Below are 56,453 nucleotides of genomic sequence, written 5' to 3'. Positions count from 1 at the left end.
TTAAGAGGTGTACCATGATGAAAAAATCGTTTATCCACTGGGGAATCATCGCAGTCCTCGGTTTCATCCATATCCAGGGGTTACTGCCGGCATCCCCCTGGATGACAATTGAACTTCCCGCTGCGCTCCTGACCCTGGCAGTCGTTTACTGGGTTGCGAGAAAGCATCCAGCTCCATCGCTTGGCTATCAACTGAACGGTGCTTTCTACCTTATTCAAATCCTTCTGATCGTCCCCCGTTTCGCCTTGGATTCCGGTTATTGGAACCTTCCCCTTCTTATCTGCTTCATCGGCCTCGAATGGATCCGGATGTACACTTCCCGTGTTCTGTCCGGACTGTTGAATGAGCAAGACGGTTTCGCTAAAGAACGCAGCCATATGAATGAAACGTTCCGGATCGTCCGGAGCGAACGTCATGACTTCCTGAAGCATATCTCTGCCATTCACTATATGCTCGACCACCAGGAAGCAGAGAAAGCAAAAGAATACCTTGATGATCTTGTGGATGGCTACGAAAAGACCAATCTCTCCATTAAAGGAGAACGGGGCAGCATCGCTGGCATCCTACATCAGATGTACAGGGATGCATCTAATGCCGGTCTGAGCATCGTGTATGATACGGACCTTCCCCTTTCAACCATGCCCATGACTGATAAAGAACTGGTCGCCTTACTCGGAAACCTTCTCTCTAACAGCATCGATGCTGCAGTGGAGTGGCAGGAAGAAACCGGAGAGCAAGGTGCCGTCACCCTTCAATTTCACAAACGGAGCGGTTTTTACATCCTGAAGGTAGAAAACCACTGCCGAACAATCCCCGGTCCGATTCTTGATAAAATCTATCAACAAGAGGGAATCACGACAAAATCGGGGGATCATCATGGACTCGGCACGAAGGTGATCAAGGATATCGTAAAAGACTACAATGGTTTCCTTGATTTCATCCATAGAGGTCAACGTTTTGAAACGAAACTTAAATTCCCCGCCATTCACTGACAAGGAAGGAGACCCCGTCTTCTTCCTTTTTTCCTTATTCAAGAAATTCTTTCTAAGAATGGATTCCGTACAGCGAATGCTGAATGCTCCCCAACTTCCTGCCCAAATTTGACCAAATCGTCATATATTATGGGTCCAATGCTTGATTGAGATTCCCCACCCCAAAGGTATACACTATTACGTAATGGGCGTCTTTCCCAGAGAAAATTCGAATCCAGAAACGGGGTGCATCCAATGACTGCCACACTCACCAAGCGACAGAGCATCATCCATGGTGCCCTAAAAATCTTCTCAGAAAGAGGCTTCGATGCCACCACCATTCCGATGATCGCCACAGAAGCAGGAGTCGGAGCAGGGACGATTTACCGCTACTTTGAAAATAAGGAAGTCCTCGGCAACCATCTCTTCCAAGATAATGTCACCCGATTCACGGAATCCCTGCGTTCAGATTACCCGTACTCGTCATCCATCCGGGAGCAATTTCACCATATCTTCAGCTCCATGATTTCGTTTACGACGTGTAACCCCCATGCTCTTTATTTCATCAAGATGCATAGCCATGCGCACTTCCTGAACAGGGACAGTTTGGATTGCTTCAGCGAGCTTACCGATCTGCTCGGACAGTTCTTCGAATGGGGCAAAACACAGGAGGAACTGAAACCCCTGCCTTCTCCCGTGCTCTTCTCTATTATTTACGGAGCGTTTCTAGAGCTTCAAAGAATCGTAGAAACGGGCGATATCACACCGGATGCTTCTCTGCTTCTTGATGTGGAGGAAAGCCTTTGGAATGCGATTCAACTTATTAAACCGCAAGCGGAATGAATATTCATTCCGCATCAAATTCAATGAAAGAGGTGCCATGACCACATGACCCAATCAACCAGTTACCCTTTCGCACGAACCTATGGACCGCTCGGCAGCCTTCCGCTCATCGACCGGGAAAAGCCGGTCCAATCCTTTATCAAACTTTCTCAGGAGCTCGGACCGATCTATCAGTTCCAGTTCCCAGGACATAAAAGCACATTCGTATCCGGGGCTGAATTCGTCAAAGCCATCTGCAATGAAAAACAATTTGATAAAAAAGTGGGGCCTGCCCTCCAAAAAGTCCGAGCTTTTGGCGGCGACGGCCTCTTCACCAGTGAAACAACCGAGACGAACTGGAGGAAAGCCCATAATATCCTCCTCCCGAGCTTCAGCCAACAGGCAATGAAAGGGTACCACGCAAAAATGGTCGACATTGCCACCCAGCTTATCCAAAAATGGGCACGATTGAATCCGGGGGAAGCCGTAGATATCCCTGAAGACATGACCCGTCTGACCCTAGACACCATCGGACTATGCGGCTTCAACTTCCGATTCAATAGCTTCTACCGAGAAGATTCCCATCCATTCGTCGACTCCATGGTCCGTGCACTCGATGAAGCGATGAATCAAAACCAGCGCCTCGGCATCCAGGATAAACTCATGATCAAGAATAAACGTCAGTTCAAGGAAGATATTCAGTACATGTTCTCCATCGTCGACAGTTTGATTGCCGAGCGGAAACAAAACGGCGATCAAGGGGAAGATGATCTTCTATCCCATATGCTGAAAGGAGTCGATCCGGAAACGGGAGAAGCTCTTAGTGATGAGAACATCCGCTTCCAGATCATCACGTTCCTGATTGCCGGCCACGAAACAACGAGCGGCCTGCTTTCTTTCACTCTGTACTATCTTATGAAGCACCCGGAAGTCCTCAAGAAAGCTCAGGACGAAGTTGATCGCGTCACAAGCGGAGGCATCCCCGATTACAAGCAGGTCAAGCAGCTCAAGTACGTGAAAATGATCCTGAATGAATCACTGCGACTATGGCCGACAGCACCAGCATTCACCCTTTACGCCAAAGAAGATACTTCCCTCCCTGGAAGTTACGCCGTGTCTGCAGGTGATGAGTTCACCATCCTATCACCACAGCTTCACCGCGATGCTTCTGTCTGGGGAGACGACGTCGAATCCTTTGTACCGGAACGATTCGAAAATCCAGCCGATGTCCCTCATCATGCATTCAAACCGTTCGGGAATGGACAACGTGCATGCATCGGACAACAATTCGCCATGCATGAAGCCGTATTGGTACTGGCCATGGTCATTCAACACTTCGATTTCATCGAGGACGAAGACTACGTACTGTCTATAAAGGAAGCATTGACCCTGAAACCTGACGGCCTGACCATGCAAGTAAAACCAAGAGAGGGATCCGTTCCCCTTTCAGTGGCAACAAGCACACCTGAAGAAGAGCAGAAGGAAGATGACACCGGAGTAATCGACTCACACGGAACCCCCCTTCTTGTGCTGTACGGTTCCAACATGGGAACAGCAGAAGGGATTGCCAGGGAGCTCGCCGAGAAAGGTAGACGACTCGGCTTCGAGGTAGAAACGGCCCCACTGAATGAATATAGCAACGGCCTGCCGGACCAAGGTGCCGTGCTCATCGCCTCTGCATCCTATAACGGGAATGCCCCTGATAATGCGGATGCATTCGTATCTTGGCTCGAAACCTCCCCTACCACAGAACAGGTCCACTATTCCGTGTTCGGATGCGGGGACAAAAACTGGGCCAACACGTATCAGCGCATTCCCTTCTTCATCGATGAAAAACTTGCGGAAGGCGGAGGCATCAGGCTGACAAGCCCAGGCTTCGGCGATGCAAGTGATGATTTTGAAGGCCAGTATGATGCGTGGAAAGAGGACCTCTGGCCTGCCCTCGCAGACGCTTTCGACCTTGAACTCCCAGGAGATCAGAATACAGATACCGGAGTCGCACTCGAGTATGTGAGTCACGTCAGCCATACTCCTGTCGCCCGTGAACATCACGCATTCACGGCAGTGGTTAGTGACAATCGGGAATTGCTTCATGAAGAGAGCGGACGTAGCACACGTCACATCGAAGTATCCCTGCCAGCAGGAGTCAGATATCGTGAAGGAGATCATATCGGCGTGCTGCCTGAAAATCCACCTGCACTGATTGAACGCGTACTTGAACGCTTCGCCCTGAACGGCGATGATTATGTTCAACTAAACAGAGGAAGTAGCACAACTACCCATCTTCCTTCAGGCATGCCGGTGAAAATATCCGAGCTCCTTGCCAATCACGTCGAGATGCAGGAGCCTGCAACACGCGCACAAATCCGTGCCCTTGCCGCCACGACGGTCTGCCCTCCACACGTCGTTGAACTGGAGGCCCTGCTCAAAGATACCACCTATAAGAATGAAGTATTGAGGAAGCGCTTGACCATGCTCGATCTTGTAGAATCATACATGGCATGCGAAATACCATTCGGACAATTCTTATCACTACTGCCGGCGCTTAAACCGAGATACTATTCGATTTCAAGCTCGCCTTCCCACCATGAAGGAAAAGCAAGTCTCACCGTGAGCGTCGTCCGCGGAGCATCCTGGAGCGGAAAAGGCGAATATGCCGGAATCGCCTCCAACTACCTTGCCGGCCGAAGCACCGGGGATAAGATCGCCTGCTTCATCCACACACCGCAATCCAACTTCCAGCTTCCTGAACGAAGCGAAGCACCGATTGTCATGGTGGGGCCAGGAACGGGCATCGCCCCATTCCGAGGATTCATCCAGGAAAGACGTCATCGTAAGGAACAAGGCCAAACATTGGGTCAGGCCCATCTTTACTTCGGATGCAGAAATCCGCAGCACGACTTCCTTTACGAAGACGAACTGCGAGCGGCTGAAACAGAAGGACTCGTCACCCTGCACACCGCCTTCTCCCGCTGCCCGGGCGAAGACAAACGCTACGTGCAACACGCAATTGCTGAAAATGCCGATGTTATCCTCCCTCTTCTAAAAGAAGACGGACATCTCTACATCTGCGGAGACGGCAGCAAGATGGCACCGGATGTAGAAACCACCCTGCAACAGAATTACCAAACGCTTTACAACACCACCCAGCAGGAAGCCCTCGACTGGCTTCAAACCCTCGAAAAAGAAGGGCGCTACGGCAAAGATGTCTGGGCCGGTGCGTGAAGCATCATCTAGGACTGAAAGAGAAGTTGGTCATTTGACCGCTTCTCTTTTTTTGTACATTTATTGTGCCTGGCACCAGCATTGCATTCGGTGCCAGACACAAAAAAACAGCCGCAACGATTTCTCGTTGCGGCTGTTTGCATTAATGGAACAATCCAGATTCCTTCGATTTTTTCATGAAGGCTTTGGTTCGTTTGCTCAGTGGCTGTTTCAGGAACGTGCCCATGAAGATCGCAATGGCCCAGAATAGGACTAGGAACAAGATATCCTTTGTGACACGCTCCCAGACAATTCCGCCTACCGCTTCCCTCATAAGGTCGATCGCATAGGAGAACGGCAGGAATGGGTGGATCATCTGGAAGAACCCAGGTAGCAATGGAGTCGGATACGTACCACCTGATCCTGCGATCTGCAGGACAAGTAGGACGATGGCCAGTGCTTTACCGACGTTTCCGAACACCGATACAAACGTATAGACGATTGTGATGAACACCGCACTGATCAATAGGCCGAATAAGACGAACCACCCTGGTGACAAGATGTCTACACCGAGAAGGAAGATATCCCCCAAGGTGACGATGATTGTCTGGATGAACCCGATTGACATGAAGGTCATCAGCTTACCAAAGTAGATATGCCTTTCCTTAAGGTCAGGAATGCCCTCCATCACGTCAGTTGCGAGAAGGGAGATGAGGAGCAGACCTCCTACCCAAATAGCAAGGACCGTATAGAATGGCGTCATGGCCGTACCATAGTTCTGAATAGGATACAGGCTGTTTTTGTTCATTTTCACAGGTTCTTCAAAGAAACTTTTCTCCAGTTTCGGATCATTTTTAAGGAGCTTGATGATTTCATTGATGTCTGTTTCACCTTGGATTTCTCTGATCCGATCTGCGAGCTCGTCTACTTTAGTGTTCACATACGGGTATTCACCCAATACATTTTTCAAGGTTTTCTCACCCTTTGAAAGATTCCCTTCAGTGCTGGAGAGTATTTTTTCGACTTCAGGAATAGTAGATTGGATATCCACTAAAATGGAACGGGCATCGCTCAGCGTCTTTTTGGCGCTCGCCACTTCTGAGCGGACAGCCGGTTCGATGTTATTGTTATATTCTTTCACGAACGCATCGATGTTGGCACTTGTCTCAGCGGAACGCTCTTGGATGCCGTTGATGACATCATCCACTTCCTTCTGTTTTCCAGAAAGGAAATCGTTGATCTTATCCCCATCCGTTTGAACTTGTTGAAGTTGTTTCTTCACTTGAGCCAACTGTTCAAGAGCCTGATCAATCTGCTCCTGGTTTTGCTGGGACTCTTCATTTTGAGCCTCCTCCCCTTCTTGTGGTGAAGGGTTCTGTTCTTTTACTTGCTGGAGGCTTGACTCGATGGCCTCAATGTTCTGAATGGTCGAATCCACTTGTTTTTGGACATCATTCGAAATGGTGTCCCCTTGACTCAGGTCGATATCGGATGTATGCACGCTTTGAAGGAAATCATTGATTTTCTTGGAGGTGCTTTGAGCCTGCTCAAGGTCTTTTTGTACCTGAGGAGCAATTTCATCCAATCGTTTTTCGGCCTTATCAAGGAAGGCTGTAGTGTTATCGATTGTTTCCAACCCTTCATTGGTCACCCGACTTGCTTCCGGGATCATGCTTTGGGCATCATCGATCATCCCCTGGGCTTTTTCAGCATCAGAGAGTGAATCGTTCAAGGTCTTCCCGATGTCAGGTAGTCTTTCTTCTGCTTCAAACACATAGTTCTCGAAATTCTTGATATCGGGAAGGTCGCCTTCGATTTCCAGTCCAAGCTCATTGAACATATCAAAGATCGTTTCATTCACAGTCGAAATGAATGAACTCGTGATTTTATCAACAATGGCCCCTGCCCCTTTTTCCGTGATCTTCGGGGCGATGGCGTTGATTTTTTCATTCACATAATACTCAAGTTTCGCTTTCTCAGGCTTATCTTCAATGACGGTCGACAGCTTTTGAGAGAAGTCTTTCGGAATCACGATGACAGCAAAATAGTCACCGTATTCCACTTTGTCCATGGCCTTCTCACGATTGACAAAGTGCCAGTCCATATCATCGTTTTTCTTCAATTCCTTGACGAGGTCTCCTCCGACGTCAATCGATTCGTCCCTGATCGTCGCTCCCTCATCTTCATTGACGACCGCTACCGGCAGCTGGTCGGTCTTTCCGTATGGATCCCATGACGCTTCAATATTTAACCATGCATAGAGGGACGGGAGTATCATCAATCCACCGATGACGATGAGTGCTACATAGTTCGTAAATAGATTTCTTCCATCCCGCGTAAATATATTCCAGCTCTTTTTCATGTTTTCTTACTACCTTTCTGTCGTATCTTGTATTACCGTTTACTATACCCATTTTTGTCGTGAACAGGCATCATTTGGTCAATTTAGCTATTATATCGCAATAACGTTCAGGAAAGAAGTATGTTCATCTAACTGTCACATACAAAATCCCCTCCATCTCTGTATATTTCCGGGGAAATTTGTTGTCGAAATTCCCCAGTCACGCGGAGGAAGCATGATGTTTTAAAACGAAAAAAGACCCCCGAAACCGGGGGTCTTTCTCATGATAAAAGCAGAAATTATGCTTTTACAACGTTAGCAGCTTGAAGTCCACGTTGGCCTTCTTCAACTTCGAAAGTCACTTTTTGACCTTCGTCAAGTGTTTTGAAGCCGTCGCCTTGGATAGCTGAGAAATGTACGAATACATCTTCTCCACCGTCAACTTCGATGAAACCGAAACCTTTTTCTGCGTTAAACCATTTTACTGTACCTTCTTGCATGTTATTTCCTCCTGCGTGGATTGTGCTCCACAATTATTACTATTATTGCTCAATTCAGGTGGAAGGATTGCTCCCTCCCTATATACCGAACAAAAATAATTAACTTAATAATAACAGATAGTGGGAGATATAGCAATGGGGTTTCGGAATTTTTTCTTATTCAGTTAAAATTGTTGTTTTACTTCCCCTCATTCTTCAAGTAATGACCCACCGCATTGCGAAGAAATTCTGCCATACCATTCTGGTGCTTATCGTAGTAAGACCTGAAACGTTCATCGTCCACATACATCTGAACAAGACCTTCATGGGCTTCCCTATTGTAATGACCCCACTTGCGGGTGATCCATTCTTTGTGGAGCCGCGCTGCTTCCTGTGCCTCCTCACCAGTTGAATCGCCATTTTCATTCGCTATTTTTAGCAAGGCTATCATTTGTTCTTCCATGTGCTTGGTTTCTTCAAATATTTCCTTGTCCATGCTCAGGAGCTGGTGATTCGATGCATCTATCGACTCGTCTCCATATTTCTCTCGGATCTCTTTCCCATATTCCTTCTCGTTTGCGTCCACGAGCTTTTTCTTAAACCCTTCAAACTTCTCCCGGTCACTCATTGCGGCTCCTCCTCCCATACCCTCCAACGTCTGGTCGACATTACGGATCAACCTCAGTAAACGTTTCTTCTTTTCGACGAGTCGGCTACGATGCTCTTTCAACGCTCCAACTGAATCAAAATCTGGATCATCCAAAATGAGCTTGATTCCTTCAAGCTCCATACCCATTTCCCGATAAAACAATACCTGCTGAAGGCGGTCGACCTCCACACGTCCATAGATTCGGTACCCGGATGAATTGATCCTGGACGGTGAGAGCAATCCGATTTCATCGTAGTACCTCAGTGTCCGCGTACTGACTCCCGCGAGGTCACTCAGCTTCTTTATTGTGTATTCCATGTGGCACCTCCTAGGTCTACTGTACACGTTGACGTTGCGTGAAGGTAAAGGGGGAAATGAAAAAACCACTCAATACTATTAATGAGTGGTTTTATGCACTAAAACTCTTGCCTATCCGTTTTTTATATTTTTTTCTGTGGATTCTAAACTATAAAGATACCCTCTAGAATCATAATTAAATTCCTTGAATCGGATTTTACAAAAAACAATAACGAGTTGTTCAGGCAAAACAAAAATAGTTACATAAGCAATTAATAAAGGTAAATAGATTAAGATTGCATCCTCTAAGGAACCAACTTGAATATTTCTTATTACGTATTGTAATAGTAAGACGAAGGCTGTAGAAACGACTACAACAATCGGTACATATGATTTTGTTTCAAACTTGCTTCTTGTTACATCCTTGCTGCTTCCCTTTTTATAGGCTCCTTTTTTTAATAGGATGGAAAATCTTATACTAGTAACCAAGAGGACTAAAACACCTAAAATTATTGCATAATAGGTCAGTTTTAAAAGAATTTCACGGCTTGCATTTTCCTGTTGGCCCATAATGAAAAATGCACTGATAAATGGATACACTGTAAAAATGAATTGTGCTAATAGGACGCTATATGCATACTGTAACCAACCAGTTTTTCTGTATATGCTTGGAAATGAAAATATAATCCCTAGTATAGAGACAACTGCAGTCATAATAAACTGAATGGTACGAATTTTTTCCACGTTAGGGTAGTTTGTAGAATCCGATGCTACTGTAAAGGTTACAAGGTACAATAACCAAACAATAGGAACACTTAGTAAGAAAGCCTCAGCAAGCTTCTTCGGGCTTTGCCTGCCTGATTCAAGAGGTTTTCTTAATACTGCGTAATGATCAACCGTTAATTTACTCACCTATAAAACAGCTCCAGTCTTAACATTATCACCTAAACCAACCTTTCACTTTATCCATCATTGACTTTCCAGTTTTTTTACTTTTACGATTAAGCAAAGAATTCACAAATACACCAAAGGCTGCTCCTACTGCAGTACCAACTCCAGGTATGGGAATGATAGCAGTTCCTAATGCTGTAAATCCTCCCTGAATTGCACCACTCACTACTGTGTCTACTACAGTATCACCCATAGCTCTTGTAACAGCTTCACTACCCTCTTTCCCATCGGCTTCGGCATCCTGTAAATTACTATAGTATGTTACACCAGCTGAAATCGGTCCTAAACTTTTTAGTCCACCCTTTAATACTCCACTATCCTTAATTGCTTTTAAATTCCCAGCATCTTTTACATTATCTACTGCTCCTTTCCACATTGCTTTACCAATCATTTTGACTTTACCAGTAATTCCTTCTTTTCCGTTCATGTGAGCAATTTCAGGATTTTTATCTAAAACCTCCTTACCAGTGGTTGACCATCCATTCCTTCCTTTGTTTTTTGATCCATATGCAGCGTGCTTTAGAGTGGCCTTATTGGTTTTAGCTTTCTTAACATGTTTGTCTTTATATTTTTTTCCGTTTTTAGGCAAACCCTTATTTAACTCTTTATTAGCAATAGAGTCTGGTTTAACCCCTAAAGATTCCAAAGCATCCCTGGTTGCCAATACTTTAAACTCTACTTTCCCGGTACTTTTATTAACTATTTTCTCGAAGGAAACACCCTCATCTTTGAACGCATTATATAATCTATATCCTTGTGAAACACCACCGGCTACTGTCTTTCCATCAGATAAAAGTTGAACTACACCTTTAGTATACTCTGTGTTTGCATCAACAAATTCTTCTACTTGGTCACCATCGTCTTCAAGCAAAAAGGTGATATCCTCAGTACTCGTACCATTCAGCTTCATCCCCAAGGGTGTTAATCCTGAGTACTCTTTCCACTCGTTTGCAGGAAAGTCCACATCCACTTTCCCATCCTCCATTAATCCTTCAATATCTTTAATCCAATTTTCCATCATTGCCAAGTCTTCCTCGGCTGACGATAAAGATTTTGATTGCGAAGAGTCAAAATGGGAAAGCTTATCTACGGTTTCTGTGATTTCTGATTTGGCACTTTGGATACCTTGGATAAATGTAGAATCTTGAATTGCTATTACTGAAACAATGTCACTGATGGATTTGATTGTACTATTGGCATCTGAGACAAGACTCTCGGTATGTTGTTTGATTCTATCAAGGCTCTGTTCGAGCTCGTGGTCCAGGAAAGGCTGATGGATGTAGCCATCATCACTGGACTCAAGTGTGCTCATTTCACTCTTCACTTGCTCCAGAACAGATTTGTAATCGGTGCTGAATTTAGTAATAAACTCTAGCAGTGGAATATGGCATTCTTCATAAAAGGAACGGATAGCACTTCCGCCCTTTCCTTTTAGTGCATCTTCCAATCCTGCGAATGTTGATATGGATTTCTTTAATGATTGAATCTCTCCATCAAGGGTGTCTAACATCGTTGTATTACGGGAGATTCCCTCTTGAAGTGTTTGTACCTTCAAAGTCTTCATGTAATCTTCTCCCTTACAGTGTATTCTTTAATGTAGACTCTTAGATGCACTAAAAACAAAAACCCCCGATAACCATCATCAGGGGTCATTCCATTACTCAGCCCCAGCACTCATCTCCACATAGGTTTTACCTGAAGGTGACTGCTTGTAGACAACGAACATCGGTGTCGATTGGGTTTGGCCACTTCGCTCAATGTACTCTACGATTTCCCAGAACTTGTATTGGGAGAATTCATCAAAGTTCTCCATCACGCGGGACATGACCATATCCTTTAAGTAGAAGTAGCTTCTGAAGTGAACGTTCTCACTCTCAGGTAAATCTATACGATCTTCTTCGATCGGTAGGAAGATTTCGGCTGTCATGATTTCGTCTTCTAGAGGGTTGCTCATGATGCAGAAAAACAGATCGCCCGTTGGGTTGTATCCATTGTTTTCGAGGATGCCAGCAAAGTCTTCAAAGGCCATTTCCAATTCTTCGGGTACGAATCGGTAAAGCTTAGAGGCTACATTCTTATAAGTCAGGGTGTGATCAGTGAATAGCATGAGGCACACTCCTCGGCACATAGAGATCGATGATGATATCACCGTATACCTCTAGGAGGACACAGTAGAATTGATCTGTGAGGGTGATTCCGTTCACTTCGCCATACGTCTTCACTTGTTCAAAGGCCGTTGAGAAATCCTGAATTTCCTGTGCCTGCCTTAAGACGAGGGCATCTTTCAGGTCCAGCCTGCGTTCATATTGAATGTCTGAATCCTCGGCAAGCTCGACTTCGTCATTCACCGGCATATAATACGTAAAGGTCCCGCTATCTCCTTTTGCTTCATATGTAAAGATGACGGGGCCGTTCCTGTATACTACCTGTTCCAGTTCTGCTTCCTCCATGACAGCAAAGCCTTCCTGCCAGTCCTCCATTTTGCCTTCCATCTTATACACTAATACATGATCAAATTGTAATGATTTCTTTTCGATAGCCATGACCTACTCCCTTTCATCATTTGTTTTTATTTTCATTGAAACCAGCTGTTCTTCTTTTCGTGTGGAGAAACTTTCTTTTTCAGTATAGTGGTTGGTACATTGGGTATAAATTGGGCTTCACCCTTTGCCGTATCACGCTTTAGGGTCTTCCCGTCAGCTTCAAAGTTAAAGCTGGTGAACCTCTTCTTACAATAAAGAAGAACCAATTGTTCCGGCAGGATGAAGAGCATCATATAAAATAGCGCAAGTGGCAAGAGCGCAATGATGTAGAATTCGAGGGAATCAGCATTGAAATTTCGTATGATATATTGAAGAATCAGTACGATGCTCACACCGATGACGATGGCGAGCAGTACGTTTGATTTCAATTCCAGGTTCATCCGGCTTTTCCACTTTGCAGATCCGTACTTGTATTCTCCGTTTTTCAATAGCCGGAAGAAGCGGAGGACGGTAACGGCGATCAGGAGGACCCCGACCCCGAGAGTCAGCAGAAGCAGCGTCGTGATATTCCCCTCAGTCACGCCTTGTTGTGTTCCGATAAACATCATGGATATCAGATACGTACAAACACCGAAAAGGAATTGGCTGGCAAAGATGCTAATGGCGTATTGGACCTTCTGATACTTCTTGAAGAATGACGGAACGCTTGCCATCACGCACAGGATCGAAAGCAGGATGGTGATGTAGAAGTGCGCACCCTTCACCAGTCCGATTGCCGGGAAAGCAGAGGAATCTTCCATCAGGGTGTAGGTTAAAAAGTAAAGGAGCCAACTGATGAACACCGAAACGATCAGGCTGGGTGTGAGGGCAGCAGGGCTTTGCCGCCCACTCTCGAATGGCCCTTTCAACACATAAAAATGACTTTCAGGTACATCTCTTAACATAAGCGGTACGCTCCTTTTGTTCTAAACGACATGTCGGCTATCTGAACCAGCCTTTCACTACGTCCATAGCGGATTTCCCTTTGCCGTCCTTATCTTTCCCGAACTTATGGTTCAAGAGGGTATTCACGGCGATTCCTGCGCCCATCCCGACAAGGGTACCGACACCTGGAATCGGGATAAGGGCCGTACCGGCTGCAGTGAAGGCCGTCTGTACACCGCTTGAAACCCCGACGTCAATGGCCGTATCCACTGTTGCGCGCTTCGTTGCTTCTGCACCGGTTAATCCTTCTGCTTTTGCATTTGTGTGGTTTTCATAGAATGACAGTCCCGCAGAGATCGGCGCAAGGCCTTTCAAGCTGCTTTTTAATACACCTTTGACAGGACCGCTCTCTTGAAGGGGTTTCGCAATGCCTTTGATGTCGACGATATCCTTGTATGAGTCTTTGACACCTTTTGCCGTAGCTTTACCGATGGTCTTGAATTTGTCTTTGGCAGACAGCTCATTATTGTTCCAATTCTTAAGATGCGGATTTTTCTCCAGGACTTTCTCGCCTACCGGTGACCAGCCTGTCTGGCCTTTCTTTTGTGTCGCGTATTTAAGGGTGACCGTATTGTTTTTAGCGATCTCCTGATGCTTTGGAGAAAGCTTTTTGCCACCTTTCGGCACCCCGTGCATCAATTCCTTAAACGCGCGGGAGTCCGGCTCTACGCCAAGTTTCCGAAGGGCCTGAGGCGTAGCAGTGATGCGGTAGCCGTATTGACCTTTCTTAGGATCCCATACTTTATACGTCTTGAGACCATTTTTCCTTGCCGCATAGAAGGTCCTCAAACTTGTGAACGACAGGGTTCCCCGGGACTTAAGCTGATCGAATTGATCCAGGTTCTTCTTCGCTGTAAGCAGGAAGGAACTCGCGCCTCCGTTTACATCACCGGTTTTATCCTTATCATCTTTGATTTCGAGTTCTTCTATATTAGGTGTCGTCCCATTCAATTTATTCGTTAATGGGTTGAGCTCGGCATACTCCTTCCAAACGGTGGTCGGAAAATTCACGTTCACTTTCCCATCTTGCATCAATCCCTCAATATCAGAGATCCAGTTCTCCATCATGACGAGGTCTTCTTCAGCAGTGGAGAGTGCCTTCGACTGGCTGGAGTCGAACTCAGTCAGCTTGTCGACTGTTTCAGTCAATTCCGTTTTTGCGCTTTGGACGCTTTGAATGAAGGAAGAATCCTGGATGCTGGAGATGGAGACGATATCAGAAATGGAGCTGATCGTACTGTTGGCGTCTGCAACGAGGCTTTCCGTATGCTGCTTGATGCGGTCTAAGCTCTGTTCGAGTTCCTGATCGAGAAAGGGTTGGTGAATATAGCCGTCTGAGCTTGGTTCGAGGGTGCTTAGTTCACTTTTGATCTTTTCGAGGGTGGACTTGTATTCACTGCTAAATTTCACAATAAAATCAAGAAGGGGCACATGGCATTCGTCATAAAAAGAGCGGATGGCACTCCCACCCTTTCCTTTCAGTGCTTCCTCCATTCCAGAAAAGGCGGTAATCGATTGTTTAAGAGATTGGATTTCTCCATCAAGGGTATCAAGCATGGACTTGCTTCGGGAAATCCCTTCCTGAAGTGACTGGACTTTTAATGTTTTCATCTCTCATCTCTCACATTCATATATTATTTGCGTTGCATACCGCCGGCGATGGTGGCATCGGCTTCACGCATGGATTCCACGGCTTGCCTCGTACTTTCAAGATTTTTTTCCAACACACTTTTATAGGAAGCGAGGATGGTATCCAGCTTTGAGGCCAGTTCATTCAGCTTATCGGCTGTATCGAGGACGTTCCCTTCAATGGACCCCTCGCTTTTCGCCTTAAGGCCTTGAAGTGATCCCTTTACATTCGATATCTGCGACTCTACGCTTGAATATTCTACTTTGATCTCCATGTTGACACTCCTTCCTTGGCATTTTATGTACATATTCCTGTTCCTACTATTTTCCTTCCTCATTATTACAAAAACCATTTTTGTCTTATATAGGAAATTAGGATTGTTTTTTGTATTCTCTATGCAACTTTTTTGCTAGTTTTTATTTTGGAACTAATATCCTCATACCCCATATTCAGAATATTATTCCAATTAACTGCGTGATTCTCAGAAAAAAGCGGAATCCCCCTTGATTTCCACTAAAAAAGAAGTACGATAGAAGAAGCAATGCCACTCATTTACATGAAGGAAAGAGGTCTGAGGATGAATCTTGGATTTGGAGAAATTGCATTGATTGTATTTGTGGCTTTATTGTTTTTTGGTCCAAGCAAGTTGCCTGAGCTCGGGAAAGCAGTAGGGGTCACGTTGAAGGAGTTCAAAAAGGCTGCCCAGGGGATCATGGAGGATGAGAAAACAGAAGAAAAGAAATGAGGATGACAAAGCCGGTCCTAGAAAAATCGGCCTTTTTTTCGTTGTCGAAACAGGATGAAATACCCGTCTTCGAAGATACTATTAAAAAAGAAACCGCTCTTATGTTAAGTTAATGTAAATTTTCGATCAAAATTCTACATATTTTCGACAATTTGCGATATCATTATGAAGGTTTATTAATTCCATATTCGAAATGTTGGAGGTTTGAAAATATATGGTTTTCAAAAAGAAGGATAAGTTCGGTACAATTTTGAGCAACATCGCAGAAAATCTGAAAGAGAGTGCTCATTATTTCGCTGATTATAAATTGAACAATGTCAGCGATCTGAAAGAATTCTCTACAACCATGAAGGATTATGAAACAAAAGGCGATAACTATGTTCATGAAGTCATCCTCGACCTGAACAAGGTGTTCATCACTCCGATTGAACGTGAAGACATCCTTGCCCTGTCCATGAGCATGGATGATGTACTGGACGGTCTGGAGCATACTGCAGCCATGTTTGAAATGTACTCAATCACAAAGGCAGATGAGTTCATGCTTCAATTCGTGGAAGCCATCCGTCAATGTTCGAATGAAATCGAAGAAGCCGTCGAGCTCCTTTCAACAAAAAAATGGATCAAGGTGCGTGAATCTGCCATTAAGATCAAAGACCTTGAATCTAAATGTGACGGAATCCTGCGTCAGTCAATCAAACATCTGTTCAATACAGAGAAAGATCCGATCCGCATCATTCAATACAAAGAAATTTACGAAGAGCTTGAACTTGTAGCGGACTATTGTCAGAACGTAGCAAACACATTCGAAACCATTATCATGAAAAATGCGTAAGGAGCTTAGTTCAATATGGATACAGTATTAATTCTGACCGTCTTGATCGTCTTCTTTGCCCTTGCATTCGATTTCATCAATGGTTTCCATGATACAGCGAATGCGATTGCTACTTCCGTATCGACCAAGGCATTGAAGCCAAGACACGCCATCATCCTGGCGGCTAGCATGAACTTCATCGGGGCCATGACCTTCACGGGAGTGGCCAAAACGATCACAAAAGACATTGTTGACCCCTTCGCTCTTGAGAACGGGACGATCGTCATCCTGGCTGCATTGATTGCCGCCATCATCTGGAATCTTGTGACATGGTATTTTGGGATTCCAAGTAGCTCCTCACATGCCTTAATTGGTTCCATTGCAGGGGCTGCGATTGCTGCAGCGGGTTTATCGTCATTGAATTATACAGGCTTCATCAAGATCGTCGAAGCGCTTATTCTATCCCCAATCCTTGCTTTTGTGGTCGGTTTCATCATTTACAGCATCTTCAAGGTTGTATTTAAAAACCGTAATCTTGCCAAAACGAACCGGAACTTCCGAAGCATCCAGATTGCTACGGCTGCCCTTCAATCGTTTACACACGGTACCAATGATGCTCAGAAAGCGATGGGGATCATCACCATGGCACTGATCGTCAATAATTATCAAACCTCCGACGATATCCAGACATGGGTACAGCTTGCCTGTGCGACAGCCATGGGACTCGGAACCTCCATCGGTGGATGGAAGATCATCAAAACGGTCGGCGCCGGTATCATGAAGATCCGCCCGGTCAATGGAGTGGCTGCTGACCTTACAGGTGCGGCCGTCATCTTCGGTGCGACAGCGATTCACCTTCCTGTCAGTACGACACACGTCATCTCCTCCTCAATCCTTGGTGTTGGTTCTGCCCACCGATTGAGAGGAGTCAAATGGGGTACGGCACAACGTATGCTCATCACCTGGGTCATTACCCTTCCGATCTCTGCTACGCTGGCAGCCCTGATTTATTATGTAATCAATCTTTTCTTATAAGAAAACAATGCAGACCGTACCGATCCACCGGTACGGTCTTTCTTTTTCCCGAAATATCTTTTACCCCACATTTACCCTTCCCAAACCTTTATTCACTCAAAAACGTCCACCCTTTATCAGGAATGGACGTTCAGATTCGATAGTAAGGAATACGCCTCCACTGAAAACATGACGTTTCCATACGAATGAAAGATAATGGAGCCATCCGATACGTCAGGAAAATAGCGTGCGGTGAACACATGCTCCCCGTCATTTAAGAAAACTTCCAATGAAGAGTGGTCCAGGAAGAGAGTAAGCTTTTGGACACTGCTCACGTCCACCCTCCTTTTCTCCGTAGCTCCGCCATCCAGGCGGCTCCGGGTCAACGTAATCCTGCCCTTCTGGCAATCGTAGTGGATTTCAGCTTCATTCCTGAGGCGGATAGAGAAAGAGCCTGCCTTCAGAACATCGATGATGAGTTCCTTGCTTTCCACTCTCATCCCTTCAAAGTCCCACTTTTCACCGGTAAGGAGTTCTTTTGAGCGGACGCTGAACGCACCCGCCCTTAGCTTTTTCAGCTCCTTGACCGGTCGTTGGAGTAAAACGCCATCCTTCAGTTCCAGTTCCCTCGGAATGGTCAAAGCGTGGATCCAGTGGTAATTCAGTGTGGGATGATAGGGTTCCTGAGAGTCAGTCATCCCCATCCAGGCCACAAGGATCCGCCTCCCCGCTGGGTCAGTCATCGTCTGTGGAGCATAGAAGTCAAAGCCCTTATCAAGCTCTGAAAAATCCCCATGTGAGAATCGGGATGAATCAACATCGAGCGAACCCGTCATATAGCCTGATTGAAAGAGATTCTGATACCGATCTTCCTCGGGTTCGATCCCTTGGGGGGAGATCAATAAGACGTCACCTTCATCAAACTCCAATAAATCAGGGCATTCCCACATATAGCCTCCCAGTCCGTCACGTCCAGCACCTGCGATAATCCCTTTATAATTCCAACGATAAAGATCATCTGACGTATACAAGACGACGGCCCCCACACCTTCAGACGTTTGTGCTCCGATCACCATATGCCAGGTGGCTCCCCTTTTCCATACCTTCGGATCCCTGAAATGGGCAGTGAATCCTTCAGGCAAGGTGATGACTGGACCCTTTTTCTCAAAATGCACCCCGTCTTCCGAGACAGCAAGGCACTGGTACGTTTCCCTTTCACCGGCATCGTTCTTCACGTTTCCTGTATAGAATAGGAACAGATGATCATCCGAAACGACTGCTGACCCAGAGTAGCAGCCATTCCTCTCGTACCATTCACTCGGCACGAGGGCAATCGGTTCATGTCGCCATGTGGCAAGATCATCTGAGGAATAATGTCCCCAGAATTTTGCTCCATGATTTTCTTCAAGGGGATTCCACTGATAGAAGAAGTGATAGCGCCCCTTGAAGAATGACAATCCATTCGGGTCATTCAGAAGTCCGATGGGCGGCAGGAGATGATAGTTCAATCGGTATGGATCAGCTTCTGCCTTCTGTTGAAAGGACTGTATTCTTTCTTCTACAGCTGTGAGCAGCCTTTTTTCATATTCATTCATATGCAAAGCTCCTTGCTGTCATTATTTCTCCACGTCGTTTTTCAGTTTATCCGAGTAGCCGAACATCCACGTAAGCACAAATGCAACTCCGATCGCAATGACATTCACCAAGATATATAAGAGGATCTGGCCGTTCAAGTATAGAAGCGTACCCGGGATGACCGTGATGGCCATGCCAGTTCCCTTCAAACCGACAATGGATGCGATGAATCCTCCTACTCCTCCCCCAACAAGGCCCATGATGAACGGTTTCCCGTATCTCAGGTTCACCCCGAAGATGGCGGGTTCAGTGATTCCAAGGAAGGCAGAAAATGATGACGGGAGGGCAAGTGCTTTAAGCTTCTTGGATTTTGTCTTAAGTCCAACAGCAAGTGCTGCTCCACCCTGTGCAGCAATCGAGCAGGTTATGATGGCATTGTACGGATTATTCCCGAGATTCGCCAGCAATTGAATCTCAAGCATATTGAAGATGTGATGCACCCCTGTGACAACAATTAATTGATTCAGGGCACCAATCACTAATCCACTGATACCGAACGGCCATTCCAGAACTGCAACCGTCCCATCAAGAATAATGTTCTCAAGACTGTGGAAGATCGGCCCGATAATGAAAAGGGCGAGGGTGATCATGACCAGTAACGTCAGGAATGGTGTGATGATCAGATCCAATGCCTCCGGGACCCGTTTCCGGATTTGCTTTTCAAGCTTGGCACCGAGGATCCCCGCGATGAACGCCGGAAGGACCGAGCCCTGATAGCCTACGACCGGGATGAACCCGAAGAATTCGATGGGATGTACATCCCCGCCCGCTACTCCCCATGCGTTCGGCAGCGATGGGCTCACGAGCATGAGGCCGAGTACCAGCCCGACGATTGGCGAACCTCCAAATACGCGGAACGTGGACCACGCCACAAGAGCCGGGAGGAAGATGAAGGCCGTATCAGTCAAGATTTCAGTGAACAAGATGAAGTTTTGAGAGATATCATCCGGCGTCATACCGAATAGGGCAAGAATCTGTTCCTGAAGAACCAGACCTCGTAGTCCCATGAACAGTCCAGTCGCCACAAGGGCCGGGATGATCGGAACGAAGACGTCCCCGAATGTCCTGATCGCCCGCTGGAAGGCACTTCCGCTTTTCGCGACTTCAGAGGACTGCTCAGACTTGGTGGATCCCTTCAATCCAAGGTTCATGACTTCTTCATAGATCTTGTTCACCGTACCCGTACCGAAGATTACCTGGTACTGCCCTGAATTGAAAAAGGCCCCTTTCACTTTATCCGTTGCTTCCACCGCTTCCTGGTCTATTGCTTCCTTGTCTTTCACCATGATGCGAAGCCGTGTGGCACAGTGGGCTACAGAGAGGATGTTTTCATCCCCACCGACCGCTCTGACAATTTCTTCTGCAATCTTTCGATTCTCCGACATAGTCATTCTCCCCTCCATGTTCATTTGTGGAATCGATTACACAACAATGAAAATAAAAACACTTAATCTATGAGACCAAATGTGGAATCGATTACATAAAATCATAAAAATGATGTAATCGATTCCACATTAGCAAAATGAAACCGATTACTTAATTCGGATTATACACTATCACCTTGGAGAAGTCGAACATTTATCAGTCTTTTTTCAGGAGAACTTCCACCTCTTTTGATGGCTTCCAGGATCAATCCTGCTGCCACCCTGCCGGACTCCTTATTCTGATAGTCCATCGTGGTGAGGGAAGGCGTAATGTATTTAGAGAGCTCCGAAGCACCGATTCCCGCAAAGGCGATGTCCTCAGGAATCCTTAATCCTATTGACTTTACGTAATTCATGGCGCCGATGGCCAGACGATCCGTCACGGCAAATACTGCTGTCGGGCGTACAGCAGCCCCCATCATCCGCTCCATGGCCACTGCTCCAGATTCCACATCGAAGATCCCATTCTCGATCCAACTTTCCTCTATCGGAAGATTCTTTTCCTGCATCGCTTGAAGGTATCCCTTTTTCCTCAATACACCGACAGCCGGGTCTTCTTCTGAAACCCCGATGAATCCGATGCGTTCATGACCGTGATCGATGAGGTGTTTCACCATGTCCTTTGCTGCCTGGTATTCGTCAAAGATCACATTCGGCGTATCGTCTACCTCTTGCCCCACTACGACCACCGGTATATCCAGACGTTGGATTTCAGCCTTCAGCCCGGCTCCATTTGTGGTAGCTGAGAGGATGATTCCATCCACATCACGGCTCTTTAAGAGCCTGAGATGTTCAATTTCCTTATCCGCATTTAAGCCCGAGTTGGCAAGCAGGATCTGATATCCCTCTTTAGCCAGGATTTCATCCAGCCCACGGACAAGCCGGCTTGATGTTTCTGTGCTGATTTTCGGCAGGATAACACCGATGACTTTCGTTTGTTTCGTTCTGAGGGACTTTGCATTTTCACTTGGAACATAACCCGTCTCTTCAATCACCTTCAGAATCCTCTTCCTTGCCTCTTCTCCTACATAGCCTGAATTATTTAAAAAACGTGAGACCGTGGCACTCGAGACCTCAGCCATCTTCGCTACTTCTTTGATCGTTGGCACTGTACATTCCTCCTTACAAAAGCCCGGATTCTTCCATTTTACCCGAAACCCGCGTTGATGAACATCTTACAGAAAAAGAAAAAACCTCCCAACGGGAGGCTCAAACAGCAGAAGATTTGAATCTGTTCACGATAGAGGCGATGGGACCGGCCTTCCTGACCGGAAGGGGGTGTACGCTTGACTCCTCACCCGGTTCTTCGAGCTTGGGAGAATACACGTGTTCTCCTGTCATGACGGTGCGGATCGCTCCGATCAATTCATCTCCCGTGCTGTCTTTGATCAGGTAGCCATGTGCACCGGACTCCATCACCATCCGCTCGTTCCCCGGATCGGCAAACGTGGATAGTATGATCATCTTGATGCCTTTGAAAGCTACATCTCTTATGAAGTCCTGTGCATATAGCCAGCTGATGTCGGCAATAAAAATGTCAGGTGGGTCTTTCTCCAGGATACTCCCTGCCGATTCGAGGGAGTCTGCCTGCCCGATCACCACTGCATCTTCTTCCAGTTCCAAAAGGGTGCAGATGGTTCTCAAGTATGATTCATCCACTTCTGCGACAACTATAGAAATCATGCGTGTCTCTCCTCTTCAACCTGCGATTATAATTCCGGTTTGGCTTGCGGAGTGATACGGGCAGGCTTTTGGACCTTCGCTGCCTTGAAGGTGACAAAGTTCTTCTGTTCTTCGTCCCACAGTTTGAACTTGATGGAGCTGAGACTTGTCATCAGTGAAATCGTCGGTACATTTTGTAATGGCTTGGTGTTATTATGGGCCTCTTCGAGTTTGTAGTTCGGAACCCTTGGGCTCAAATGATGGACATGGTGATACCCGATATTCCCAGTCAAGAATTGAATAGCCTTTGGAAGCTTGTAGAACGAGCTTCCTTCCACTGCCGCAAGCACATATTCCCACTCTTTATCTTCCTCGAAATAGGAATCTTCAAACGTGTGCTGCACATAGAACAACCAGATTCCGAAAGCGCCCGAGATCATGAAGATAGATCCTTGCACAAGCAGGAATGGAAGCCATCCTAGCGTCATGCAGAATAATGTGACCAGGACTACCAATACAAGGTTGACGAAGTAGGTATTATTTCTTTCTTTTTTCCTGGCGTTCTTACGATTGAAGCGATTTTTCAACAAGAATACATAGATTGGACCAAGGATGAACATCACGAACGGATTACGGTAGAAACGGTACGCAAGACGTGTTTTCAGAGTAGCTGCACGGTATTCTTCCACCGTCATCGTCCAGATATCACCGGTACCCCTCTTATCAAGGTTCCCGCTTGTTGCATGGTGGACAGCATGGTCATGGCCCCACTGATCGAAAGGGAAAAGGGTCATGATGCCCATGGCTGTACCGACTGCTCGATTGACTTTGCGGCTTTTGAAGAATGAGTAATGCGTGCAGTCATGGAAGATGATGAAGATCCTTGTCAAAAATCCAGCTGCCAGGATGATGGGAACGAGGGCCAGCCAGTAGGATACAGATAAACTCTCATAGGCAAGGAACCATAAAAGGAAGAACGGCCCCAACGTATTGATCAGCTGCCACACACTTTCCTTTGTCGTGGATTTCTCATAAGGAGCTACTTCTTTTTTCAGCGTTTTTATATTGGTCATGTGAGCACAATCCCCTTTTCTCTTTGTCTTACACATAGTATAGGGGAGAGAGTGTCATGGTGTTAGTAGTAGGTGTCATATGAAGGATATGACACTTGTCATATTTTCAAACGGGGCGGGAATGAGAATGCTTTCACAGCAGGGGTTTGATGAGGAAAATTAAAATCAGGAAAATCTGAAAAAAGTCATATTTCCTGCGTGAAAAACATAAATACCCACTCCATATGTGTCAATGGAGTGAGTATTATTCATGAGCATACTAGTACTTCCCGGACGAATCGACCTTTCTTCACTTCGCAACGGTCTTCTATGGAGAGACCGGCATCACGGATGGCATCATCGACATCCTCAAGGGTCACGATCACGGCCTTGTCAGCTATCCGTTTAGCACTCTGAAGGAGCTCTAACTTTTCTTCATCTGTAATGACCGAGCAGAGATTATAGGGCAGATCGATGATGGCCGCATCATAATGATCGGTTATGTCATTGATATCCATGAGGCTGACCTCCCCTTCCAGTCCGAAGTGGGCGATGTTTTCCTTCACTCCGTCCAAAATCAATGGATTTCGATCACTTCCTTTGATATCTATCCCCATGGACAGTGCTTCCACCAAAACGGTGCCGATTCCGCAGCACGGATCGATTAGGGTGACACCTTCGGGATCCGGTGCGGCGATATTGGCTACGGCACGGGCCACACGTGTATTCAATGAAGTCGAGTAACTGTGGGGCTTGGACTGGTGCTTCAGCCATATGGCTTCATTACGGGCATACTCCCCTATAACCCAACCGCCGTCAGTTTCCATGATGCCGTATAAGATCGTCGGATGGACCAGCTCCGCTTCCCCCTTGAGCTGGAGGCCGACTTCCTTTTCGATCCTGCGCACTTCCTTGAATCCTGTTTTCTCCCGGTCGGGATTTTGCACATATATGACCTTGAAACCATCTACGGCGGCCAATTGATGGACGTTTCCAAGGAACTCCTCAAAGCTGGCTCCTTCCGTCATGACGGTGAGACGTTCTTTTATAAATGGACTCCTGCTCGGATTGATCAAGCGTGTGCTTTCCTGGATCAATGAGCTCGGACTTTCGCCGAACAACGCCCTTCTTTCCAATGCGCACAGCGAAACTTCGTTCGGTTCCCAGGAGTAGGTATATAGATGTTTTCTGATGATAATCAACTCCATATGAAAATAGCGTACTCCTCCTATTGTATCACAGCTATTTCGTACAGTCGGCAAGCTTGCCGGTACCCATTTTAAAAATAGATGTAAAATAGACTTTACAAAATGTAAAGTTCACCATACAATATGGGTATAAACTCAAGAAAAGGAAAGTGATGGGATGCTGACAAACCGTGTAAAAGAATTGCGGGCAAGGCATGGAATGACACAGGGCCTGCTTGCTGAGTCCGTCGATGTGACGAGACAGACCATCGTCGCCCTGGAAAAAGGGAGCTATATCCCTTCCCTGCTTCTCGCGATGAAAATAGCCAAGGCATTCGGACTGCCCGTTGAAGAGATATTCTATCTGGAGGAGGAAGAAAGATGAAATTGATGAAACTGTTTTGGATGTATGTCGTAGTATTTGGTTTATTTGGCTGGGCAATGGTGGAGTTTTTTGATATGACAACCCAAATTGCTGCGTTCAACAAAAACCCGGACGGAGACGTCATGTTTGAAGGAAATGCTTTCCCTTTTCTATTGATCTTGATCGTGTGTAGCATCCTTTCCATCCTGTCCTACCGCTCTAAAAAAAGAAGGAAGCTTTCCCTCATGGTTCCGGATGAATTCCAGGAAAGCGATGAAAGGGAAAAGCAGATCACTGCGGAAGCCTGTAAGACCGCCTATATGAGCATGATGATCGCCGCTCCGGTCATCGCCGCTCTGCTTGTCTTTTATCCACTCGTTGCTGAAAAGCTCCCCTATTATCCGGTGATTCTCTTCATGCTGCTGCCCTTCGTTCAGGTGACAGCGTATCTGATTCATTGGAAGAAGGCATTTTAATTAGTAGTAGGTTGGGACAAAACAAACGAACACGATTAGTGTAGGTTCATACTACCGCTCATGATTTCCGTGCAAGACTTCGCTTTCCGCGGGTAGCCCGTGAGCCAAGCCTGCGGGGTCTCACATAAGCTACTCTTCCCGCAGGAGTCTACGTCTTGCACCCCAATCAACCGCTGGAAACAATGAAATCGTAAGGGTCATAAAACATATTAAAAACCTGAATTCATTTGCCTTATCCTAGGCAAATGAATTCAGGTTTACTATGACTAAAGCACGTTTGTCCCAGCCTGTTCATGGTATAATTTTAATGAATTCCCAATAAGAGGAGAAGTGAGATCATCATGAATGAGCAAATATGCACCACATGCGGCGTGCAATACCAATCGGCTATCGAACCGTCATCTTGTCTGATCTGTACGGAGGAACGACAATATGTGAATCCAAACGGTCAATCATGGACCACCCTTGAGCAGCTTACTGCATCAGGAGAATACAAGAATGAGATTGTTCAAGAGGAAGATGGACTTTACAGCATCTCCACCACTCCTTCGTTCGGCATCGGTCAAACCGCTTATTTCATCCAGGAAGCCGGCTTCAATGTTCTATGGGATTGCATCACCTACCTTGATGCGGAGACCATTGCGTCCATCCGTGAGTTAGGAGGCATCCAGGAGATTGCCCTGTCCCACCCGCACTATTACTCCACCCAGGTGGAATGGGCAGAAGCCTTCGATGCGCCGATCTATATTCACGAAGATGACCGGGAATGGGTGACACGGCCGAGTAAGCGCATCATCTACTGGAGCGGGGAAGCGCTGGAACTGCATGAAGAAATCACCATCCATCGCATCGGCGGGCATTTCAAAGGAGGGAGCATCCTACACTGGAGAAGCGGTGCAGATAAGCTCGGTGTGCTCCTCACAGGGGATGTCATTCAGGTGGTAGCTGATCGGAACTGGGTCAGCTTCATGTACAGCTATCCGAATCTCATCCCGCTCCCTGCCGTTAAAGTAAGGGAGATGGCGAATCAGGTAAAACCGCTCCCATTCGAGAGACTCTATAACGCATTTCACCGGATCGTCACGCGTGGAGCGAATGCAAAGGTTCAGGCCTCGGCAGAACGCTATATTGCCGCACTGGAAGGCACACTCTTCCATACATAACAAAAAGCATCCCGCGATATGGGATGCTTTTGTTTCATCCTGTACAGATCATGATGAGATGGCCGTCAGGATCCTTCACGGTAAAAAAAGAGAAATCATCGAAGCTCGTGATGGGCTGGGCGACTTCGATTCCGATTCCCTCCACGTATCCATGGGCTTCATGAATATCGTCCGCATGAAAATTGAAGATCGGGAAACGGGCGGGCACAATGTCCTTTTGCTCCCCTTCAGGGCCTGCGTCCAGTGTAAGACTCGTATAATCGGCAACCGTGATTGTATGGACCGGTCTGATGACATAGTCCAGGTCGACTTCCTGACCTAGAAGATCAGCATACCAGTGGGCAGAGGCTTTCAGGTCACTTACATGGATAAAGATGGTATGGATCCTGTTTTGAATGGGCGTTTTCATGATTCACTCTCCTTTTTGTCTTCATTTAGTAAGACGGATGAAACGATGAAAACCTGACAGACTTTTTTTCTTTTTTTGAAGGTTTCTCCTCCAGACGGCTTTCATACAACCTTATCCCCGAAATCACCATATGGAAAACTTATTCTATCACCATTTTTTGCCTATCAACCTATCACGGGAAACGGTATCATGAAGGAAACGAGAGGACTGATTCCATGAAAAAACATGATCTCCACACCTACTGTATCAATACGGACTTCCACGGATCCATCCTTGTGACGAGTGGGTTTCAGATAGAATTACAGCAGGCTTATGGCTTGGCAGATCGGGTGCACAACATACCCAATTCCACTCAGACCCGCTTCGGGATGGCTTCGGGCTGCAAGCTCTTCACTGCAATTGCCATCCTGCAGCTGATTGAGAAAGGCTGTTTCTCCTTGGACTCACGGATACGGGATGTACTTCCTCTGAAGCACTCTCACTTTCACGAAGGTATCACAGTTCACCAGTTGTTGACCCATACTTCCGGCATACCGGATTATTTTGATGAAGAAAAGATGGATGACTTCGAGGACTTATGGAGAGACCAGCCCTCATACCGGATGGAATCACCGGCTGACTTCCTCCCTTTGTTTGAACAGGAGACTATGAAATCCACACCCGGTGAGCGCTTTTCCTACAATAATTCAGGCTATGTGCTTTTGGGCTTGATCATCGAGGCACACGCAGGAATCACATTTTCTGAATATATGGAGACCCATATTTTCGAAGCGGCAGGGATGGAAAAGTCGGGTTACTTCAGGATGGACCAGCTGCCGGATGGAACAGCCACTGGCTACATCGGCCTAGGGGATGGGCTGTATAAAAGCAATATCTACTCCCTTCCCGTGAAAGGAGGACCGGACGGAGGCGCCTATACGACAACAGAGGATGTCCATACCCTGCTCGATTCCCTCTTTAAGCACCGTCTCCTGACGAGAGAAAGCACGGATCTCATCCTGAAGCCGCACGTAGCGTCCGGTACGGGAACTTTTTATGGATATGGGGTATGGGTAATCCAGGACGAAGGGGATGATACGCCGGTTTATTCGTTGATGGGCCTTGATCCTGGCGTGAGCTTCAGATCTGTGATCATCCCGGAGGACGACCGGATGATCACCGTACTATCGAATTGTGACGATCAGGCATTCTCCCTGATGACCTTCATCCGTTCCACTGTTCTTTAGTACAGATGATAAAAGTAGGCTGCGTTCAATTCTACATCCAGTTCTTCGGCAGCCTGCTTCATCAGATCCCATGAAAAGCAGTAGAATCTCCAGGAGATGATGAGGCCTTCCTCGATCTCGATACGGTGAAGATTGTTGAGATACCTCTTCCCGTCCTCCTTCTCCTCCAGTTCCACAATCCCGGGGCACCCCATAGCAGACGGTACTCCCCGATGATGGTTTGTTGATCCTGGACAATCTGATGCCAATCCTCCAAGGAATGCCTCTTTGTCTCTTCCAAGCCGATCTCCAGCCCTGAATGGACAATCTCCGTCTGGATCTCTTCATGAAGGACGGATGCGATCCTTTCGGGGTCCTTGGACCGGAATCCTTCCAACATGGTGGCGATGACCGGATCAGCTTGAAGAGAATCCACAGATGCGCTCGTTCCTGATTTGGCATTAGAAACAGGATTATACTTCCGCAAACTCTTTCGTGCACGGCTTACATGAGCATGGACGGACGCTTCCGTCGTCCCGATGATATGAGCCACTTCCTTCCCTTTGTATAGGAATGCATCAGTCAAAATGATCGATACGTATTGAACAGGGGTAAGAATGTGGACGAGATGCTCCAGATTTTCCAGAAGCTGATAGTCGAATTCTCCTGCTGCATTGATTTCCTCCATGTCCTCCCTCATCTCGATCCGTTCCTGCTTCCTCCTTTGATCGATCCAACGGTTCGTTGCAATCTTGAATAGATAGGCTTTAGGTTCAATAGGCTGATAGAGCTTGGGCAATAATGAAAACGCACGGAGGAGCGTATCCTGGACCAGATCTTCTGCATCCCACGGGGATCGCGTCAAGGTCCGGCAGTATCTCCATAGATCGGACCGGTATGGCTCGATTTTTTCTTTAAATACCTTCTCCAGGTCCCGAAGGGGTGATCCCAGTGATTCAAGGTCTGCATTCATCTTTCCACTCCATTCTCAGAATCTACTTTTGTTAATGGTTGCCTGCGCCTCCTGTATTTCCTATAATATGGTTATGTGACAAAATCTTCAATACTATTAAATCTGAGGTGATTCTTTGGCTTTATACTTAATGGCATTAGCAGCCATCGTTGCGACCACGGGCATTGGGATCGTGATCCGGAAAGCCATGGGGGAGATGGCGGCAAACCCTGATCATCGGCAGCAGATCCAGTCGAGGATGTTCATCGGGGTGGCGATAGCAGAAGCTCTTCCTTTGATCCTGATCGTCCTTGGTTTCATCATGCTTGAGTCCTTTACAGGATCTGTCGTCGTTCCTGTGGCTATCACCATCGCGGTGACCGCCATCAACTTTGTGGTGCTATTGCGGACATTTTTGGACCTGGTGAAAGATCCCCATGCGGAGAAGCAGACAAAAGCGATGGTACAATCCACATTTTTCATTGGGTACGCCCTCATGACGGCGATCCCCATCATCGCTGTTGTGGCAAGTCTCATTGCAGCAGGTTGACCCCACATAAAAAAGGAGGCTCATCGGCCTCCTTTTTTATTGTTGATTTATTTTTCGCGTTTCCTCCACTTATCAGAAAGGTCCTGAATATGGGAAGGTCCGGTCCGACAGCAGCCACCAATGATCTTCGCACCTGCTTCAAACCATGCATCGGACTGGTCAATGAAACTTCCGCATGCTTCCTGGCCATGCCAGGTTTTGGTCTCCGCATCATAGGTTTCCCCGGAATTGGGATAGACGATGATCGGTTGATCTGTATGCTGATGAAGGATTTTGACGGCGTCCGTCGCTTCCGGGATCGGTGCACAGTTCACACCGATTGCAGCAATCTGCTCTATATCCTTGAAGGCAAGTGCGCAATCGGCCACCCTCGTCCCATCACTGATCCGGGATCCATCCCTCAACGAGAAGGATAACCAGGCATAAACACCGGGATTCTCATTCAATAAGGATACCAACACTTCCGCTTCTTCAAATGAAGGGATGGTTTCAAAAGCCAGAACGTCGGCTCCGGCTTCAACAAGGGCCTGAATACGGAGACGATGGAAGGCTGCAAGTTCTTCCTTCGAAATGCCGTAATCCCCCCTATACTCGGACCCATCTGCCAGATACGCACCGTACGGACCGACAGAGGCCGCTACGAAAGGCTTATGACGACCGTTGTCCCGACTGCATTCTTCATCCCAGAATGAATCCCTTGCTTCTTTTGCCAGGAATACGGTTTGCTTGATCAGACCAATGGCCTCCTCCTCGCCTATCCCTCGTTTACCGAATCCCTCCACTGTTGCCTGGTAGCTTGCTGTGATAGCACAATCGGCTCCGGCTCGGAAGTAGTCCGTGTGGACGGCCGAGATTGCCCCCGGGTTCTCAATGAGGGTCCGGGCAGACCACAGCGGATCATCGAGATCGCATCCATGGGACTCCAGTTCAGTGGCGAGCGCCCCGTCCAGGATGACCGTGGCGTGACTCCTCAAGATGGCTTCAATGGGATTGTGTTTCACTTGTGTTGACATACTCGACACTCCTCTTCTTTTTCACATAGTTTGTCACATAGTACGCTGCATAACAGAAGCCGACGAACGGGATCGTGCAGTAAAGTGCCACCCTCTGACCTTCATCGAATGCGATACCGATGACGGATGCAAGGCAGAGAAGGAACGATGCAATCGGGACAAATGGATACAATGGCGTCTTATATGCCAGGTCCTTCACGCTGTTACCTTCTTTGATGAAGCGTCTCCTGAAGAAGAACTGCGATGCACTTATGCTCATCCAGACAAATACGACAGCCAGTCCGGAAATCGATACCAATAAGATATATACTGTATCGGGTGCGTAAATGCTTGATAAGAGTGCAAGCCCGCCTCCCAACATGCTGGTGATGGTGGCTACGAGGGGAACGCCCGATTTGGTCAATTTACCGAAGAAAGACGGTATGGTCTTTTTGTCTGCAAGTGACCAAAGCATCCTGGAAGAAGCGTACAAGCCGGAATTGGCTGCGGAGAGGATGGCGGTGATGATCACCACATTCATAAGGTCTGCCGCATATGGAATCCCGATCCTGCCGAGTACGGCGACGAATGGACTTTCCAATACGCTTGCCGCTTCACTTGGGAGGAGGGCAGAAAGCACCACAATCGTCCCTACATAGAAGATGACGAGTCTGATAAGGGTTGTCCGGATCGCCTTTGGAATCGTTTTGGTAGGCTCCTTCGTTTCACCCGCTGCTACCCCGATGAGTTCGGTGCCGGAGAAGGCGAAATTGACGGCAAGCATTGTCATGATAATGGCAAATGCCCCATTCGGGAATAACCCCGCATCGGTGATATTTGTGAAGAATGGTGCCGGGGATGAATCGGCAAGGGGCACGAAGCCGACGATGGCAGCCCCTCCTGCAATGATGAAAAAGACAATGGCGACTACCTTGACAAGGGAGAACCAGAATTCAGATTCTGCAAAAAATCGGACCGTGAACGCGTTCATACCGAAGATGATGGCTGCAAATAACCCACTCCAGATCCATACGCTCACTGATGGGAACCACCGCTGCATCATCAGACCGGCAGCCGTGAATTCAGATCCAAGGGCAACCGTCCAAGTCAGCCAGTACAACCAGCCGACGGCATAACCGGTACCCGGCCCGATGTACTTTGCCGCGTAGCTGTGGAAAGATCCCGTCTCGGGCATATGTACCGAAAGCTCCCCGAGGCACATCATGACAAGATACACGACGATGGCTCCGATCAAATAAGAAAGGATCGTACCGAATGGACCTGCCTGATGGATGGTATACCCCGAGCTGAGAAAAAGCCCCGTTCCGATCACGCCCCCAAGGGAGAGCATGATCAAATGCCTTGTTTTCATTTTCCTCTTAAAGTCTTTTGCTTCACTTTTCATGTTGGCATCCTCCGCGTTCTTGATTCTGGGATGAGCAGACAAACAAAAAACGCACTCAAAACGAGTGCGTTACCGACAAATAAACTGCTTATCTATCAGGTTTGATCACCCGCTGGAATTAGCACAGTTTCTTCATAAGAAGATCTGCTGCTGAGGCTTCAAAGGGCCAGTCCCTCCACCTCTCTGGATAAGAATTATGAGATTGTTATAAACATTAACAAGAACCCTCATTCCTGTCAATATAAAAATAATCACACCAAAATTATGTAAGCGCACCCACACCTTACCCTTGGTGAAAAAATACCCATTTGATTATTTCCATGGGAATACGGGAACGTATATAGAAAAAGGGGGATGACACCATGCCGGAAGGACCGGAAATCAGAAGGGCTGCCGACCGTGTTCAAAAAGCTCTCGCCCATCTTCCCGTCATGGAGATTTTCTTTGCCTTCCCACAGCTAAAGGGATATGAAAGTCTCCTTCAGGGAACGAAAATTACCAGGGTGGACACGAAGGGAAAAGCGATGCTGATCCGCTTTGACAACGGCTATACGATGTATTCACACAACCAGCTGTATGGAAGATGGTATGTGAAAAAAGCCTATGAATACCCAAAAACCAACCGCCAGCTGCGCGTAGCCATACACAATGAAAAGAAATCCGCTTTGCTCTATAGCGCCTCTGATATTGAAGTCATGCGGGATGAGGAGGTCCATTTACACCCCTTCATTGCACGGGTGGGTCCGGATATTCTCAGTGAAGACGTAACAAGTGGAGACATCCTGGCCAGGATGGAAGCATTCAGGAAACGCAAATGGGCGCAGCTGCTGCTTGATCAAAGTTTCGTTGCCGGTATCGGGAACTACCTTCGCTCTGAAATTCTATTCGTCTCAGGGATCCATCCGACACTCCGTCCCATGGACTGTAGTAATGACCAGCTGACCCTTGCTGCCGAAGCCATCATTCATTTGATGACGCAATCCTACGAAACCGCTGGGATCACCAATGACCTGCAGTTAGTAGAAAAGCTGAAACAAGAAGGTGTGACGCGGTCCCGTTACCGCCATTGGGTCTTCAATCGTGAAGGTTCCTCATGCTATCGCTGCGGGACCGAGATTGAGAAAATCACGGCCGCTTCCAGAAGGCTGTATTACTGTCCACATTGTCAGTCCAAATAAAAATGAGGTCGGGACTAAACAAAAAAAGTACCATTTAACACGACCAGTATAGGTTCTATATACCGCTAATGATTTCCGTGCAACCGCTAGAAACAAGTAAATAAAAATAGTCATGAAACAAATTAAAACCCGAATTCATTTGCCTGATCGGTGGCAAATGAATTCGGGTTTTACTATAGCTACAACACGTTTTTCCAACCCTCTATTTATTATTAGATTACGCCGTCCATCCCTGCACTCGTCATAATCCCGTCGAGGGCTTCTACAAAATAGGCGTGGTCAAGCCCCTGTTTGACGACGATGTCCTTCATGATGACACCCAGTTCAGTTGAAATCCTCAAGTATTCTGTCGTCATATCATCAAGTTTCGCTCTGGTTTCGGCGGCATTATCGACGTTCACTTTCTCAATTGTCTTAATCATGTCTTCTGAGATTGCCAGGTATTTGTCCTGTGTTTCTTTGTATTTCTTGATATCTCCGTCCACTTCTTTGCTATTGTCGATCGAATCAAGCAAGCCCAAGGCGTCATCATGCATGCTCTTGTAGACAGGTTCCTCTATCTGGAAGGTCTGAAGTTCCGATTTGACCATTTGTACGTCCTCTTCGGTCATGTTTTCTTTAATGTAAAAGTCGGGATTTCCAATTCCATAATCATAGTACAACATCACTTCCATCATACTCGCCTGGAATATAGCAAGCTGGATTTCTTTATCAAAGGAGGCAAATTCTTCTTCACTGGCTTCAAGACTGGGTCCCTGACCAGGCATCGTGGTCTCAGCTTCCCCTGCAGCCGGACTGTTGAACGCATCGGAAGAGTCGTCATTGAATGGGTCGTCTTCAGTACTCAGCGAATCATCCTGGACGCTTCCATCTGCCGGAATGTCATCGATTGATGCCGTTCCCCCATCCCCCGATGCAGTACCTTCTTCCTCTGTTGCCGTGGCATCCGTCGAATCTTCCGCATCTGCTTCTCCAGATTGATCACTGTCATCTTTCTTGGCGGTCTTTTCTTCACCCGTTTGTTCCGTCTTTTCTTTCTTCTCTTCCTTGCCACCACTGATGGCCGTCTGCAGGCTGCTGCAAGCCCCCAGGGTCAAAATCATCGCCAGTAGAATGCTGAACCATGCTGCCTTTCGCTTCATGTAGCTACCTCCTTATTTGTCAACCATTTTGTTACCAGTTTTATACCCGCACTCTCTTCCCGCAAACATATTTTTACAAAGTTTGGTTCTTATTGGTGTGTTTCGTCACATGTGGAAAGATGGATAAACTGCATAATATCAGTCAAATTTCACATAAAAAAGACCACCGATTTACTCAGTGGCCTTCTCTGTTTTACTCGATGAAGAAGCGTTTGTCTCCTCATCTTTCGTTTCCGTATGATAATTGGCTTCGTCCTGTTCCAGCAGATCTTTCAACTCATCCTGTACGGTTTCGTCGCACATTTCGACTTTGGACCTGTATGCTGCCCTGACGATGACATGGGAAGCGACTGGCGCCGTAAGGAACACGAAGAAAATGCCCAGGAACAGTCTGATGCTGAACACCCCTTCCATGATAAAAAACAGGAAGGCACCGATGAGGGTGAACAAGACCCCTACCGTGGAGCTCTTTGAAGCTGAGTGAGACCGGGTGTAGATGTCCGGCAGACGGACGAGCCCGATTGCACTGAGCAAACTGAAGATCGTTCCGATCAGGATCAAGAATACGGCAACGACTTCAATCGGACTTGTTACGTTCAAAGACGACACCCCTTTCTATATAGCGCGCAAAAGCAAGCGTGCCGATGAATGAAAGGATCCCGATAAGAAGGATGACTTCGAAAAAGCCCGAATTCTGTAGCAGGACCGAAAAGATCGCTACCGCCGAAATCAGCTTGACTCCCAGGGCATCCAGTGCCTGGACGCGATCGGGTGCTGACGGTCCCTTGATGATCCGGTACACGGTCGCCAGGATGGCAATGGTCAGGACGACAAGGGAACAGATCAATATGGCTTTAATCATTTCTGGTCACCCTCTTTATGGCAGTCTCCAGCTTCTTCTGGGATTTGTATGCCGATTCTTTCGCACTCGGAAGGTTGATGCCGTGAAGATAGAATCGTTTATTGTCATCGGAAACCTCCATGACGACGGACCCCGGGGTCAAATTCAACAGGAGCGCGAGGAGCGTTACTTCAAGCTCCCCTTCAAGATCGGTCTCAAGCTTGAATACACCGGGTGTCACATCGATCTTCGGCTTGATGATATGACGAGAGACCTGGACGCTGGAAACAAACAGTTCCCGGATGAAAACAAGGAATAAATGGATGATGGCCACCAGCGACTCCAGGTAGAACTTATGAGGCAGGAAACGCCTTAAAATGAACAGAACCACTATACCGAATAAATACCCGCTGAAGAAGGTGAGGAAACTGAAGCTTTCCTGAAAGAACATCCATATGAAACCGATCAGAAGATTGATCAGGATTTGCATGGGCATGGGGTACCACCTCTTTTCTTATCGATTGACACCAATGACGGCTTCAATGTAAATGGACGGGTTCATCAATCCCTCCACCGCAATATTCACATACTCCTGTACACCTTGTGCTCCGAGTCCAAGGAAGATGGTAAGGGCCGTCAGGATACTGATCGGCCACATGAGGCCTTTGATGCTTCCTTTTTCTTTTTCCTCGGTCAGCTCGGTATCTCCGAGGAACCCGTTCATGAAGATCTTCATGATGGAGTACAGGACCATGAGACTGGTCAACAGACCGATGCCTCCCAGCCAGAAATACCCTGCCTCAAATGTTCCCTTCGTGATGAGGACTTTTCCGAGGAACCCTCCAAATGGCGGGATTCCTGCAAGGGACAGCGCGGCAATGAAGAACATCCAGCAGAACAGCGGATGAAGCGTGATGAGTCCACTGATGTTCCTGAGCTTGCTTGTTCCCGTCAAGTGGATGATCGTCCACCCCAACAAGAAGATCAGGGCCTTCACGATCATATCGTGAATGAGATAAAAGATGGAGCCTGTCATTCCATTTGGATTAAACGAAGCCAGACCCGCCAGGATGAAGCCGACACCGACAATGACGTTATAGGTCAGAATCTTCTTGATATCCCAGTAAGCGACGGCTCCAATCGCTCCTGACAGCATGGTAAGGGCTGCTAGGATGCCGATGAGGAGATGGGTTACCTGGGGCTCATGATAGAACACAAGGGTGAACATCCGGATGATGGCGTAGATTCCCACTTTGGTCAAAAGGGCGGCGAATACGGCTGACACCGCCGTCGGTGGTGCTCCGTATGAACCAGGGAGCCAGAAGAACAGGAATAGGCCTGCCTTCAGGCTGAACACTGTGAGCAGGACGATCGCGATCGTTGTGATCAGCCCGTCTTGACCGGCTTCTTCCACCCTCAGGGATAAATCAGCCATATTCAATGTTCCAAGAGTAGCATAGAGATATGCAATTCCGACCAGGAACAGGAAGGACGAAATGATGTTGATGAGAATGTATTTCAAACTTTCTCTGAGCTGCACCTTCTCCCCTCCAAGGGAAATCAGCACATACGAAGCGACAAGCATCACTTCAAAGCACACAAACAGGTTAAAGATATCCCCGGTCAAAAATGACCCGTTCACCCCGGTGATGAGGAACAGGAAGAGCGGATAAAAGTAATGCTCTTCCCTATTCCTACCGATTGACCGGAAGGAATAAAAGAGACAGCATAGAGCCACGATCCCGGAGACCAAAAGCAGGAGTGCCGAAAGCATATCCGCTACCATCGTGACACCGAATGGGGCTTCCCACCCGCCTAATTGAAGGGACTGGGGACCGTTCACTTTGATTTCCTCCATCAGTACGAAGGAAACGGCAATCGATGCCAGGAGGGCTATGACCCCGAGGAATCGCTGAAACGGTATATTTTTTCTGAAGATGACCATCACCATCCCGGCGATGATCGGGATGATGATAGGCAATATGATCACATTATTCATTCTCATAACCTCTCATCTGTTCTGTGTCATCTGTACCCAGCACTTTGTAGGCGCGGTAGCTCAACACCAGAAAAAGGGCCGTCGTGGCGAAGTTGATCACGATCGCCGTCAACAAGAGGGCCTGAGGCAGCGAGTCCGCATAGGTGAGGGATTTGATTCCGAGAAGAGGAGGACCACCCTTCTTAAGACCACCCATAGTGATGATCAAGAGGTTTACTGCATGCCCCAGGATCGAAGTGCCCAAAATGATTCGTAGAAGCGTCTTTGTCAAAATCAAGTAGATTCCAATGGCAAAAAGGATACCGACAACAATGGACATCAGTGTTTCCATCAGCGATCATCCCCTATGCTCAGTATGATCGTCATGGACGTCCCGATGACGGCGAGGGCGACACCAATATCAAATAGGACCGCAGTGGCGAGCTCCGTCTTCCCGAAAATGGGAAGGTCGAAGTAATCGTAGGTCTGGAACAGGAACGGCTTATCGAATACCATTCCACCTACACCCGTCAGGACGGCGATGAGGACACCGACAGCAGACAGGACCTTAAAATCGACAGGCAGGTTGCGACGGACCGATTCCATATCGAAAGTGAGGAACAGGAGGATCAAGGCTGACGAAAACGCCAGACCGCCGATAAATCCGCCACCGGGGTGATGATGACCGGAAATGAATAAGTTGATGGCGAAGGCCAGGATGATGACGATGGCCACCCTCGTGACATTCTTGATGATAATATCATTTGGCTTTTTCATTCTTATCCCCTCCTCCTCTCATTTTGATCAGTGTGTAAACACCCAGACCGGCGATCGATAGAACCAGGATTTCAAGCATGGTATCAATCCCCCTGAAATCGACCAGGATCGCATTGACGATGTTTTTTGCACCAGCGATTTCATACGAATTCTCATAGTAGCTCGAAATCGAATCGAACATTCTTGTACCATTTGCAGACAGGGCAACCAGGGTCACGACCACTCCCGATAGAATGGCGATGACGGCGTTGGTCAACTTGAACGGGATCTTGCTTACTTCCTTCTTCATCTGAGGAAGATGGTAGAAGCATAACAGGAAAAGCGTCGTTGTGACGGTTTCCACCACCAACTGGGTCAGGGCAAGATCCGGCGCCCTGAACAAGACGAACAGGAATGAAATCAGGAACCCGAGAGCCCCTACGGAAACGACCGCTGTCAGCCTCGTCTTGGCGAATAGGACCGATAGTCCTGACAGGACAAGGATCAGTACAAATCCGGCTTCATAAATTGTGATTGGACTGTCGTTCGACGTATCGAAGACGAACCCTCCCGTAAGGAACAGGGAACCTCCGACCATCAGGATGAAGAATACGAAGATATAAACGAGATAGTCCCTCAGGAAACCAGTCATATAGCGATTTGTCACGGCACCTGAGACTTTCTCCATCTTCTCGATCCCGACATTGTAGGCATTATTCAGCGTCAGGGCTTGCGGATATTTCAAATAGAGACGGAACCATTTCCGGAGCGTCTTGTAAAGGATGATACCGAAGACGATGACACCAAAGGTCATGAACAGCTCCAGATTGAATCCATGCCATGCGCTGATTTCTTTCAGTTTGATGGTTTCATGAAGTTCGGGAAGGATGGCATTAAAGGCCGGTTTGTATAGATAATCCCCCATCACATTCGGTACGAAGAATGAGATGATGACTATCAGAGCAAGGATGACCGGACTCAGCAGCAACCCGAATGGCGCTTCATGTAAGACCTTCCCTTTCTTCGCGAGCTTGTTGCGCCCGCCGAATGTCTTGAATACAAGGATCATGCAGTATACAAAGGTGAAGACACTGGCCACCCAGCCGATGATCGGGATGAGGAGGCCGATGAACCCGACATTGAAGATTGACAGCTCCGACGCTTTCACCAAGGCAGTGAAGAACATCTCCTTACTGAGGAAGCCATTGAACGGCGGAAGGCCCGCCATAGCAAAACTACCAACTACAGTCAACGTAAAGGAAATCGGCATGAATCGTACGAGCCCCCCAAGTTTCCGGATATCACGGGTACCGGTTTCGTGGTCGATGATACCGACCACCATGAAGAGGGCACCTTTGAATGTGGAGTGATTCACCATATGGAAGATCGCCGCGAATATGGCCGTCCCATAGACGGTGGATTCATCCCCATACCCGAAATACAGAGCGGCGGAACCGAGGCCTAGCATACTCATGATCATGCCAAGCTGACTGATCGTCGAATACGCAAGGAGTGCTTTGAGGTCCGTCTGGCGCACGGCGTTGACCGATCCATACAGGAGTGTGATGAGGCCGACCCCCGATACGATCCAGAACCATTCGGCCGATCCCCCGAAGAACGCTGTGAAGCGGGCGACGAGATAGATACCAGCTTTGACCATGGTCGCTGAATGGAGATAGGCACTGATGGGTGTCGGTGCTTCCATGGCGTCCGGAAGCCAGATGCTGAAAGGAAATTGGGCAGATTTCGTAAATGCCCCCAACAGAATCAATATCATGGCAGGAAGGAAGAGTGGGTGATCCTGAAGGCCATTGGCCAGTGACAAGATGCCCCTTATACTGTTTGTTCCTGTCATCATGCTGATCATGATGAGGCCAGCAAGCATGGCGAGTCCGCCGAACACGGTGATGAGCATGGACTTCTGTGCTCCGTAGCGTGAACGCTCCCGTTCATACCAGTACGCGATGAGGAGCAATGAGGATATACTCGTCATTTCCCAGAACACATACAGGACATAGATATTATCCGAGAACACCAGACCGAGCATGGCTCCCATGAAGAGGAGCAGATACACATAGAAGTTGTGTAGCGCTTCACGGTGCTTCGACATATAGTAAATGGAATAAAAGATGACCAAGCTTCCGATCCCGGTGATCAGAAGGCCGAATAATAGGCTGAGGCCATCGACGGTGAGGACAAAGTCGATATCGTACGCAGGAATCCATGATACAGATGCTTCATACGTATTTCCGGCTGCGAGATTGGGGATAAAGGTTAATAGGTAGATGAAGACCAGAAGTGGAACAACAAGAACGAACCAGCCGGTATGGATCTTCGGTGAAACCAGTTTATAGATGAATGGAACCAAGATGGCGAACAGAATCGGGAGCAAGACGGCTAGATGGATCCAAGACAAGTGAGCCCCTCCTTTTTGAATAATTTTCAACAATCTATTTCTTAATCTTTCGGAACTTCTAGATATAGTAAGAAATCCATTGACGACTATTATGGCATGCGTTATAGTCATACATAGTTTGAAGATAGCAAGGGAAATTTACACAGCTTCGAGGTGAAAATAATCATGAAACCGATAAAAGAACGGATGGATGAAAGCATCCTGGTATGTGTCTATTACGGACCGAACGGGGAGCGCCTCATCCAGCGCGGATGCAAGATCGCCAATATGATGAAATGCCCTCTTTACATCCTCACCGTCGATCCGAAACCCTTCGATGAACTGGATGCAGAGAAGTCGGCCTACATTTCCCAGTGGAAAGAACTAGCCGAGAAGCATAATGCCGATGCCTTCATCATAAAAGATAATGAAAAACGCCCGATTTCAAAGGTGATCGCAGAAGTATCAAGGGAGCGGAACGTCACCCAGATCATCCTTGGACAGACTGCCCAGAGCCGCTGGGAACAAATCGCTAAAGGCTCCATCATCAATTCATTGCTGCGGGAAGTCCCATTTGTGGACCTTCACATCATTTCAGTGTCCCGCGCCCTCAAGAATCCTGATGGTCACTTTGAAAAAGGCTGCCGTGCTTATCTCGTGGAAGAAGACGATCAATACCGTCTTACGTTCAAGCACACAAAGGCCATGCGCTACGAAGGAATCTTCTTTAAGGAATCAGGGACCGATTTCAATAATGGACTTTTCAAGTTCATGAAAGACCGGGAAACGCTCCAGGTTCAAGTAGAAGAAGGAATCGTCAAGGACTTGACGAATGTTTCCGTACAACCGAATGATTCAGAAGATGACGACTATCTATAATTTCAACGCGAACCTCCACCTTGATGGGTGGGGGTTTTCTTATGCCTTTTTACAGGTTCACATCCACTTTCACCAGACGGAGTTCGTCCTGATGAATCCCGATGTATCGTAAGGTTTCCGAAGAAGAATGGTGATGAAAGGTTTTCATGAGGATCGAAATGGCAATGCCTTTCCTGTACGCATGATACCCGAATGTTTTCCTCAGCGTATGGGTTCCGATCTTCCCTGGTATCCCCACTTCTTTCGCGGCCTTGTTAATGATGCGATACGCCTGCTGTCTCGTTATGGCCTGAGCATGTTTCTTTGACTTAAAAAGAAAATCCTCAGGTGAAAAGTCAAGGGGACCGAGATACGCCTGCAGTTCTTCCTGAATCTTTCCGTTCAGATAGAAAGCACCTTCCTCTTCACTTTTGGAGTCTTTAAGACACAAAAACTCCTTCCCTTTCCCTTCTTCCCACACGTCAGCAATCTTCAATGACAGCAGATCACTGATTCGTATTCCCGTATTGATCCCGAACACGAACAGAAGCAAATCCCGCTGGGACTGCATTCGCAGGTTATCCTTGATGGCATTGATGTTTTCAATATCCCTAATGGGATCGACATATTCCATCCAGAACCCTCCCCACTAATGTAACTTAAATAAATCGTAACACAGATTAAGTAACATAACAATGAATAAACGTTGAACATTCTGATGTGTCAGCACATTCTTGTTCACACTGGTATCGGTAGTTTTCTCATAAAAAGCAAAGACGATACTTTCGTCTGGATTGCTTGAATCTTATGTAACAATTGAACAAAATTCCCCTTTTTCCAAGCATTAAAACGTTCCATGCACACATGAAAAAATCCACCAGGACTTCAGGCGGATTTCAGTATTTTTTATTGATTCGCATATCCGGAATGAACCGCTTGATTCAATCGAGTGGCTGCATCCTCCACGTCTTCAGACCCGGAGATGGCCGAAATGACCGATACACCATCCGCTCCAGCCTCCATCACGGCAGCCGCGTTCGTTGACGTGATCCCTCCGATTCCGACCAAGGGAATGGAGAATCCATGTTCTCTGAATTGCCGAATGAAGGCGGTCCCCTTCACGCTTTCGGCATCGTCCTTCGAGCTTGTCGGGTAGATGGGGCCAAGTCCGAGGTAATCAGCACCGTCCTTGATGGCACGCTCCGCTTCCTCGATTGTGTGGGCAGAAACCCCTACCCATTTTCCAGCTCCAAGACGCTGCCTTACGATGGAGGCCGCTTCATCCTCCTGCCCGATATGGACTCCATCTGCATCAATCTCCACAGCCAGGTCGATGTCATCATTGACGATAAAGGGGATGTTCGCCTCTTTGCATACTTGTTGGAGTGCTGTCGCAAGCTTTTTCTTCTGTGTACCTGAGAGGGCCCCCTGCCCTTTCTCACGGAATTGGAAGAGGGAAATCCCCCCGCGGATCGCTTCTTCCAGAATGTTCAAGGGATCCCGGTGACAGTTGGTACTTCCCATGATGAAATACACCTTCAGTGCTTCTTTGATTGCAGATGTTCTCTTTTCCATCACGCTTCCCCTTTTTCAACGTTGAAGGCTTTTGCATCGTCGGGCTGAAGCCTGGACAGCTCATCAAGGAATGCGGCGCAGAAGCTGCCCGGACCATTTGAGTGCCGCTCTGCCTTTTCTGCTGCAACCCCATAGGAGGCAACGGCAGCGACCGCACTCTGAAGCGGCTCATGTCCTACGGCTGCGAAAGCCGCGGCAACAGAAGATAATAAGCATCCAGTCCCTGTCACTTGGGTCATGACGGGATGACCATTCCGTATACGATACACAGTGGTTCCATCTGTCACGATATCCACCTCACCCGTCAGGATGACGATGCAGGCGAATTCCCGGGACGCCTTGACGGCCAAAGCTGTTCGGTCACCGTCCCCATCTCCTGAGTCCACCCCTCTCATGGTCCAACGCTCCCCAAGGACGGAAGCGATTTCTCCCGCATTCCCCCTGATGATGGAAACGTCAACCTCCTTAAGGATGAGGGCCGTCATCTCGGTACGGAAGGTCGTGGCTCCGGCACCTACAGGATCGAGAACCACAGGGATCCCTTTTCTATTCGCCGCTTTTCCTGCCAGGATCATGGACCTTACGACGTCGGAAGAGAGGGTCCCGATATTCAAAAGGAGGGCATCGGCAATCCCCGCCATTTCTTCCACTTCTTCTTCGGCATACGCCATCACCGGCGATGCCCCGAGGGCCAGAAGACCATTCGCCGTAAAATTGGTCACCACCACATTGGTGATGTTGTGGACAAGCGGTCGGTCTGTACGAAGCTTCTCTATTAGTTCAAGCATTGCCATCACTCCTCTTCTATGTATGAGCCGCCCAGTGCGAAAGGCGGCTGCTTCAACAATCAGGTCCCACAAAATGTGCGGTATGGTCCGTCCTCCGGATTTTGTGGGTGTTGGTAAGAAACGGGACAGCCTTCGTGATCATATGGTTTTTTGAGTACGTCGAGGAGTGTCGTCAAAACGGACAGGTCTCCTTCCTCCACCGCAGCGTCCAGCGCCCGTTCCACCTGATGATTCCTAGGAATCACAGCCGGGTTATGGTCGCGCATCAGCTTTCTTGCCTTGGCTTCCGACTCCGGCTGTTCATCCAGACGCTCTTCCCATCTCTCCTGCCACTGGGCGAATTCGACCGTACCAGCGAGGGAGTTCCTCTCTTCCCTGTCAAAGGTCAAATCAAGAAAGGTATTCGTGTAGTCTGCCCCATGATTACCCATCATCGTCAGAAGATCTTCGACCAGCTTTTGATCATCTTCGTGCGGATGGAACAAACCGAGCTTCGACCTCATTCCGTCCAGCCAGTACGCGTGATAAAGGGACGGGTAAGCGGAAATCGTCTCCTGTGCAAGCTCCACCGCCTTTTCCTCATTCTCATCCAAGAGAGGTAGCAGGCTCTCTGCGAAACGGGCCAGGTTCCATCCTGCGATCGGTGGCTGGTTTCCATACGCGTAGCGCCCCTGCTCATCTATGGAACTGAAGACTGTTTCAAGATTGAATGCATCCATGAACGCACATGGACCATAGTCGATGGTTTCTCCACTGATCGCCATATTATCCGTATTCATGACCCCATGGATGAACCCTACAAGCTGCCACTTGGCAATCAGTGATGCCTGGGCGTCCATCACCTGTTCAAGGAGGGAAAGATAAGGCTGGTCTGTCCCCTTCACACCCGGATAATGTCTGTCGATCGTATAATCCGCGAGGGCTCGCAAGTCTTCCAGGCTCCCCGCTTTGGCGGCCAGCTGGAAGGTTCCCACCCGGATATGGCTGGATGCGACCCTTGTAAGAACGGCTCCATCAAGCAGTCGATCCCTGACGATGCTCTCCCCCGTCTTGACGACGGCAAGGCTCCGGGTCGTGGGGATGCCAAGGGCGTGCATCGCTTCACTGACTACATATTCACGAAGCATGGGCCCAAGCGCTGCCCTTCCATCTCCCCCGCGTGAGTAGGGAGTACGACCCGCACCTTTGAGCTGTATGTCCACCCGGTTTCCTCCTGAGATCACTTGTTCACCAAGGAGGACGGCACGGCCATCACCCAGTCTGTTAAAATACCCGAATTGGTGCCCTCCGTAAGCCTGGGCAAGGGGGTGTCCTCCTCCCGGCACATGATTTCCTGCATAGACGTCCACATCCTGATCGGTAATGCCAAGGGATCTGGCAAGCTCTTCATTGAAGATCACCCATTCCGGTTTTTCTACAGGAACGGGTTTCATTGACGAGTAGAAGAATGGGGGCAACCCTTCATACGTATTCTCTAAGTTCCAGCCTGACTGATTTGTCATAGTGGCTCCTTTCATTTGCAAAAAATTTCTTCATTTGTCCCCATGGTACCATATTTGCCCTTCATCCGCCGAAGTGAAGGAATGGGAAAAAGAAAAAGCTGCATCCGATTATGGATGCAGCTCTCATGCTTCTTATTTGCCTTCCAGGCGACTGATGCGGACATCAAGGTCCGGGTGAGTCGAGAAGATGGAAGACTTTTTCTTATTATTGATTTTCAATGTAGCGATGGCTGTATCATCATTCCCTTTCATGCGTCCAGTGTAATCCTTCAGCATGCGAAGGGCATGAACCATCTTATCCTTACCTGCAAGATCCGCTCCGCCCCGGTCAGCGTGGAATTCACGGTGACGGGAATACGCGAACACGACGAGGCTTCCAAGGATGGAGAAAACGATTTGGAATACAACCACGGCGATAAAGTGGACAATCGGCGCAATTTCTTCTTTCACAAAGCGTGTAGCGATCCAGGCAGCGACACGGGACAGGAATACTACGAAGGTATTGACCACACCCTGCAACAGGGTCATTGTCACCATATCACCGTTTGCCACGTGGGCAACTTCATGGGCGATGACACCTTCAACGGCATCGTCATCCATTTCGTAAAGAAGACCGGTCGATACGGCCACAAGTGATTTCTTCTTGGAAGGACCTGTCGCAAATGCATTCACTTCAGGTGAATCGTAGATTCCTACTTCCGGCATATGCGTAAGACCTGCAGCCCTTGAAAGGCGGTGGACCTTCTCCACGACACTCTGCTCATCCGCAGTCAAAGCCCCATTCGGGTCAAGGACACGGACATTCATCATGCGTTTCGCCATCCAACGGGACATGGCAAGTGAAATGAATGAACCAGTGAAACCGATGATCGCACTAAAAATCAGAAGTGCAACCAGATCGAGACTGCCATCAGCATTGATGTAGCGTCCTGCACCTGTCAGTGAAAAAATGATACTGATGGTCAGAAGGACGAGTACGTTCGTCAACAGAAAATAAAATATGCGTTTACCCATCGAGATCCTCACTCCTATTTTCAAGTTCAAATGAACTTATATATGAGTTCATTATACGGTTTTTTCCTATAAAAGACAAGAATAAAGTGCACGCGAAACTTCGATTGACGGGCTTCCATCCAGTCGATACTATAGTAGAAGATAAAGAAAAGAAACGGAGCGATTGCGGTGGAGACCTACAAACTTACACGAAAAAACATGGCCGATCTTCTCATGGCCCTATCAGGACAGTTCTCCCGCAGTCCACAGGAAGTGCTCGTGGACGCATGGGGCACATGCGACCCTTCACAGGGGATGCCGCCAATACTGGTTAAGGTCCTAGACTCCCACGTAGGGAATACAGGATTCTCCTTGAATGAGATCGTGTCCCTTGGGAACCAGATCGAGTTCACCAACTTTCCGCAAAGTACCGTACAGAACTGGGTGAAACGGGATGTGAAGGAACTCATCGGCTCTCCACTCCACGGAAAAAAATACACGATGGCCCAAGCAGCCATGCTCTTCATCGTCGAGGACTTGAAAGGTTCCCTTGATTTCGAGTCCATACGCGGGGTCCTCACCCTTGTGTTCAATAATATAGAAGACCGCCACGATGACATCATCAATCCAATCGAACTATACAGCGCCTACGCTTCTGTATTCGACCGCATCCACCATCATGCCCTTCCCACGGCTACTGCCACCGGTGACACTTCCGTCAATGAAGCGATCGACCAGTTCATACAGGAAGAGTGCAGGAGCCTGTTACCCGCCCTGCAGGATGTGACAGAAGAAGATTTGACCGTCGTTTGGAATGTACTGATCGTAGCCGCCATGACCGTCCAGTCTGCCTACTATCAAGCGACGGCCAAGAACTACGTAAAAACTGCATTGGATCTTCGCCGGACAGTAGATCTGCCCCATCAATAAAACGAAGCGCCCCCACGATCCCATCGACAGGACCCTGGTGGCGCTTCGTACTTTCTTCGTCCTCGATCTCCTTCAAAGGCCAAATCCGCCTTTGTTCAAATAGAGGACAATCAAGCTCAGAATCAACAAAAGGAAGGGCATTCCCGACTTGGCAACCGGGTCCTTCACACGGAGGAGATGGGTGAAGATCGCACCCACCATCGTCACGACAGCGACCAGCGCTCCGATAGCTGCACAGGTTTCATTCCACAGCCCTATGATTAGCAGGACTGCTGTGATGACTTCCACCACCCCAGTGAAGATCCGGAACCAAACCGGCATCCGGTAACGATGGAATTCATCCACCATCTGTTTCGATGTGAACTTCATCCACCCGAACATGAGAAATCCTGCACCAAGTAAAATCTGAAGGACCATGGCAACTGTACCCATCATATCCCGTCTCCCGCCCCATTGATTTTTCGATACCCAAAGAGGCATCTGATATATAGGTATGCCTGCAAGAGTTGATACATTCTCCAAGCCGGGTATCATTTCACTTGTTCAAGGAACAGATAGTCTTCTCCCGTCACCATCTCGACTTTATGGGCCCTCTTCCCGTATGTGACGGTGTGACCTTCTTTATCCTGCACCCTCCACCCCGCAGCAATAATCCTTATTTTATAGGATAGTGGGAGATCCCCTTCACGGGCAGCCGGCTTCCATCTGTAATTTTTGATGCTTTTCGTTTCATTCATCACATGTGCCGACACAGGAACAGGGAATCCCTGAATGTCACCGGACCCTTTATACCCGAAGATCACAATCGACCCATATAACAGGATTGAGACGATTCCTAACGCCGAGAATCCCCATTTCAGTCTTGTCTTCCAGCTTCCATCCCACTTCACCTGTACCATCAGTCGAGCCTTTTGACTAGGTAATACTGTTGGTGTTCTGGCGTTGGATGTGACTCCACAACGCCCGCGACAGTATACCCCAGTTTTTGATAAAAGTGTGGAGCCTGAAAGCTGAAGGAATCAAGCTGGATGAGCCTGCACTGATTTTCCTTTGCAGCCTCTTCCATTTGACGGACCAGATCTTGTCCATACCCCTTTCCCCTGAGCTTTTCATCGACCCAAAGAAAATCGATATGCAGATGATACCAGAAGATCGTTCCAGTGATCCCGCCGAAGACAATTCCATTATCATCTTTTACCATGAAGCCCACCTGCTTCACAGGATGCTTGACTTCATCCGGGAGCCTGTCCCCATTGTATTCAATCACCTTGCTCCGTATCAGGTCGCGTTCCTCCTGGTTCCATTGTGATGTGATATTCATCGCTGTCCTCCCTTTCATGAATGAAGGCTCTTCACAAATTTTTTTACGATTTTTTCAAGCCGGCCACGCATCTGTTCAGATGTGGACGGATAGCCGAGAGAACCCATCAAAACCGCGAGACTCTCGTAATCTTTCATCTGTGCGTTCCTTATCATCTCACAGTCCACCAGTATTATCCATTATACAGAGAGAGAATCATATGATAAATACCGAGTTTCGGAGGACACCCCTTAGCCGTGGCGGAGATATACTTTTCTATGTTTGATCAGCCATTCGTTCAGGGAGAAAAGAAGGGAGATCCAGACAGCCACAAGCAGTAACGTCCACGTGATACCGGACATCATTCCGCTTGTTTTCAGGACACTGGCAGCCTCTAGACTGAGGGAAGCAGGATTGAACAAATCAACTAGGGGATTCAATCCTGCAAGCATCCTGAATAGAAGCAGGATGACGATTGACACGAATGCCACAGAACCACTTCCCCGCAGGAGCGTGCTGACTGTCATGATCACACTGAGGATGAACATGCCCCACACAAGATAAATCGAAAATGCCTTTATTCCTATAACCACATTCACTCCGTCGAATAGATAGTGTGAGTAGAACATGGAAGTTCCGAATCCTGCCATCATGCTGAAGGCAATCAAGCTAAAGGCTGCCCCCCATTTCCCTAGTAGATAAGAGCGCAGGTTCAAAGGTCTCGTCATCATGAATGAAAGCATCCCCGATGCCTTTTCTCCTTGTATGATTCCCATGAACGAGAGGGCGATGATGATGAGTCCCATCTGATCGAATTGGGATGCGAGGGTGGCAGCGAGTATGGTGTTGCCGTCCAGTACAAATTTCGATGGATCCACGGTAATCCCCTGCTCTCCACCCATCATTTCAAGGATGGAAGGAAGATAATAGCTCGTTACAGGCTGCGTAGCCCCTAAAAGGATAAAGACGACCGGCAGCCAGATCCACTTATACTCCAATCCCATCTGCCTGCTTTCTTTCTTGAAAATAGTCCATGTATTTTTCATGACTTTGTCACCATCCTTATAAAGATCTCCTCCAGTGAATCCCGGCCCACTTCGAATTTGTGGATATCCACTGAATAATCCAGCGCTCCCTGCAAGAGTTTTCCTTTATCCCGAACAAGATCTTTGAGCAGGATATTCATGCTTCTCCCTGTGACATTGACTGATTCTACAAACGGCAGCCCGGCAACATGATCCACCCATCCCCTTTCCATGGAAGCTGCATCCAAACGGATGATTTGCCGGGAGTACCGATCTAACAGATCTTGGATCATGGCATCTTCAACTTTTTCCCCTTCCGTCATAATGACAAAGCGCTGACAGATTTCCTCTGCGTCACTAAGAATATGCGTGGAGATGAGCAAGGTCGTATGATTTTTGATTTCGTCCAGGATCGAGAGCACTTCCCTTCTCCCGACAGGATCAAGGGCCGATACAGGTTCATCCATAATGACCAGAGAGGGCTTATGTAATAGTGCCTGGGCAATTCCCAATCGTTGTTTCATCCCTCCTGAGAAGGTGGCGATGCGATCATTTGATCGTTTTGCAAGTCCAACCTTATTCAAAAGCGCGTGGATATCATGTTCCAGTGCAGAGGGAGCCATACCTGATAGGCGTCCCATGAACGTCAAGTGTTCACTGGCTGTCATCCATTCGTAGAAGGCGGGATACTGAGGGAGGTAGCCGATTTCCTTTTTCATAGAAGAGATCGGCTTATCATTCAATAGAATCTCTCCGGTGTCAGGTTCCTCCATACCCGTCATCAGTCGCATCAATGTTGACTTCCCTGCACCGTTCGGTCCAATCAGACCTGTGCAAGTCCCCGCATCCACCACCAACGAGAAAGGCTGGAGGGCCACATGACCCTTGTAGGTTTTATTCACATTTTTCACATCAAGCTTCATCTTCTCTTCCCCTCTTTCCGACCGAACACAAAGTAAAGGACAGGACCAAGGGTATTCACAAACACAATGATCAACACCCACATACCCTTATGGGCCCTGAACTCCCTATACTTATATAAATCTGCCAAGGCCAATGCGATCAGTATCAGACTGATGATCACGATCGGCAGGATCAGCGGCAATAAGGCCTCTATATCCAAAAAGGGAAGATCATCCAACCCATAATGTAATGTCATTTTCATCATCCTTTTCATTATCATTATTGATAATGATAATTGATAAGTGGAGGAATTGCAATTCTTATTCTCATTTTTTATAATGAGATTACAAACCCCACGTAAAGGAGCATTCCATTGAAAAATAAAGCCGAGTTGATGATGCATCCCGTCCGGATGAAAATATGCCAGGCTCTCATGAGGAACAAAGCAGCTGGTCTGACGCCTTTAGAAATGGTCAAAGTGATTGAAGATGTCCCGCAAGCCACACTCTATCGCCACATCCAGACCCTTGCCCATGCAGGGATCATCCGTGTGACCCGTGAGAAAAAAGTAAAGTCTGTTTCTGAAAAATACTATGTATTGAATGAAGAGGAAGCCACCATTTCCAAAGAAGAATGGAAGGAAGCTTCAGGTGAGGAAAAGCTCCTCCACTTCTCTCGGTATCAGCTCATGGTATCCGCTCAATATGAAAATTATCTGAAACAAATCGGAGACGATGAGGACAAAGCATCTTTTTCCATGGTTGAAATGAAATTGAGTGATGCGGGATACCAGGAATTGCAGACAGAAATCGGGGAAATCGTGAAGAAATACTATACCGGCGCTACTCAAGAAAAAAAGGATGGGAAATCACTGAGAACCATCGCCATCACGATGATTCCCGATTCCCCTTCCCACTAAAAAAATGCGTGGAGCAATGAATACCCCACGTATTTCTTAGAATCCGCCGCCGAACCAACTGCTTGCCTTGATCCTCTCTTCTTCTTGAAGCACTCGTTCCTGACTGTTTGCCACATCAAAGGAGGATGTCTCCCTTCGACCATTGATGAGGGCAGAGCCGAGACCGAATACGACAGCGATCCCAATGATGATCCACAACATAAGATTCACCTCCCTTTTGATGCTCTTACTAGCTTATACGGTTCAGTCTGTAAAAAGTTTCAATTTTCTTACTCTTTATGCGAAGTATTTCCTTCCACCACAATCTCATACTTCCCCCCGGCCCCTTCAATGACCGTGAGGCTGGTGGCCTCGATAAAGGGAGGCGACCACAGTTTGTCCAGTGGGAGTTCCTTTACGTAGGCCAGCAGGGCTTTGATGAAAATGGAATGGGTCACCACAAGGATCGTCCCCTGGTGAACCTGAACCTTTTTCAAGAAAGACTCCACACGGTCCATAAGCTGATTGAAGGTCTCTCCCGTCTCGGTCTCATAGACATGGGGCTTGTTCCAGAACGTATGAAAGCGTTCCGGATCGGCGGCCCTCACTTCCTCCTGCGTCCTTCCCTCCCAATCGCCCATCCCGATTTCCCTCAGATCTTCCTCGAGGATGATGGGGGCTTGGTTCACAAGCAGCTCTGCCGTCTTCCTTGCCCGACCGATCGGGCTTGAGTATACAGCCTCAAAGGAAACCCGCTTCAATACCTGCGCAAGGGCCCGGGCGTCTTCTTCTCCTTCCGGTGTTAAATCCGAATCCTTCCACCCCTGCATCCGTTTCTCTCTATTCCACTGTGTTTCACCATGTCTTGTAATATATAATTTCACCATATGTCACAGCTCCAATTCATAGTGAAGAAAGATTTGATCCTGGTGGTACCCATTCTTTTCATACAGCTTTTGCGCCGCTTTATTGTCAGGTGCCGTGCTGAGGCAGATGGAAGCAGCCCCCGTTTCCCAGGCAAACGCCCTCGCCTTATGAAGCAGAGCCTCTCCGACCCCCGACCCCCTGGCTTCTTCAGACACATAAAGATCGTTGAGGATCCATTCCCTCTTCATCCCGATCGAAGTGAATGTCGGATAAAGTTGGGTGAATCCGATCATTCCTTGATCATCACCTGCAAGAAAAATCATGGAGTCACCGGTGGTTAGACGCTCTTGGATGAATGTTTTTGCGCCTTCGGGATTAGACGGTTGCTTGTAAAAGATACGGTATTCATTGAATAAATGTGCGACTGATTCAAGGTCGCTCAGCGTTGCTTTCTTGATGTTCATGGAGATCTCCCCCTTCTCTCTTAGTAGTTAAAGTTTACCATCACTCCCCTTTTGGTTCATTTCTTTTTCGAAATAAAGGCTGGGACAAAACCAAAGAGGTGCCATTTCATGACGAACATCATCAATATAAGTTCTTAATGCCGCTTATAATTTCCGTGCAAGACTTCGCTTTCCGCGGGTAGCCCGTGAGCCTCCTCGGCAAGCCTGCGGGGTCTCACATCAGCTACTCTCCCCGCAGGAGTCTGCGTCTTGCACTCCAATCAACCGCTGGAACCAATGAAATTCATATGTTGTTATGAACAAATCAAAAACCCGAATTCATATGCCTGTTTATTGGCCAATGAATTCGGGTTTCCCTATGACTAAGACAAGTTTGCCCCAGCCCCGTTCCTTATCAAGTTACTTACTCAGACTTGCGACGACTTCCACATGCACCGTGTGCGGGAACAGGTCGACTGGTTGTACATCATCGAGCTTATATCCGAAAGCTTCAAGTTCTTTGACGTCTGTCGCGAATGTATCCGGATTGCAAGACACGTAGACGATTCTTTCCGGCTGGGCACGGCCGATCCGTCTCATCACTTTACCGCCTGCACCTGAGCGCGGCGGATCGAGAAGGAGCAGTTCAGGACGTCCAAAACTCTCAAGAATCTCATCGATTCCATTTCGTGCATCCTTCGCAAGGAAAGTTGTATTGGAGATATGATTGTCACTTGCATTCCGTTTCGCCGACTCGATGGAGCTTTCCACAATTTCAATGCCGGCAAGGGCACCGACACGGCTTGCGAATGGAAGGGAGAATGTGCCGACTCCACAGAAGAGATCGATCATTTTTTCCGTTTCCTTCGGTTTGCCCATTTCAATGGCGAGGTCCACAAGCTTCTGTGCCTGTGTCGGGTTCGTTTGGAAGAACGTATCGAACCACAGGCGGAAGCGGTACCCGTCCATCTCATCATAGATGAAATCCCGACCTGCAAGGACATGGATTTCTTCCGCTTGGGTACGGTCTGCCCAATCGGTGTTTTCCATCCACAGAAGGCTCTTCACATGAGGGAATTTCGCTTCGATTCGTGTTTTCAGATCATCGACGGCCGCCTGAAGATCACCTGTCGGGGCTTCCGTAGCAAACACACCGAGCATCAATTCACCTGTAGCGAAGGACTGACGGACCATCAAGTGACGAAGGAGGCCTTCATGCGCCTCTTTGTCGTATCCTTTCAGACCGTGTTCATTGGTCCAGGCGGCGACTTCCATTGCCGCCTCCACCATCTGTTCGCTGGCGATCAAGCACGTTTCAAGGGAAATGACCTTGCGGAAGTTTCCCTGCTCATGCAGTCCGAGCTCTCCTTCTTTGGAGAAGGTGAATTCCATTTTGTTGCGGTAGCGCCAAGGATTATCCATTCCCATGGCATCCCTCACCAAGACAGGATCGAATCCTTCTGCTTCCAGGGCATGCTTAACGTGGTTGGTCTTTTCTTTAAGCTGGCCTTCGTACTCCCAGTGCTGCCACACACAGCCGCCGCAGCGGTCGAAGTGAGGGCATGGTGGGGCTGTCCGCTCGGGACTTGGCGTAATAATTTCTTGCGGCATCGTCCTCCAGCGCTTTTTCTCCGGCTTATCCACCGTCACCTGGACTTCTTCACCAGGAAGGGTCTGAGGGATTGTGAGCTTCAATTTTCGTTTATTACCAAGCTCGTTTTCGCGCCATACGCTGGCACGGCCCGAGCCTCTGTCATCTAATCCATGTATTGTCGCAACCATCGTTTCAGGGTTGGATATTGTCAATTTCGGGTCCTCCTCTATAAAACCTGTCTAACTCTATACTTTAGTAAAATCGGGCGGGGATTGCAACTGGAATTTCTGCTCTAAAGAGCCCGATTGTTTAATCGGCTTGCCTTGAGGGAAAAGTTAAACCATTAACTGTAAGGGAGAATGATGTAGAAATGGGTAAATATATCACTGTAGATAAGGATGTCAATCTTTTTGTGGAAGATATCGGGGAAGGTCAACCGATCGTCTTCATCCACGGTTGGCCTGTGAATCATAAAATGTTTGAATATCAAATGAACGAATTACCTCAGAAAGGTTATCGTTTTATAGGGATCGACCTTCGCGGATTCGGTAAATCGGACAAACCTGCCTTCGGATACGACTACGACACCCTCGCTTCTGATATCGAAAAAGTCGTTAAGGAGCTGGGACTTCAAGATTTTTATCTAGCCGGCTTCTCCATGGGTGGACCGATCAGTATCCGCTATGCGAGCAAATTTGCAGGAAAAGAACTGTCGCGTTTGATCCTGATGGGACCTGCAGCCCCAATTTTCACCCAGCGGGACGGCTACCCGTATGGAATGAAGAAAGAAGGGGTCGATGAGCTGATTGAAGGAATTAAAGCGGACAGACCGGCGGCACTGAAAGACTTTGGCGGGAATTTCTTCTACAGCGAGACATCTGATGAGATGGATGCATGGTTCCTCGGTCTTGGACTTGAGGCTTCTGCCCACGGCACAATTGCCTGCGCAGAATCTCTACGGGACGAAGACCTTCGCAGCGAGCTGACTTCTGTGTCTGTTCCCGTCACGATCATGCACGGAAAGCAAGACCAGATCTGTGACTATGCCTTCAGTGAACGCTTAGTCGAAGAATTAAATGATGCCGTGCTGATTCCATTTGAAGAGAGCGGTCATGGTCTTGTGTATGATGAGAAGGAAAAGTGCAACGAAGAACTGCTGAAGCTATTGAAATAATATAAAACATCAGATGCCCCGGGATTGTCGGGGCATTTTTCATGACTTGAAACAGGCGGAATGGCAGACGATCCTTCTAACCCAAGGCTTGGGATGCCAGGGCGAATAACATCCCATTCCTCGCAGAGAGGACATCTTCACCTAGTACCATGATCGGGGAATGACTGTCTTCCACAAAACCGAATTCATCTAAATACTTGTGAAAGACCTCGTCATCCATAGATGTATCCAACCGGACACTTCCCTCTCCCCTTCCCAAAAGTTCTTGCAGGATTCCCGCCGCTTCATATGCAGTAGGTGCGACCACAGGTCCTGCCACCCGGTGGAAGGAACCTTGCACACACATCCCGTATCCTATCATCCTCCCAAGGGAGTCCCTTAGTACGACGGCTGAAATCGACCGTTCATATCGTGCTCTGAGCATCTCGATTCGATCTCCACGAAATGCTTGAGTGTCCAACTTTGCCACCTCTTCAATATCCTCGTATGTCATCGGCGCTAAGAATAACTCATGCTGAATCTGTGCTGGATGAAAAGTAGAAGCGATATACTTCGTAATCATCCCGGTTTCCCTGAACCCCATTTTTTCATACAAGGGTTTCCCTTCCCTTGTAGCAACAAGCAGGATCGATCGCTCATCCTTAGATGCAAGCACAGATTCCACCAGCTCTCGCCCCAGTCCTCTTCCCTTATACGCCGGGTTGACGATGACCACACCGAGAGTGGCAAGCTCATCACCATATGGGAACAGGGCCGCTGATGAAATGACCTCACCGGAATCCAGACGATGACCAACCATGCTTCCGCTTTTGAACACCTCTTCCACATCTTCTTCACTATAGTCCCATCCCACTTCACGAGAGAGCTGAACGATATTTTTTTTATTAGAAACACCCACATTTCCAAGCTTCATCCCAAACACCCTTTCTCACTAAAAAATATGCTTCGTGCCTTATACCGTCTGCATTTCTCCTCAGCCTATAAAGTTTCCTTCATCCAACCCTTTTCACCGGTCAAAACATATGTTTCTCCTTCAAATAAGGTTGCTGTAGACCCACTCGCACCGGGCTTGGTACGATAGAAACATAGAAAATAGAATAGGGTGAAGATAGTTGAAAAATACCTCGGGCATTGCCTTTTTATCCGTGCTCAGTAATTCCTTTGTCGTACTACTAAAATTCATCGTCGGGATCCTCACCGGTTCCGTCGCTGTCATATCAGAGGCGATTCACTCTTCATTGGATCTCATCGCCTCCCTCATCGCCTTCATTTCCGTCCGCATTTCCGGAAAGCCTGCTGATCCGGAGCATCCATATGGACATGGGAAGGTTGAAAACATTTCAGGTACAATCGAGACACTGCTGATTTATGTAGCAGGGATTTGGATCATTTATGAATGTGTCCATAAACTCATCTACCCTGAACCAATCAAGCTTCCGATACTGGGCGTAGGCGT

General features: G+C 47.8%; 62 protein-coding genes and 1 riboswitch (2 of these 63 only partly in view). Of the genes, 18 read left to right on the top strand and 44 right to left on the bottom strand.

What is annotated here, in order from left to right; all coding sequences use genetic code 11:
- From ABJ225_RS09170 to ABJ225_RS09155, 4 genes are all read left to right on the top strand, one after another.
- Positions 1-4: the end of a LytR/AlgR family response regulator transcription factor gene (locus ABJ225_RS09170; protein ID WP_347319751.1), read on the top strand. The gene continues 695 nt to the left of window position 1, outside the view; 4 of the gene's 699 nt are visible here — the last part of the coding sequence; its start codon lies off the left edge, out of view; the stop codon is at positions 2-4.
- Between the two features lie 13 nt (positions 5-17).
- A complete protein-coding gene (locus tag ABJ225_RS09165) occupies positions 18-992 on the top strand; it encodes a sensor histidine kinase (RefSeq protein ID WP_347319749.1) in 975 nt (324 codons plus the stop codon).
- A gap of 234 nt (positions 993-1,226) precedes the next feature.
- Positions 1,227-1,814, top strand: a complete 588-nt coding sequence (locus tag ABJ225_RS09160; protein WP_056534423.1) for a TetR/AcrR family transcriptional regulator — start codon at positions 1,227-1,229, stop codon at positions 1,812-1,814.
- 45 nt (positions 1,815-1,859) lie between these two features.
- Complete coding sequence (locus tag ABJ225_RS09155; RefSeq protein ID WP_347319747.1) at positions 1,860-5,018, top strand: bifunctional cytochrome P450/NADPH--P450 reductase; 3,159 nt, start codon at positions 1,860-1,862, stop codon at positions 5,016-5,018.
- A gap of 142 nt (positions 5,019-5,160) precedes the next feature.
- Here the strand turns inward: ABJ225_RS09155 and ABJ225_RS09150 are convergent, their stop codons facing one another.
- From ABJ225_RS09150 to ABJ225_RS09105, 10 genes are all read right to left on the bottom strand, one after another.
- A complete protein-coding gene (locus ABJ225_RS09150) occupies positions 5,161-7,359 on the bottom strand; it encodes a YhgE/Pip domain-containing protein (RefSeq protein WP_347319745.1) in 2,199 nt (732 codons plus the stop codon).
- A gap of 278 nt (positions 7,360-7,637) precedes the next feature.
- On the bottom strand, positions 7,638-7,838 hold the full coding sequence (locus ABJ225_RS09145) for a cold-shock protein (RefSeq protein ID WP_048005082.1): 201 nt from the start codon (positions 7,836-7,838) through the stop codon (positions 7,638-7,640).
- A 178-nt stretch (positions 7,839-8,016) separates the two neighbouring features.
- Positions 8,017-8,784 (bottom strand): MerR family transcriptional regulator, encoded by a 768-nt coding sequence (locus ABJ225_RS09140; RefSeq protein ID WP_347319743.1) that lies wholly within the window; start codon positions 8,782-8,784, stop codon positions 8,017-8,019.
- 111 nt (positions 8,785-8,895) lie between these two features.
- Positions 8,896-9,675 (bottom strand): ABC transporter ATPase, encoded by a 780-nt coding sequence (locus tag ABJ225_RS09135; protein ID WP_347319741.1) that lies wholly within the window; start codon positions 9,673-9,675, stop codon positions 8,896-8,898.
- A 28-nt stretch (positions 9,676-9,703) separates the two neighbouring features.
- Positions 9,704-11,278 carry a ribonuclease YeeF family protein gene (locus ABJ225_RS09130; RefSeq protein ID WP_347319739.1) on the bottom strand — a complete coding sequence of 525 codons (1,575 nt, stop codon included), beginning with the start codon at positions 11,276-11,278 and terminating at the stop codon, positions 9,704-9,706.
- A 93-nt stretch (positions 11,279-11,371) separates the two neighbouring features.
- Positions 11,372-11,821: a DUF5085 family protein gene (locus ABJ225_RS09125; protein WP_347319738.1), complete on the bottom strand. Its 450-nt coding sequence runs from the start codon at positions 11,819-11,821 to the stop codon at positions 11,372-11,374.
- A complete protein-coding gene (locus ABJ225_RS09120; protein WP_347319737.1) occupies positions 11,808-12,257 on the bottom strand; it encodes a hypothetical protein in 450 nt (149 codons plus the stop codon). Before ABJ225_RS09120 ends, ABJ225_RS09125 begins: the two co-directional genes overlap by 14 nt.
- A 32-nt stretch (positions 12,258-12,289) precedes the next feature.
- Positions 12,290-13,141, bottom strand: coding sequence for a hypothetical protein (locus tag ABJ225_RS09115; RefSeq protein ID WP_347319736.1), 852 nt, complete (start codon positions 13,139-13,141; stop codon positions 12,290-12,292).
- Between the two features lie 37 nt (positions 13,142-13,178).
- On the bottom strand, positions 13,179-14,792 hold the full coding sequence (locus ABJ225_RS09110; protein ID WP_347319734.1) for a T7SS effector LXG polymorphic toxin: 1,614 nt from the start codon (positions 14,790-14,792) through the stop codon (positions 13,179-13,181).
- A gap of 23 nt (positions 14,793-14,815) precedes the next feature.
- Positions 14,816-15,085 (bottom strand): YwqI/YxiC family protein, encoded by a 270-nt coding sequence (locus ABJ225_RS09105; protein WP_048012578.1) that lies wholly within the window; start codon positions 15,083-15,085, stop codon positions 14,816-14,818.
- A gap of 303 nt (positions 15,086-15,388) precedes the next feature.
- Here ABJ225_RS09105 and ABJ225_RS09100 point away from each other — a divergent pair, with 303 nt between their 5' ends.
- The 3 genes from ABJ225_RS09100 (at position 15,389) to ABJ225_RS09090 (ending at position 17,402) form a co-directional block, all read left to right on the top strand.
- Positions 15,389-15,556, top strand: coding sequence for a twin-arginine translocase TatA/TatE family subunit (locus tag ABJ225_RS09100; RefSeq protein WP_218246972.1), 168 nt, complete (start codon positions 15,389-15,391; stop codon positions 15,554-15,556).
- A 214-nt stretch (positions 15,557-15,770) separates the two neighbouring features.
- A complete protein-coding gene (locus ABJ225_RS09095; RefSeq protein WP_048005092.1) occupies positions 15,771-16,388 on the top strand; it encodes a DUF47 domain-containing protein in 618 nt (205 codons plus the stop codon).
- 15 nt (positions 16,389-16,403) lie between these two features.
- Positions 16,404-17,402, top strand: coding sequence for an inorganic phosphate transporter (locus tag ABJ225_RS09090; RefSeq protein WP_218246973.1), 999 nt, complete (start codon positions 16,404-16,406; stop codon positions 17,400-17,402).
- 116 nt (positions 17,403-17,518) lie between these two features.
- On the opposite strand, the gene ABJ225_RS09085 is transcribed toward ABJ225_RS09090, so the two are convergent.
- The 6 genes from ABJ225_RS09085 to ABJ225_RS09060 form a co-directional block, all read right to left on the bottom strand.
- Positions 17,519-18,976, bottom strand: a complete 1,458-nt coding sequence (locus tag ABJ225_RS09085) for a sucrose-6-phosphate hydrolase (protein WP_347319732.1) — start codon at positions 18,974-18,976, stop codon at positions 17,519-17,521.
- Between the two features lie 21 nt (positions 18,977-18,997).
- Complete coding sequence (locus ABJ225_RS09080; RefSeq protein WP_347319730.1) at positions 18,998-20,401, bottom strand: sucrose-specific PTS transporter subunit IIBC; 1,404 nt, start codon at positions 20,399-20,401, stop codon at positions 18,998-19,000.
- 161 nt (positions 20,402-20,562) lie between these two features.
- Positions 20,563-21,549 (bottom strand): LacI family DNA-binding transcriptional regulator, encoded by a 987-nt coding sequence (locus tag ABJ225_RS09075; RefSeq protein WP_347319728.1) that lies wholly within the window; start codon positions 21,547-21,549, stop codon positions 20,563-20,565.
- A 100-nt stretch (positions 21,550-21,649) separates the two neighbouring features.
- The gene (locus ABJ225_RS09070) at positions 21,650-22,123 is read right to left on the bottom strand and encodes a response regulator (protein ID WP_347319726.1); all 474 of its coding nucleotides are present in this window, start codon (positions 22,121-22,123) and stop codon (positions 21,650-21,652) included.
- A gap of 26 nt (positions 22,124-22,149) precedes the next feature.
- A complete protein-coding gene (gene desA, locus ABJ225_RS09065) occupies positions 22,150-23,175 on the bottom strand; it encodes a Delta(5) desaturase DesA (RefSeq protein ID WP_347319724.1) in 1,026 nt (341 codons plus the stop codon).
- Between the two features lie 248 nt (positions 23,176-23,423).
- Positions 23,424-24,362, bottom strand: a complete 939-nt coding sequence (locus ABJ225_RS09060; protein ID WP_347319722.1) for a TRM11 family SAM-dependent methyltransferase — start codon at positions 24,360-24,362, stop codon at positions 23,424-23,426.
- Between the two features lie 157 nt (positions 24,363-24,519).
- Between ABJ225_RS09060 and ABJ225_RS09055 the strand changes: the two genes are divergently transcribed.
- From ABJ225_RS09055 to ABJ225_RS09045, 3 genes are all read left to right on the top strand, one after another.
- Complete coding sequence (locus ABJ225_RS09055) at positions 24,520-24,726, top strand: helix-turn-helix transcriptional regulator (protein ID WP_048016376.1); 207 nt, start codon at positions 24,520-24,522, stop codon at positions 24,724-24,726.
- Positions 24,723-25,181 (top strand): hypothetical protein, encoded by a 459-nt coding sequence (locus ABJ225_RS09050; RefSeq protein ID WP_053428121.1) that lies wholly within the window; start codon positions 24,723-24,725, stop codon positions 25,179-25,181. Before ABJ225_RS09055 ends, ABJ225_RS09050 begins: the two co-directional genes overlap by 4 nt.
- A 341-nt stretch (positions 25,182-25,522) precedes the next feature.
- Positions 25,523-26,344, top strand: a complete 822-nt coding sequence (locus tag ABJ225_RS09045) for an MBL fold metallo-hydrolase (protein WP_347319720.1) — start codon at positions 25,523-25,525, stop codon at positions 26,342-26,344.
- 34 nt (positions 26,345-26,378) lie between these two features.
- Here the strand turns inward: ABJ225_RS09045 and ABJ225_RS09040 are convergent, their stop codons facing one another.
- Positions 26,379-26,753 carry a VOC family protein gene (locus ABJ225_RS09040; protein WP_347319718.1) on the bottom strand — a complete coding sequence of 125 codons (375 nt, stop codon included), beginning with the start codon at positions 26,751-26,753 and terminating at the stop codon, positions 26,379-26,381.
- 215 nt (positions 26,754-26,968) lie between these two features.
- Between ABJ225_RS09040 and ABJ225_RS09035 the strand changes: the two genes are divergently transcribed.
- On the top strand, positions 26,969-27,979 hold the full coding sequence (locus ABJ225_RS09035) for a serine hydrolase domain-containing protein (protein WP_347319716.1): 1,011 nt from the start codon (positions 26,969-26,971) through the stop codon (positions 27,977-27,979).
- A gap of 61 nt (positions 27,980-28,040) precedes the next feature.
- Here the strand turns inward: ABJ225_RS09035 and ABJ225_RS09030 are convergent, their stop codons facing one another.
- Entirely contained in the window at positions 28,041-28,931 is an 891-nt protein-coding gene (locus tag ABJ225_RS09030; protein ID WP_347319714.1) for an RNA polymerase sigma factor, read from the bottom strand.
- A 115-nt stretch (positions 28,932-29,046) separates the two neighbouring features.
- On the opposite strand from ABJ225_RS09030, the gene atpE reads away from it, so the two are divergent.
- A complete protein-coding gene (gene atpE, locus ABJ225_RS09025; RefSeq protein ID WP_347319712.1) occupies positions 29,047-29,460 on the top strand; it encodes an ATP synthase F0 subunit C in 414 nt (137 codons plus the stop codon).
- 47 nt (positions 29,461-29,507) lie between these two features.
- On the opposite strand, the gene mmuM is transcribed toward atpE, so the two are convergent.
- Both mmuM and mmuP read right to left on the bottom strand, forming a co-directional pair.
- Positions 29,508-30,473: a homocysteine S-methyltransferase gene (gene mmuM / locus ABJ225_RS09020; RefSeq protein WP_347319710.1), complete on the bottom strand. Its 966-nt coding sequence runs from the start codon at positions 30,471-30,473 to the stop codon at positions 29,508-29,510.
- Positions 30,442-31,857 carry an S-methylmethionine permease gene (gene mmuP, locus ABJ225_RS09015; protein ID WP_347319708.1) on the bottom strand — a complete coding sequence of 472 codons (1,416 nt, stop codon included), beginning with the start codon at positions 31,855-31,857 and terminating at the stop codon, positions 30,442-30,444. Before mmuP ends, mmuM begins: the two co-directional genes overlap by 32 nt.
- A gap of 85 nt (positions 31,858-31,942) precedes the next feature.
- Positions 31,943-32,051: riboswitch (SAM riboswitch) on the bottom strand.
- A gap of 168 nt (positions 32,052-32,219) precedes the next feature.
- Here mmuP and nei point away from each other — a divergent pair.
- A complete protein-coding gene (nei, locus tag ABJ225_RS09010; protein ID WP_347319706.1) occupies positions 32,220-33,035 on the top strand; it encodes an endonuclease VIII in 816 nt (271 codons plus the stop codon).
- Between the two features lie 212 nt (positions 33,036-33,247).
- On the opposite strand, the gene ABJ225_RS09005 is transcribed toward nei, so the two are convergent.
- The 8 genes from ABJ225_RS09005 to ABJ225_RS08970 all read right to left on the bottom strand — a co-directional run bounded on the left by ABJ225_RS09005 (position 33,248) and on the right by ABJ225_RS08970 (position 40,168).
- Positions 33,248-34,177 (bottom strand): hypothetical protein, encoded by a 930-nt coding sequence (locus tag ABJ225_RS09005; RefSeq protein ID WP_347319704.1) that lies wholly within the window; start codon positions 34,175-34,177, stop codon positions 33,248-33,250.
- Positions 34,178-34,348: 171 nt separating this feature from the next.
- Positions 34,349-34,786 carry a monovalent cation/H(+) antiporter subunit G gene (gene mnhG / locus ABJ225_RS09000; protein ID WP_481900611.1) on the bottom strand — a complete coding sequence of 146 codons (438 nt, stop codon included), beginning with the start codon at positions 34,784-34,786 and terminating at the stop codon, positions 34,349-34,351.
- Positions 34,755-35,039: a Na(+)/H(+) antiporter subunit F1 gene (locus ABJ225_RS08995; protein WP_048015147.1), complete on the bottom strand. Its 285-nt coding sequence runs from the start codon at positions 35,037-35,039 to the stop codon at positions 34,755-34,757. Before ABJ225_RS08995 ends, mnhG begins: the two co-directional genes overlap by 32 nt.
- Positions 35,032-35,514, bottom strand: coding sequence for a Na+/H+ antiporter subunit E (locus tag ABJ225_RS08990; protein ID WP_218246992.1), 483 nt, complete (start codon positions 35,512-35,514; stop codon positions 35,032-35,034). The genes ABJ225_RS08995 and ABJ225_RS08990 overlap by 8 nt, the downstream gene beginning before the upstream one ends.
- Positions 35,515-35,532: 18 nt before the next feature.
- On the bottom strand, positions 35,533-37,017 hold the full coding sequence (locus tag ABJ225_RS08985; RefSeq protein WP_347319701.1) for a Na+/H+ antiporter subunit D: 1,485 nt from the start codon (positions 37,015-37,017) through the stop codon (positions 35,533-35,535).
- On the bottom strand, positions 37,010-37,348 hold the full coding sequence (locus ABJ225_RS08980) for a Na(+)/H(+) antiporter subunit C (protein WP_048005112.1): 339 nt from the start codon (positions 37,346-37,348) through the stop codon (positions 37,010-37,012). The genes ABJ225_RS08985 and ABJ225_RS08980 overlap by 8 nt, the downstream gene beginning before the upstream one ends.
- Entirely contained in the window at positions 37,348-37,773 is a 426-nt protein-coding gene (locus ABJ225_RS08975; RefSeq protein ID WP_048005113.1) for a Na(+)/H(+) antiporter subunit B, read from the bottom strand. Before ABJ225_RS08975 ends, ABJ225_RS08980 begins: the two co-directional genes overlap by 1 nt.
- Positions 37,757-40,168 (bottom strand): Na+/H+ antiporter subunit A, encoded by a 2,412-nt coding sequence (locus ABJ225_RS08970; RefSeq protein WP_347319698.1) that lies wholly within the window; start codon positions 40,166-40,168, stop codon positions 37,757-37,759. Before ABJ225_RS08970 ends, ABJ225_RS08975 begins: the two co-directional genes overlap by 17 nt.
- Positions 40,169-40,333: 165 nt before the next feature.
- On the opposite strand from ABJ225_RS08970, the gene ABJ225_RS08965 reads away from it, so the two are divergent.
- Positions 40,334-41,026 (top strand): universal stress protein, encoded by a 693-nt coding sequence (locus ABJ225_RS08965; RefSeq protein WP_048005115.1) that lies wholly within the window; start codon positions 40,334-40,336, stop codon positions 41,024-41,026.
- A gap of 49 nt (positions 41,027-41,075) precedes the next feature.
- Here ABJ225_RS08965 and ABJ225_RS08960 read toward each other — a convergent pair whose 3' ends face one another.
- From ABJ225_RS08960 to htpX, 5 genes are all read right to left on the bottom strand, one after another.
- Positions 41,076-41,639 (bottom strand): site-specific integrase, encoded by a 564-nt coding sequence (locus ABJ225_RS08960; RefSeq protein ID WP_056534368.1) that lies wholly within the window; start codon positions 41,637-41,639, stop codon positions 41,076-41,078.
- A 272-nt stretch (positions 41,640-41,911) separates the two neighbouring features.
- Entirely contained in the window at positions 41,912-42,580 is a 669-nt protein-coding gene (thiE, locus tag ABJ225_RS08955) for a thiamine phosphate synthase (protein WP_347319696.1), read from the bottom strand.
- Positions 42,580-43,374: a hydroxyethylthiazole kinase gene (gene thiM / locus ABJ225_RS08950; RefSeq protein ID WP_347319694.1), complete on the bottom strand. Its 795-nt coding sequence runs from the start codon at positions 43,372-43,374 to the stop codon at positions 42,580-42,582. Before thiM ends, thiE begins: the two co-directional genes overlap by 1 nt.
- A gap of 53 nt (positions 43,375-43,427) precedes the next feature.
- Positions 43,428-44,870, bottom strand: a complete 1,443-nt coding sequence (locus ABJ225_RS08945; RefSeq protein ID WP_347319692.1) for a protein adenylyltransferase SelO — start codon at positions 44,868-44,870, stop codon at positions 43,428-43,430.
- Positions 44,871-45,002: 132 nt separating this feature from the next.
- The gene (gene htpX / locus ABJ225_RS08940) at positions 45,003-45,884 is read right to left on the bottom strand and encodes a protease HtpX (RefSeq protein WP_148985222.1); all 882 of its coding nucleotides are present in this window, start codon (positions 45,882-45,884) and stop codon (positions 45,003-45,005) included.
- A gap of 168 nt (positions 45,885-46,052) precedes the next feature.
- On the opposite strand from htpX, the gene ABJ225_RS08935 reads away from it, so the two are divergent.
- Positions 46,053-46,793, top strand: coding sequence for a DUF1836 domain-containing protein (locus tag ABJ225_RS08935; protein ID WP_218246998.1), 741 nt, complete (start codon positions 46,053-46,055; stop codon positions 46,791-46,793).
- A gap of 72 nt (positions 46,794-46,865) precedes the next feature.
- Here ABJ225_RS08935 and ABJ225_RS08930 read toward each other — a convergent pair whose 3' ends face one another.
- The 6 genes from ABJ225_RS08930 to ABJ225_RS08905 form a co-directional block, all read right to left on the bottom strand.
- Positions 46,866-47,228 (bottom strand): DoxX family protein, encoded by a 363-nt coding sequence (locus tag ABJ225_RS08930; protein ID WP_286188356.1) that lies wholly within the window; start codon positions 47,226-47,228, stop codon positions 46,866-46,868.
- Between the two features lie 95 nt (positions 47,229-47,323).
- Entirely contained in the window at positions 47,324-47,692 is a 369-nt protein-coding gene (locus ABJ225_RS08925; protein ID WP_218246999.1) for a hypothetical protein, read from the bottom strand.
- Positions 47,692-48,114: a GNAT family N-acetyltransferase gene (locus tag ABJ225_RS08920; protein WP_218247000.1), complete on the bottom strand. Its 423-nt coding sequence runs from the start codon at positions 48,112-48,114 to the stop codon at positions 47,692-47,694. The genes ABJ225_RS08925 and ABJ225_RS08920 overlap by 1 nt, the downstream gene beginning before the upstream one ends.
- A gap of 230 nt (positions 48,115-48,344) precedes the next feature.
- Positions 48,345-49,139, bottom strand: a complete 795-nt coding sequence (locus ABJ225_RS08915; protein WP_347319688.1) for an ABC transporter permease — start codon at positions 49,137-49,139, stop codon at positions 48,345-48,347.
- Positions 49,136-50,041 (bottom strand): ABC transporter ATP-binding protein, encoded by a 906-nt coding sequence (locus ABJ225_RS08910; protein ID WP_347319686.1) that lies wholly within the window; start codon positions 50,039-50,041, stop codon positions 49,136-49,138. Before ABJ225_RS08910 ends, ABJ225_RS08915 begins: the two co-directional genes overlap by 4 nt.
- Positions 50,038-50,277, bottom strand: coding sequence for a PLD nuclease N-terminal domain-containing protein (locus ABJ225_RS08905; protein ID WP_347319684.1), 240 nt, complete (start codon positions 50,275-50,277; stop codon positions 50,038-50,040). Before ABJ225_RS08905 ends, ABJ225_RS08910 begins: the two co-directional genes overlap by 4 nt.
- 117 nt (positions 50,278-50,394) lie before the next feature.
- Here ABJ225_RS08905 and ABJ225_RS08900 point away from each other — a divergent pair, with 117 nt between their 5' ends.
- Positions 50,395-50,940 (top strand): helix-turn-helix domain-containing protein, encoded by a 546-nt coding sequence (locus ABJ225_RS08900; RefSeq protein WP_347319682.1) that lies wholly within the window; start codon positions 50,395-50,397, stop codon positions 50,938-50,940.
- A gap of 36 nt (positions 50,941-50,976) precedes the next feature.
- Here ABJ225_RS08900 and ABJ225_RS08895 read toward each other — a convergent pair whose 3' ends face one another.
- The 4 genes from ABJ225_RS08895 to rlmD all read right to left on the bottom strand — a co-directional run bounded on the left by ABJ225_RS08895 (position 50,977) and on the right by rlmD (position 54,011).
- A complete protein-coding gene (locus ABJ225_RS08895; protein WP_347319680.1) occupies positions 50,977-51,141 on the bottom strand; it encodes a hypothetical protein in 165 nt (54 codons plus the stop codon).
- A 68-nt stretch (positions 51,142-51,209) separates the two neighbouring features.
- Complete coding sequence (locus ABJ225_RS08890; protein ID WP_347319678.1) at positions 51,210-51,806, bottom strand: histidine phosphatase family protein; 597 nt, start codon at positions 51,804-51,806, stop codon at positions 51,210-51,212.
- 3 nt (positions 51,807-51,809) lie between these two features.
- Positions 51,810-52,250, bottom strand: a complete 441-nt coding sequence (locus ABJ225_RS08885) for a GNAT family N-acetyltransferase (RefSeq protein WP_347319676.1) — start codon at positions 52,248-52,250, stop codon at positions 51,810-51,812.
- Between the two features lie 399 nt (positions 52,251-52,649).
- Positions 52,650-54,011, bottom strand: a complete 1,362-nt coding sequence (rlmD, locus tag ABJ225_RS08880) for a 23S rRNA (uracil(1939)-C(5))-methyltransferase RlmD (RefSeq protein ID WP_347319906.1) — start codon at positions 54,009-54,011, stop codon at positions 52,650-52,652.
- A gap of 182 nt (positions 54,012-54,193) precedes the next feature.
- Between rlmD and ABJ225_RS08875 the strand changes: the two genes are divergently transcribed.
- Complete coding sequence (locus ABJ225_RS08875) at positions 54,194-54,997, top strand: alpha/beta fold hydrolase (protein ID WP_347319674.1); 804 nt, start codon at positions 54,194-54,196, stop codon at positions 54,995-54,997.
- Between the two features lie 76 nt (positions 54,998-55,073).
- Here ABJ225_RS08875 and ABJ225_RS08870 read toward each other — a convergent pair whose 3' ends face one another.
- Positions 55,074-55,910, bottom strand: coding sequence for a GNAT family N-acetyltransferase (locus ABJ225_RS08870; RefSeq protein ID WP_347319672.1), 837 nt, complete (start codon positions 55,908-55,910; stop codon positions 55,074-55,076).
- A gap of 199 nt (positions 55,911-56,109) precedes the next feature.
- Between ABJ225_RS08870 and ABJ225_RS08865 the strand changes: the two genes are divergently transcribed.
- Positions 56,110-56,453: the 5' end (the start) of a cation diffusion facilitator family transporter gene (locus ABJ225_RS08865; RefSeq protein ID WP_056534333.1), read on the top strand. The gene runs 544 nt beyond the window's last position; the window shows 344 of its 888 coding nt (coding positions 1-344); its start codon is at positions 56,110-56,112; the stop codon falls past the right edge of the window.

Source organism: Rossellomorea sp. RS05 (genome assembly GCF_039822645.1).
In the GTDB taxonomy this organism is placed as follows: domain Bacteria; phylum Bacillota; class Bacilli; order Bacillales; family Bacillaceae_B; genus Rossellomorea; species Rossellomorea marisflavi_B.
The sequence above is the reverse complement of the archived record's forward strand: the minus strand, read 5'-3'. Positions and strand labels throughout refer to the sequence as shown.

Excerpts from the sequence above, each read along its gene's own strand:
- ABJ225_RS08915 (WP_347319688.1), bottom strand. The coding sequence starts at position 49,139 with ATGAAAAATACATGGACTATTTTCAAGAAAGAAAGCAGGCAGATGGGA.
- thiM (WP_347319694.1), bottom strand. The coding sequence starts at position 43,374 with ATGGCAATGCTTGAACTAATAGAGAAGCTTCGTACAGACCGACCGCTT.
- ABJ225_RS09100 (WP_218246972.1), top strand. The coding sequence starts at position 15,389 with ATGAATCTTGGATTTGGAGAAATTGCATTGATTGTATTTGTGGCTTTA.
- ABJ225_RS09005 (WP_347319704.1), bottom strand. The coding sequence starts at position 34,177 with ATGAAGCGAAAGGCAGCATGGTTCAGCATTCTACTGGCGATGATTTTG.
- ABJ225_RS08910 (WP_347319686.1), bottom strand. The coding sequence starts at position 50,041 with ATGAAGCTTGATGTGAAAAATGTGAATAAAACCTACAAGGGTCATGTG.
- ABJ225_RS09080 (WP_347319730.1), bottom strand. The coding sequence starts at position 20,401 with ATGTCGGAGAATCGAAAGATTGCAGAAGAAATTGTCAGAGCGGTCGGT.
- nei (WP_347319706.1), top strand. The coding sequence starts at position 32,220 with ATGCCGGAAGGACCGGAAATCAGAAGGGCTGCCGACCGTGTTCAAAAA.
- ABJ225_RS08920 (WP_218247000.1), bottom strand. The coding sequence starts at position 48,114 with ATGAATATCACATCACAATGGAACCAGGAGGAACGCGACCTGATACGG.
- ABJ225_RS08885 (WP_347319676.1), bottom strand. The coding sequence starts at position 52,250 with ATGAACATCAAGAAAGCAACGCTGAGCGACCTTGAATCAGTCGCACAT.
- ABJ225_RS09160 (WP_056534423.1), top strand. The coding sequence starts at position 1,227 with ATGACTGCCACACTCACCAAGCGACAGAGCATCATCCATGGTGCCCTA.
- ABJ225_RS09165 (WP_347319749.1), top strand. The coding sequence starts at position 18 with ATGAAAAAATCGTTTATCCACTGGGGAATCATCGCAGTCCTCGGTTTC.
- ABJ225_RS09125 (WP_347319738.1), bottom strand. The coding sequence starts at position 11,821 with ATGCTATTCACTGATCACACCCTGACTTATAAGAATGTAGCCTCTAAG.
- mmuP (WP_347319708.1), bottom strand. The coding sequence starts at position 31,857 with ATGAAAAGTGAAGCAAAAGACTTTAAGAGGAAAATGAAAACAAGGCAT.
- desA (WP_347319724.1), bottom strand. The coding sequence starts at position 23,175 with ATGACCAATATAAAAACGCTGAAAAAAGAAGTAGCTCCTTATGAGAAA.
- ABJ225_RS08980 (WP_048005112.1), bottom strand. The coding sequence starts at position 37,348 with ATGGAAACACTGATGTCCATTGTTGTCGGTATCCTTTTTGCCATTGGA.
- ABJ225_RS09150 (WP_347319745.1), bottom strand. The coding sequence starts at position 7,359 with ATGAAAAAGAGCTGGAATATATTTACGCGGGATGGAAGAAATCTATTT.
- ABJ225_RS08960 (WP_056534368.1), bottom strand. The coding sequence starts at position 41,639 with ATGGAATATGTCGATCCCATTAGGGATATTGAAAACATCAATGCCATC.
- thiE (WP_347319696.1), bottom strand. The coding sequence starts at position 42,580 with ATGGAAAAGAGAACATCTGCAATCAAAGAAGCACTGAAGGTGTATTTC.
- ABJ225_RS08965 (WP_048005115.1), top strand. The coding sequence starts at position 40,334 with ATGAAACCGATAAAAGAACGGATGGATGAAAGCATCCTGGTATGTGTC.
- ABJ225_RS09040 (WP_347319718.1), bottom strand. The coding sequence starts at position 26,753 with ATGAAAACGCCCATTCAAAACAGGATCCATACCATCTTTATCCATGTA.
- ABJ225_RS09105 (WP_048012578.1), bottom strand. The coding sequence starts at position 15,085 with ATGGAGATCAAAGTAGAATATTCAAGCGTAGAGTCGCAGATATCGAAT.
- ABJ225_RS09030 (WP_347319714.1), bottom strand. The coding sequence starts at position 28,931 with ATGAATGCAGACCTTGAATCACTGGGATCACCCCTTCGGGACCTGGAG.
- ABJ225_RS08870 (WP_347319672.1), bottom strand. The coding sequence starts at position 55,910 with ATGAAGCTTGGAAATGTGGGTGTTTCTAATAAAAAAAATATCGTTCAG.
- ABJ225_RS09090 (WP_218246973.1), top strand. The coding sequence starts at position 16,404 with ATGGATACAGTATTAATTCTGACCGTCTTGATCGTCTTCTTTGCCCTT.
- ABJ225_RS08990 (WP_218246992.1), bottom strand. The coding sequence starts at position 35,514 with ATGCCCATGCAAATCCTGATCAATCTTCTGATCGGTTTCATATGGATG.
- rlmD (WP_347319906.1), bottom strand. The coding sequence starts at position 54,011 with ATGGTTGCGACAATACATGGATTAGATGACAGAGGCTCGGGCCGTGCC.
- ABJ225_RS09035 (WP_347319716.1), top strand. The coding sequence starts at position 26,969 with ATGAAAAAACATGATCTCCACACCTACTGTATCAATACGGACTTCCAC.
- ABJ225_RS08890 (WP_347319678.1), bottom strand. The coding sequence starts at position 51,806 with ATGGTGAAATTATATATTACAAGACATGGTGAAACACAGTGGAATAGA.
- ABJ225_RS09085 (WP_347319732.1), bottom strand. The coding sequence starts at position 18,976 with ATGAATGAATATGAAAAAAGGCTGCTCACAGCTGTAGAAGAAAGAATA.
- ABJ225_RS09140 (WP_347319743.1), bottom strand. The coding sequence starts at position 8,784 with ATGGAATACACAATAAAGAAGCTGAGTGACCTCGCGGGAGTCAGTACG.
- ABJ225_RS08905 (WP_347319684.1), bottom strand. The coding sequence starts at position 50,277 with ATGACATTACATTATGGGTTGGATGATCTTCCCTTTTTGGATATAGAG.
- ABJ225_RS09045 (WP_347319720.1), top strand. The coding sequence starts at position 25,523 with ATGAATGAGCAAATATGCACCACATGCGGCGTGCAATACCAATCGGCT.
- ABJ225_RS08925 (WP_218246999.1), bottom strand. The coding sequence starts at position 47,692 with ATGGTACAGGTGAAGTGGGATGGAAGCTGGAAGACAAGACTGAAATGG.
- ABJ225_RS09070 (WP_347319726.1), bottom strand. The coding sequence starts at position 22,123 with ATGATTTCTATAGTTGTCGCAGAAGTGGATGAATCATACTTGAGAACC.
- ABJ225_RS09050 (WP_053428121.1), top strand. The coding sequence starts at position 24,723 with ATGAAATTGATGAAACTGTTTTGGATGTATGTCGTAGTATTTGGTTTA.
- ABJ225_RS08995 (WP_048015147.1), bottom strand. The coding sequence starts at position 35,039 with ATGATTAAAGCCATATTGATCTGTTCCCTTGTCGTCCTGACCATTGCC.
- ABJ225_RS09130 (WP_347319739.1), bottom strand. The coding sequence starts at position 11,278 with ATGAAGACTTTGAAGGTACAAACACTTCAAGAGGGAATCTCCCGTAAT.
- ABJ225_RS09120 (WP_347319737.1), bottom strand. The coding sequence starts at position 12,257 with ATGGCTATCGAAAAGAAATCATTACAATTTGATCATGTATTAGTGTAT.
- ABJ225_RS09055 (WP_048016376.1), top strand. The coding sequence starts at position 24,520 with ATGCTGACAAACCGTGTAAAAGAATTGCGGGCAAGGCATGGAATGACA.
- ABJ225_RS08895 (WP_347319680.1), bottom strand. The coding sequence starts at position 51,141 with ATGTTGTGGATCATCATTGGGATCGCTGTCGTATTCGGTCTCGGCTCT.
- ABJ225_RS08975 (WP_048005113.1), bottom strand. The coding sequence starts at position 37,773 with ATGAAAAAGCCAAATGATATTATCATCAAGAATGTCACGAGGGTGGCC.
- mmuM (WP_347319710.1), bottom strand. The coding sequence starts at position 30,473 with ATGTCAACACAAGTGAAACACAATCCCATTGAAGCCATCTTGAGGAGT.
- ABJ225_RS09095 (WP_048005092.1), top strand. The coding sequence starts at position 15,771 with ATGGTTTTCAAAAAGAAGGATAAGTTCGGTACAATTTTGAGCAACATC.
- ABJ225_RS08930 (WP_286188356.1), bottom strand. The coding sequence starts at position 47,228 with ATGATGGGTACAGTTGCCATGGTCCTTCAGATTTTACTTGGTGCAGGA.
- ABJ225_RS09145 (WP_048005082.1), bottom strand. The coding sequence starts at position 7,838 with ATGCAAGAAGGTACAGTAAAATGGTTTAACGCAGAAAAAGGTTTCGGT.
- ABJ225_RS09115 (WP_347319736.1), bottom strand. The coding sequence starts at position 13,141 with ATGTTAAGAGATGTACCTGAAAGTCATTTTTATGTGTTGAAAGGGCCA.
- ABJ225_RS08985 (WP_347319701.1), bottom strand. The coding sequence starts at position 37,017 with ATGAATAATGTGATCATATTGCCTATCATCATCCCGATCATCGCCGGG.
- htpX (WP_148985222.1), bottom strand. The coding sequence starts at position 45,884 with ATGGGTAAACGCATATTTTATTTTCTGTTGACGAACGTACTCGTCCTT.
- ABJ225_RS08945 (WP_347319692.1), bottom strand. The coding sequence starts at position 44,870 with ATGACAAATCAGTCAGGCTGGAACTTAGAGAATACGTATGAAGGGTTG.
- ABJ225_RS08875 (WP_347319674.1), top strand. The coding sequence starts at position 54,194 with ATGGGTAAATATATCACTGTAGATAAGGATGTCAATCTTTTTGTGGAA.
- ABJ225_RS09060 (WP_347319722.1), bottom strand. The coding sequence starts at position 24,362 with ATGGAGTTGATTATCATCAGAAAACATCTATATACCTACTCCTGGGAA.
- ABJ225_RS09155 (WP_347319747.1), top strand. The coding sequence starts at position 1,860 with ATGACCCAATCAACCAGTTACCCTTTCGCACGAACCTATGGACCGCTC.
- ABJ225_RS09110 (WP_347319734.1), bottom strand. The coding sequence starts at position 14,792 with ATGAAAACATTAAAAGTCCAGTCACTTCAGGAAGGGATTTCCCGAAGC.